Source organism: Mucilaginibacter xinganensis, assembly GCF_002257585.1.
Taxonomy (GTDB): Bacteria; Bacteroidota; Bacteroidia; order Sphingobacteriales; family Sphingobacteriaceae; genus Mucilaginibacter; species Mucilaginibacter xinganensis.
Genome location: NZ_CP022743.1, coordinates 403701 through 461371, shown reverse-complemented (window position 1 = coordinate 461371; position 57671 = coordinate 403701). Strand labels below are relative to the sequence as shown.

The window sequence follows — 57671 nt, the reverse complement described above, 5'->3', positions numbered from 1 at the left end:
TATGCCACTTACGCTCTTCAGCAAGCTCGAGCAGGTTTTCAATAAACTGCACGTCATCTTCACAAAAAACAAACTGGCCGGATACAGCTGTAAACTGCTCGGCAAAAAGCACCTCCTTTAATTCATCAGTAGGGGGATAATGTGGCAGGTCCTCCAGGTTGGGGTATGGATTATCCCTTTTCTCCAAAAGCGCCTTGCGGATCTTCTTCAGTAGTTTTTCCTTTGATGTAGTTATATCCCTCATTTTTAACCGGAAAGAACTTTAAATTAATTATTACAAGCTTAAAACAAAAAATCCAAAGCTAAAAGATATTTCACTTCTTGCTTTGGACTTTTCACTTTGAGCATTAAACTTATTCTTTAGTATTTGCTTCTTTTTCTTCCGGGTTTCTTTCAAAAGTACCTGAATGATCTGCAACACCTTCCGGTACCAAAGCTTTGGCTACGGGTGTCTGATCTGCTTCCGGTCCGTTCACAAACTCGTCATAAGTAGTACGGTTTTCAAAAGGTCGCTTGCCTAAAATCTCTTCCAGATCACTTTGGAAAAGAATTTCCTTTTCTAAAAGCTTATCTGCTAATTTAATCAGGCCTTCCCTTTTATCAAGCAACAGGTTCTTGGTCATTTGATAAACTTCCGCAATCTGGTTACGTACCTCCACATCAATCAGCTCTGAAGTTTTCTCAGAATATGGTTTATTAAACTGGTACTCGCCCTGGGTATCGTTAAAGGATACATTACCCACCTTGTCATTCATACCATAAATAGTAACCATGGCGTAAGCCAGTTTTGTGATGCGTTCAAGGTCGTTTTGCGCGCCGGTTGAAATCTTACCGAAAGTAATATCTTCGGCCACACGTCCACCAAGTGTCATGCACATGCCGTCAATCAACTGCTCGGTAGTATATAGGAACTGTTCTTTTGGCAGATACTGGGCATAACCCAAAGCAGCCACACCGCGCGGAACAATGGAAACCTTAACCAAAGGATCGGCATGTTCCAAAAACCAGCCTGCAATTGCGTGCCCGGCTTCGTGGTAAGCCACAATGCGTTTTTCTTCGGGAGATATAATTTTGTTCTTTTTTTCCAAACCACCAATAACGCGGTCAATAGCATCCTGGAAATCCTGCATATCAACAGCCTCTTTATTTTTACGGGCGGCTATTAAAGCAGCCTCGTTACATACGTTGGCAATTTCGGCACCGGCAAAGCCCGGAGTTTGTGCCGATAGTTTTTTAGCATCAACTCCTTCAGCCAGTTTAACCGGCTTTAAGTGCACTTTAAAGATCTGCTCGCGGCCAATCAAATCGGGCTTGTCAATGGATACCTGCCTGTCAAAACGTCCGGGGCGCAGCAACGCTGAGTCCAAAACATCCGGGCGGTTAGTTGCAGCAAGAATAATGATGCCTGAATCGGTACCGAAACCATCCATTTCAACCAGCAACTGGTTCAGGGTGTTTTCACGCTCATCATTACCACCTACAATATTGTTTTTGCCACGGGCGCGGCCAATGGCATCAATCTCGTCAATAAATATAATACATGGCGCTTTGTCTTTTGCCTGGCGGAACAAATCACGAACACGTGAAGCACCCACCCCCACAAACATTTCAACAAAGTCTGATCCTGACAGCGAGAAGAAAGGCACCTGTGCTTCCCCGGCAACAGCCTTCGCAAGCAGTGTTTTACCTGTACCCGGTGCTCCTATTAAAAGCGCACCTTTCGGAATTTTACCCCCAAGGTTAGTGTATTTTTTAGGATTTTTAAGAAAATCCACAATTTCCATTACTTCCTGTTTTGCTTCTTCCAACCCGGCCACATCATTAAATGTTACGGATACCTGGGCTTCTTTGTCAAACAGGGTAGCTTTTGATTTACCGATGTTAAAGATCTGACCACCAGGACCGCCGCCTGCGCCACCGCTCATGCGGCGCATAATAAATAGCCAAACAGCTACCAGCAGTACAGCCATTATGATACATTGCACAAACCAGTTTGACAAAAGGCTTTCATGCCCTGGCTCTACACTAACAGGGATCTTTTGTGCATCAGTGAAATCTTTTTCCGCATTGGCAATTGATGTCTTTATGCCTTCGTAGGTAGCGTCTGTAAAAGTGTACTGGGGGCCTTCGGCTGCACCCATATTTAAAGGGCGCTGCTCTTTTTTGGCATCGGCATACTGAGGTTTGCTTAAGCTTTCTTTTTTAATATATACCTCGGCAACAAAAAGGTCACCGCTGCGGTAGGCCACCACTTTTTCAACATCGTGCTGTTTCAGCATTTCCTCGTCAAACCTCTGAAAGGTTATCGGGTTTGATGTGGTAGTATTTAATAAGGTAGCTACAACCAGCAATACCACAACAATAATGGCATAAAACCACATAATGTTTGGTTTTGGCGGCTTGGGCGTATTTTTTTTATTCGGTATTTTCCGGATCGGTTTTGGATTTTCCAATTTATTATCTTTCATTTCTTTACAAGCTCAAACTTACAATCTTTTAATTTAATATTTTATGGTATGATGATGACGCGTGTTTAAACACAATTGTTGCGAACGCTTAGGCGCTTTTATACATTTTAATTTCGGCGTCGCCCCAAAGATCTTCCATTCCATAAAACTCACGTTTATCGGTCCTGAAAACGTGTACAACTACATCTATATAATCCAGCAGTATCCATTCACCGTACTCCAACCCTTCCTTGCGGTAAGGATCCTGTTGAGTGGCTTTGTAAATCTCATCTTCAATGCTATTCGCTATGGCTTTTACCTGTGTGGCTGATTCGGCATGCGTTATTACAAAATAATCGGCCACCGAACTAAATATATTACGAAGGTCTAACCTGATAATATCATTTCCTTTTTTTTCCTGGATGCCATGTATGGCTAACTCAGAAATATAAGCGGATTCACTTAACGCTTTGTTTTTTACCATCAAAAAGAATTAGTTTTGAACGATTTAGTATTTTAAATTATTATACTTTGCAAAATAACATATTTTCGGGATTATTTGTTGGACAAAATTTTATAACAATTAAAGAAGTTGGCTCAACAAATAATTTCCTTAAAGAACTAGCGTCAAATTCCAAGCCAGTGATTGAAGGAACGGTCATTATGGCAGAAAACCAATACGCCGGAAGAGGGCAGCAGCAGAATGGCTGGCACGCTGAACCGGGCAAAAATTTAACTTTCAGCATTTTATTAAAACCTATCTTTTTACCTGTTACGGAACAGTTTGACCTTGTTCGCGCTGTAAGTTTGGGAGTTTTTGATGCTTTAGAACCCTTACTAAGCAATAAATTAAAGATTAAATGGCCCAACGATATTTACTATGGCGACCGGAAACTAGGCGGCATGTTAATTGAAAATATGATACAGGGCGGACAAATTAAAAATGCCATTGTTGGCATCGGGCTAAATATTAACCAGGAAATATTTCCGGACCACCTGCCCGGGGCTATATCGGTAAAACAAATCTTACACCAGGATTATGATTTAAAAGGTTTATTGTCCGAAATTTGCAGCCACATTGAAGCGTGGTATCTTAATTTAAAGGCCGGGAAAAAATCTTTTGTAAGGGAATCTTATTTAAACCGACTATATTGGTTAAACGAAAGGAAATATTTCAGGTCGAAAGGAGAAATGTTTGAAGGTGTTATTGACCGCGTAAAAGACAACGGAATACTTGTTGTTAAAAACAATAACAACCAAGAATTGGAGTTTAGCTTGAAAGAAATTGAATTTTTATATAAATAACCCGCTTATTTATATTATTAACTTCAACATATAATCAAAAACGGGTATTATTTTTACCCCGTTGCCAAAAACCAGGCTGTTGTAAAACAGCTCAACGGCAGTGGCTTATTAACTAATGACTATCAACTAAAAATAGCATATAAAAAATGAAAAAAATCCTATTGGCAGCGGTTGCCCTGGTTTTAAGCTTTGGCGCCAAGGCGCAGATAGAATCGCACGTAAAATGGTCTTACGCCGCAAAAAGGATCAGCGCTACCGAAGCGGTGGTTTTTTTAAAGGCAACTATTGATGATAAATGGCACATTTACGGGCTTGACGTGAAAGATGGCGGTCCTATTAAGACCTCGTTTACTTTCGCTGCTTCAAAAGACTACAGCCCGATTGGCAAACCGGTACAACCGGCTCCGATAAAAAAATATGAGTCCACCTTTAAAATGGACGTTACCTATTTTGAAAAATCGGTAATTTTCCAGCAAAAAATCAAGCTAAAATCGGCCAATGCATCGGTAATTAAGGGCCAGCTGGAATACATGACCTGTAACGATCAGAAATGCCTTCCGCCGGAGGATATTGATTTTTCTATTCCATTAGGTAAATAATTACGGCAGCAAAAATGAGAGCATTTAAAAGCCGTTCTGCAAAAACCGGGTTGTTTTTGTTATTTACCATTGTTGCATTCTTTTTTGCCGGTTTAAGCCCGGCAAATGCTTTGCAAAATAAAAAGGCTGACACCGCAGTATCAGCAAACGATGTTCAGTTTACTGAAATTCCTACGGCAGCCGACAGCGCAGCAGCGTTTCGAAAAAAGCAGGCCCAATTAAAAAAAGCACGGCCAGCCATTGCTCCTGTTGCTGTCGGTGAAAAAAACCAAACACTTTGGGCGATATTTATAGCGGGCTTCCTTGGGGGGTTATTGGCCATTACCATGCCTTGCATCTATCCTTTGCTTCCGTTAACCGTTAGCTTTTTTACCAAAAAATCAGGCTCCCGGTCTAAGGGGATTTTGCATTCCCTTCTATACGGCATCTCCATTATTGTTATTTACGTATCACTTGGTCTTGTCATCACGTTAATTTTTGGCCCTGATGCGCTGAACGCACTGGCAACGAACGGGATATTTAATCTGTTCTTCTTCCTGCTGCTGGTTACATTCGGCGTTTCGTTTTTAGGCGCGTTTGAAATTAACCTCCCCAGTTCACTCGCCAATAAGCTGGATGCGAATTCAGACAAAGGGGGCCTTGTAGGCATCTTCTTCATGGCTGCAACATTGGTTGTGGTATCGTTTTCATGTACCGGACCGCTGGTTGGCAGCCTGTTAGCGGCTGCTGCAACAAAAGGCGACCGCCTTGGCCCGGCTGTAGGGATGTTCGGTTTTTCGCTTGCGCTTGCACTGCCATTTACGCTTTTTGCTTTGTTTCCTTCAGCGTTAAAAAGCTTGCCAAAGTCGGGTGGATGGCTCAACAGCATTAAAGTTGTGTTAGGTTTTCTTGAACTTGCATTTGCGCTTAAATTTCTATCAAACGTTGACCTGGCCTATCACTGGAACTGGTTTGACCGCGAGATATTTTTATCGGCTTGGATCGCTATTGGTTTATTGATGGGCCTATATTTAATAGGCAAGATCAAATTTTCACATGATGACGATCTTCCACACCTTTCAGTGCCTCGTACGTTTATAGCTATAGGCGTTTTTGCTTTTGTTTTTTACATGATTCCCGGATTATGGGGTGCCCCGCTTAAGATAATCAGCGGATTTTTACCGCCGCCCGCCACGCAGGATTTTGATTTATCAAGATCGATGGGGTCAGGATCGGCTGCGCCGGTTCAAAATGTATCTATAAAAGAAAAAAAATATGAGGACTTGTTTAAACGCGGCAAACACGCCGGTTTAAATGAATGGTATGATTACGAGCAGGCACTGCAGGTTTCGAAAGAATTAAAGAAACCTATTTTGATAGATTTTACCGGCTGGAACTGTGCCAATTGCCGCAGAATGGAAAACGAAGTTTGGCCAGACGCGGGTGTACGCAAACGGATGCAGAATGACTTTGTGCTGCTTGAGCTTTATGTTGATGAAAAAGGATCGCTTCCGGCTGCTGAGTTTTATAACTCCTCTTTCAGCGGGAAACAGGTTACTACCATCGGCGGCAAAAACAGCGATTTTGAAACGGTAAAATTCAACACCAATTCGCAGCCGTTTTATGTAATAACAGATAGTGATGGCAAGGTACTCGTTACACCGCAGGGAGCGAATTTTAGTGTTGATAATTATATTAAATACTTAGATAGCGGAATAGCTGCTTATAAACAGTCAAAATAAAAGACAATATAATGAGAAGAGCCCCGGTTACCCGGGGCTCTTCTCATTATATCCCATCTACTTTTAAAAAACACTCCCCCGGCACAAAAAAATAGTGTAAATTCGCGGAAACTTTGAACGACGCCCGGTTTTGCGGGTTTATCAGGTTAAAAGAGCTGTCCGGGTACTTTTCACAGAGCGATACGGCGCCAATTTATAAAAATGACGCAAATAAAAAACATAGGACTTTATACTTCGGGCGGAGATTCGCCGGGGATGAATGCTGCCATAAGGGCGGTTGTACGGTCGGCTATTTATTATGGCATTGAAGTAACCGGCATTCGCCGGGGTTATGAGGGAATGATAAAGGGAGACCTTTTCCCGATGGACCGGAAATCTGTTTCAAATATTATACAGCGGGGGGGTACCATATTAAAAACTGCCCGCAGCGAACAGTTCAGAACACCCGAAGGCCGTAAACAGGCTTACGAACAGTTAAAAAAACATAATGTCGACGCCCTTGTTGCCATCGGCGGCGACGGTACTTTCAGGGGTGCGAAAGCATTCAGCGAAGAGTTTGACATCCCGGTTATCGGCTTGCCCGGCACTATCGATAATGACCTTTGCGGCACTGATTTTACCATTGGTTATGACACTGCAATTAATACAGTAATTGATGCGGTTGATAAGATCAGGGATACGGCAGAATCGCATGACAGGCTTTTTATTGTGGAAGTAATGGGCCGTGATTCAGGCCTGATAGCTTTACGCACTGGAATTGCCGCAGGTGCCGAAACGATATTGATCCCTGAAAGCCCAACCGACATTAATGCCGTATTTGATAAACTGGAAAAGGGCCGTAAAGACAAATCATCAAAAATAATTATGCTTGCCGAAAATGGTGAAGCAGGCGATGCGTTTGAAATAGGGCGCCAGATAAAAGAAAAGTTCCCTAATTATGATACCCGCGTATCGGTATTAGGGCATATTCAGCGTGGCGGAAGGCCGTCGTGTATGGACCGTGTACTTGCGAGCCGTGTTGGTGTTGCTGCTGTTGAAGCTTTAATTGCCGGTCACCGGAACGAAATGATAGGGCTGATCCACAACGAAATTGCCTATACACCGTTTGAACATGCCACTAAGCACATTGCTGAAATTAATCCCGATTTTTTGAAGATTGTGGAGATTTTAGCAATATAAACTTAATAGGATCTTTTAAATATCACGAGGCCGGGTTTTCCGGCCTTTGTTGTTTATTCGAAATGTGGGGCTATCTATAATCGGTGTTGGTACAGGTCAGGGAGACTGGTATTTATCCGGCTGATCAACGTGGATAAAGGCCTTATCAACTATCAGGCGGATCACCTCATCAATTTCATTCCCAACCGTTAGCAAGTGTTCAATAATCTCCTTGTTATCGGGATTAAAGAAGTTCGCTTTGTCCATAATCGCTATCAACCCTAACATACTTGCAACCGGCCGCCTCAATTCGTGCGACGTTAAAGATGCGATGTGGCGCAGGCGCTCATTTTGGTCAATTATGGCTTTTTCAATTTTAAGCCGCTCGGTAATATTACGTGCAAAGCAGCCCACGCCTGTAATTTCTTCCCCGGTGTTATAAATCGGGTTAAAGCTCACCTCGAAAGAGAGAGCCTCCTGCGTTACGGGGTCTGTAAAACCGTCTGTTATGGTATAGATTTCTCCGGAAAGCGCCCGTTGATAATAGTGTTTCCAGCGCTCAATCCGCTCACTATTATACCCCCCGTGTAAGTATGAAAAATCACCTTCTTTTGGTTCTACGCCTGTTAAATGGTCAATTTTTTCACGATAGGCGCGGTTCATGTACACGTAGCGGGTTTCTTTATCAACCGACCAGATTTGATCCTCCGTGTTATTTATAAGTGCTTCCAGGCTGTTTTTTGTCCATACCAGCTCCTGTTCTCTTATTTTTGCCTCTTCCTTATAACGTAATTTTTCACTAACATCGCCTGCAACAACTATCCGGCAATCAAGCCCTTTAAACTTTATGCCGTGGCTGGTAATTTCAGTAAAAATAAATTCGCCGCTTTTACATTTATGCTTCCACGTTCCGGTATGGATAACTTCATTTAAATTGGATTTCGCCAGGTTATTTTCCAACGGGTAACTATCAAACCCTTCAAGGCTATCGGGCCCCAGCAGGTCGCGCAAGGTAAGCGCCAAGAATTCCTTTTCAGCATATCCGTAACGGGAAGTAGCTGCTTTATTAACCTTTAGTATTTTTAAAGATGCTATTTCAAAAACCCACATGGGGTGAGGGTTGTCGTCAAATAAAAACCCAAGTTCCCTAAGAAGAAGATCAGGCATATTTTATTGTAATTGCTTTAGCCATATTTATAAATTTAACTATTATTTTAAATAAATTACATTTAAGAGCCACAGGCTCTTAAAATGTAGTTATTATTTGCGATAGTACTGATATATGCCGGGTTTTGAAAGAATAATTTAAGAAAAAGATGAAAAGGCCTTAAGCCTCAAAGCAACGAAATGTATTGAATTAAAACATGAATTATATAAACCAACCCGTGCCGTCTCCGTAAATTAAAAAGATACTTTCAGGCCTCCGGTCTTTTCTAACCTGCTCATCATAAAATCATTTCCATTTAATAAATATATTTTATACCTTTGCATCCCCGCAGAAAGAACTCCGGGGACAATGTTGAATACATAAAATAAAAAAATGGCAACCAAAATCAGATTGCAAAGACACGGTAAAAAAGGAAAACCTTTTTATTATATCGTAGTAGCCGATGCGCGCGCGCCGCGTGACGGACGTTTTATTGAGCGTTTAGGCTCATACAACCCAAATACAAACCCTGCAACTATCGACATTAACTTCGATAAAACCCTTGATTGGGTTAACAGTGGCGCACAACCAACAGATACTTGCCGTGCGATTTTATCGTACAAAGGTGTTTTATACAAAAAACACTTACAGGGTGGTCTTAAAAAAGGTGCATTAACCGAAGAGCAGGTTGAAGCAAAATTCCAGCAATGGCTTGATACCAAAGATGGAAAAATCACAGGTAAAAAATCAACTTTAGTATCAGCAAAAGACGAAGCACGTAAAACTGCTCTGGCTGCCGAAGCTAAGAAGAAAGAGGCTAAAGCTGCTGCAATTGCTGCAAAAAACACCCCTGAAGTTGAAGAAGTTGAAGCTCCTGCCGAAGAAGAAGGCGAAGTTTCTGCTGAGCCTGAAGCATCTGCTGAAGCTGAAAGCGCTGAGTAATTTCAATTTACAATATTTAACAATGGCGAAGATCCTAACAGGTTCTTCGCCATTGTTGTTTTTTACCTTAGCATAAAGCATTATGACAACCGACGATTGTTTCAGAATAGGCAGCACCATAAAGACAAAAGGATTGAAGGGCGAACTGCACATTTATACCGATTTTGACGGACTGGAAGACATCAGGTTCAATACCCTTTTTATTGAAATAGCCGGCAAGCTGGTTCCTTATTTTGTAAGCTCGATAAAGTACCTTCAAAAAAATGCCGCCTACCTGGTGCTGGAAGATGTGGACACCATTGAAAAGGCAGCATTGCTGGCGAAAAAGGACCTCTACCTCCCCAATAAACTAAAGCCAAAAAAGAAAAAACAGGAATTTACCCTGATGGACCTGAAGGGCTTTACCGCTATTGATGACAATGAAGGCGAACTGGGTGTAATAACCGATATTCATGAATACCCGCAGCAGTTAATAGCCACACTTACGTATAAGAATTGCGAAGTGCTTTTCCCGCTGAACGAAGAAGTGGTTAAAGGCATTGATGTGGTAAAGGAAATAGTCAGGGTTGACCTCCCTGATGGCTTACTGGACATTTACCTGGATTAAAGGTTGGTTGATTGAGTTCAATTGGGTTGAATAAGTTATTTTAATAGCACATATCCAACAATAATAATGGTTTAAGGCCTCATTAAACATACGCATAAGTAGAAATTAAAAATAAGAGATGGAAAACTTTGACAAAGAAATCAGACAAATACAGTTAAACAACCCAAGTGAAATAAACGGAGAGTTGGGTAACTACTTTTCTGTTATTACCCGGGCCAACGGAACCTATAAGGTTATTTGGGGCAAGCCGGTTTCAACGCATATCCGCCATAAAGTTGAGGCATTGGTTAAAAAACATTTTATTCCTGCAGTAAAATAAATGTCAAGTTTATTTGACTTTTGTAAAGTTTGTTTTACATTTGGTAAATCAAACTTTACAAATCATGAAAACGCGCTTTTTATTTCCACATTGGAGCAGGTACGCCGGCTGGTGCCTGATCTTTCTTCATATTCCTGTAATGGTAGTTATGAAGATCTATGCCGGCAATAATTTTAAAGGATATAACCAGGGCATGGATGTGCCGGAATTGTTTACGCCCGACCACCTCTTTTTTATCGCAACTGCGCTGCTTATGGCCGCCGGCCTATTCCTCGTCGCATTCTCGAAGGAAAAAATTGAAGATGAACAGATTTCGCAATTGCGCCTGGATTCATTACAATGGGCGATATATCTCAATTACCTAGTGTTATTTACAACACTGGTGCTTACCAACGATAAGGGCCATATCCTGTATTTAAACTTATGGATTCCGCTGGTGTTCTTTATCGTAAGGTTTCGTTGGATGATCTTCAGGCTTAATCGTTCAATAAAGGAGGGCACCAAATGAAAACGTCATTTTTATTTCCACCTAAACTTAAGTATTTAGGTGCACTGCTGGCCATACCAGGGTTTGTTTTAGGCTACTTTGTTGTTTACAGGAACTACGAGATCCCCGGATTTGAAATTCGCCTGAGAGCAAAAAGCTCGATTTTTTTGAGCGCGATGGAAAACTTTACAAATGAACTTGCACTTACCCTTGTAATTATAGGATTATTGCTGGTTGCATTTTCAAGGGTGAAAAAAGAAGATGAGCTAACGGCCAAAATGCGACTTAATGCCTTATACTGGGCCATCCTGGTAAATTATATTTTATATGCATTTATTATTGTTATCACGCTTCTTGGTTCCTTGCTTAAGGATCCGCCAATTAGCGCAATAATCGACGATTTAACCAAAAACTTCGACTTTTATATTTATAACCTGTTTACACCTTTACTTATTTTTACCGGTCGCTTTTACTTTTTATTATTGCGCAATAAAAACGATTTTGATTTAAAACCGGTACTTTTCCTGCCTAATAAGCCTTACCGCTTTTTGGGTAAATGGATCTCCGCAATCATGGTTGCGGCGGCTATAGCCAGTTTTGCCTTTAAATGGAATGACGTTGGTTATGATGCGGTGTTTATATTGCCGTTTAGTTTATTGTTATGGGTTTATTCGCGCGAAAAGGAAGAGGACGAATTCATCTCATCCACCCGGCTGGAAGCCATGCAGATAGCCGTATATGTAAATTATGCCATCCTGCTGTTGTCAAACTTCTTTGTTTTCGGTGTCGATTTCCTTGGGGTTCAGCTGGTGAACCTGGTAACCATTCCGCTCATTTTTCTTATATGGTTTAACTTTAAGGTGTACCGCATCTCGAGGGAGGCCGAAATTAAAAGCATCTGACATGAAAAACAACATCCGCGTTGAACGCGCTATAAAAAATATAACCCAGGGTGAGCTTGCTGAAGCGGTGGGTGTTTCGCGGCAAACTATAAATACCATCGAAAGCAATAAATACGTACCTTCAACTGTGCTTGCATTAAAAATTGCAAAAGTTTTTAACAAACCGCTCGAAGAAGTGTTTATACTGGAAGAGGGAGACTAAGACGAGCGTTACAGCCGGGGATAAAATCACCAGAAAACCAAAAGAAGGAAAGGTATGGAAACAAAAACAGCCTTTGTACCGCAGTTAATTATCCCCAAGGGGGTAACTGATATCGGCTTTTACGCCAGGGCTTTTAACGCAGTTGAACTCTGGTGCCTCAAAAACGATGATGGCTCGGTACATGTAGCCGCATTCGCCGTAGATGGGGCGTTGTTCCACCTGCACGAGCAGATGCGCCCCGGCGCCTTCAGCCCCGGCACACACAACGGCACAACAGTAACCTTGGGCCTTATGGTTGATGACGTGCGCGCCGTTGTCTCAAAAGCTCTTGAAGCAGGCGCTGCAATCACGTCGCCTGTGCAGGATTATGACTACGGTTACCGCCAGTGCGAATTTACTGATCCCTTTGGGCACCAATGGCTGATAGAAAAAATTCTTGACCCCGACATCTTAACAAAAGGAAATTATGGAAAATAACCCCACAGCAGATTTTGAAACCGCCATCAGGCCTACGCTGTCCGTTAGCAATGGCGCTGCAGCAGTTGAGTTTTACAAGAAAGCCTTTAACGCCGACGAGTTGATGCGGGTTGAAGCCCCGGATGGCGCTATCGTAGCTGAACTATCCATTAACGGCGCACGTTTTTTTGTTGCCGATGGGGCAGGGGCGGAGCATCCCACGCCGGAGAAGGCGGCCAGCATTCCTATCCGGATGGGGCTGATCGTTGCCAATCCCGATGCATTTGCGGCAAGCGCTATTGCGGCCGGCGCCACAGAGGTTTATCCGGTTGCCGACCAGGATTATGGTTACCGGCTGGGTCATGTTATTGACCCCTTCGGCCACCATTGGGAAATTGGCAGGCCGTTGTAACTGATACAGGATTAAAATAAGGAGCATATACTATTATAGTTTTAAAGTTCAAATCCCGCTTTGAAGCTTAATTTCCTGAATAACGGCTCTATTTCCGCTCTTAATTCTATTACCCTATCTTTGCGTTATGCGTTTTGATATCATCTCTGTTTTACCCGGCCTGCTCGAAAGCCCATTTGCACATTCAATATTGCAGCGTGCGCAAAAAAAGGGGGTTGCCGAAATTGTTGTACATAACCTGCGCGACTATTCCACGAGCAAGCAAAAAAGCGTTGATGACTATCCCTACGGCGGCGGCAGCGGCATGGTGATGACCATACAACCCTTTGCTGACTGTATAGAAAAACTAAAGGCCGAGCGGGAATACGACGAGATTATTTTTATGTCGCCCGACGGAGAAACGCTGAACCAGCCGATAGCCAATCAGCTTTCTATCAAGCAGAACATCATCATCCTTTGCGGCCACTATAAAGGCATTGATCAGCGGATCCGCGATATTTTTGTTACCCGCGAAATCTCAATTGGTGATTATGTATTATCAGGAGGGGAATTGCCGGCTGCCGTTTTGGTTGATGCCGTGGTTAGGCTCATCCCGGGTGTGCTTTCAGACGAAACGTCCGCCCTGTCAGATTCTTTCCAGGACGGCTTGCTGGATGCCCCGGTTTATACGCGGCCTGCCGAATGGAATGGATACAAGGTGCCTGATATCCTGCTAAGCGGCAATACGCCCGAAATTGAAAAGTGGCGCTTTGAACAGGCGGTGGAGCGTACCCGGCTCAGGCGCCCAGACCTGCTGGATGAATAACCGGGCGAAAACGATTGCCTTTGCACGAGTGTTTGATTTTAATAAAATCGAATCCGACTTTGTATTAGTTAATCAAACCCATCCAGGCATTACCACCTGTTTATTGAAGGCCGGTCTGATCGATATAAAATAGCAGCGCCTCCCCCGAAATTGTTGACAAAATGATAAATGTGGAAATTTTTAATAAAGGCTTTTTTATATTAAAAAAAATCCCTATAATTGCAATCCGATTTTTACGGGCTAAAAATCGCTTTTAAGAGCTAAAAATCATGGATTTAGTAAAATTTGTTGAAGAACAATCAGTAGTAGTAAGACAACTTCCGAGCTTTAAAGCTGGTGATACGGTAAGTGTGCATTATAAAATCAGAGAAGGAAATAAAGAACGTATCCAGGTTTACCAGGGTGTTGTTATACAACGCAACAGTACCGGGAACACCGAAACTTTTACCGTTCGTAAAGTATCAAACGGAATTGGTGTTGAGCGTATTTTCCCTATCACCTCACCAAACATTGATAAAATAGAAGTAAACAGCCACGGTAAAGTACGTCGTGCTAAACTTTACTACTTACGTGCGCTTACAGGTAAAGCAGCCCGTATCAAATCAAAAAGAGTTTAATTTCCAGCCGTTTTTAAACGCAGGATTTATTTATACCAAAGCCTTTCCGGTTTCCGGAAGGGCTTTTTGCTATTTTACCTTTTCGTATCCTGTTCCTTTCCCCAGTCGCAACATCGCTTGTTAATAATTGTTAAAGTTTTCCGCATTTATAATACGAATCCTATAATTGCAGTTAATTAACAAAAACCGGCATAAGCTGCATGAATAACTTTTTACACCCTTATCTCTTCGTTTGCATGAAAACCCCCTATTTCCGCAAAGTATTTTTGCCTGCATTATTCTTGTCTGTTTTAGTTTTAGCGGTAAGCTGTAAAAAAACCAGCACCACCACCACTACCGACACAGGGACCGCACCAACGGTTACAACGGCCGGGCTCATCATCAACCTTACGTCAACCACGGCGCAAAGTGGCGGAACAATTTCTGATGTGGGCAACAGTTCAATAACGGCGAACGGTGTTTGTTACAGCTCAACCAACAAAACGCCTACCATAACCGATAGCAAAACATCAGAAACAGTAAGCACCAGCGGCACTATACCTATTAATTTTACAAGTAACATTACGGGCTTAACAGCGGGTACCACTTATTATTTACGCGCTTACGCCAGCAACAGCGGCGGCACTGCTTACGGCAGTGTTGTGCAATTTACTACCAGCACGGGCCTGGGCGCAGTGGTTACTGCTGTAACTACGCTGGCAGGAAACGGAACGGTTGGCTATGCGGATGGAACAGGATTAAGCGCAATGTTTAATAATCCCAGCGGGATTGCTGCGGATGCTTCAGGGAAGATTTATGTAGCCGATACCTATAATAACCGCATTCGCGCGGTTACCGCTGCCGGCTTAACCACAACCCTGGCAGGAACAGGGGTAATTGGCTATGCCGACGGCAGTGCACTTGCCGCTGAGTTTTACGGACCTAACGGAATGGCTGTTGACGCACAAGGCAACGTGTATGTGGCTGATTTCGGTAATAACGTTATCCGAAAGATAACAGCAGCAGGCGTGGCCAGTACACTTGCCGGTAATGGCACTGCCGGGTTTGTAAACGGCACAGGTACAGCAGCAACGTTCAACAATCCTGCGGGCATTGCAGTGGATGCATCCGGCAACGTTTACGTGGCCGACCATGGCAACAATGCCATTCGCAAAATAACCGCTGCAGGCGTAGTAACCACCCTTGCGGGCGTTAAAACAGCCGGCTATGTGAATGCAACGGGCACGGCTGCAGCTTTTGATCATCCTAACGGCGTGGCAGCAGACGCCGCCGGAAACGTATATGTGGCCGACCAGGGAAATTCAGCTATTCGTAAAATCACTTCGGCTGGCGTGGTGACAACCATAGCAGGCGGCCCGACACAAACCGACCTGATCAACTATCCCGCTGGTATTGCGCTTGACGCTGCCGGCAATATTTATATTGCTGATGAAGGCGGCCGCATTATGGAATGTACCACAGCCAATGTGCTTTATATCCTTGCAGGTACGTTAAATGTTTCTGGCTTTGTAAACGGTACCGGAACAAGCGCCCTGTTCAATAGCCCGCAGGCTATTACTGTTGATGCTAATAACAACATTTACGTTGCCGACCAGAACAATAACTGCATCCGCAAATTAACAGTAACCCGCACACCATAGCGAGAGGCTAAAGCTAATAGGGCTTTAATCTTTGAGCTTCTGCAGCGCATAAAATAGCCCGGTACAATGTAGTGCCTGGGCTATTTTATTATCTGCCAGCAGTTGCTTAATTTCATCAATAGTGAAAGTTTCAACAATAAGGTCTTCATGATCATCAAATTGTTGTTCCTGCACCTTTTTCCCGTTCCGCGCCAGGAAACACGAGGTTTTATTGTTGGCGGTAGATGGGTTGGCATAAACTTCGCACAATAGCTCAAAGCTATCAAACGCGTAACCGGTTTCTTCCAATAACTCGCGGCGCAAGGCATCTTCAGCAGTTTCACCAGCCTCAATAACGCCCCCGGGAATTTCGAGCGAAACAATACCTGCGGCGTGGCGGTACTGATATACCATCACCACCTTATTATCTTCGGTTAGTGCAACGGCATTTACCCAGTTGGGGTATTCCAAAACATAATAATCTTCAACAACGCGCCCATCGGGCATTTCGCAACGATCGGAGCGAAGTGTGGCCCATGGCCCTTTATGTAGATAATGGGAGGAAAGCTTTTTCCATTTCAGTTCATCGTGCATAGCTAATGGTTCATAGTTGAACGTGGCGAATGTAATAAATAGCTTATTTACTTCATAACAATAAGCTGCTTATGATCCTGTTTACTGACTATGAACCATCAACTATGAAACCTATTGTTTCCGCAGGGTATTCACATTTACATGGGGCCACATAATTAAGCCCGGCGCGTGGAATTTCGGCAGAAAATCAAGATCGGCCTGCTGTGAATATTGCAGCTGTTTAAAATTAACCCCGTTCATGGATACATCCTCTATCCAGAAGGTTGAAAAGAACCTCGATGCATTCACATGCTCATGAATAAAAGGGATGTTCGAAATATTCCCGCCCTGGTTATTGGTATCAACCTGAATGGTGGTTACATTACCTATCTTTTGATTTTGTATCGCTTTTTGCAGCATTAAATTGGGGTTGCGCGCGCTAAACTGCGGAAATTGCTGAATGATCTTATAAGGGTCAAGATATCCCAAATCAGGCCGTCCAAGCTCAACCGGCAGTGCATTGATATCAGGAATAGAAAAGCCGCCGCTCGTGGTTGTTGCATTGCCCAGCGCCATTACAACATCACCATGAGGAATACTCGCCATCCTTGCAATGGTAAACGGCATTGGAGCAGCCGCTTTCACAGGCCCGTCGGGCTGAATTTGCACATCGGCCATATTTAACCACATACCGTTTTCAATATGCAATATACCCTGGGTAGTATTATCAGTAACGGTGAGCTCATACGTGAGCCCCGTGATAAATTGTTCCGTTGCGCCGCCACGGTTAGGTACGGGTGCGCCAATTGCCGTAAAGGTTATTGTTTCTGAATAATTTTGTACCAGTAGTGTAAAACCAGCCGTGCCGTGATTTTGCGAGGGAACGGCGATCATGTTCCAGCCATCGGTGCCGTGCCAGGTTCCTTCCAGGCCTGCAAGCGGACCAAGTTTGTTTGCTACTTCGGCTACGGAGCCGCTTAGGCGTACGAAACCTTTTAATAAAGGGTGTGCATTTTCTGTCATTGTGATAATTTTAGGTGTGATTTAATGCATCTAAATTACACCTAAAAAACAGAAAAGCAATAAGAAAATTTATAGATATTAGCTAATACACAGGGACTGCTTTCAGGCCTTTTTTTGCCAAGACGCCCCTACACTATATGAGAAGACAGGAGGCTGAAAAATCTTAGTGATGTTTTCGGCTAACAATCTATGTTCCATCAACCATTCAATGCTCTCTACCAGCTCCCGCTTGATCCGCCGCCGCCGAAATCGCCGCCGCCAAACCCGCCGAAGCCGCCGCCGCTGTCACTGCCGCTTGATCCGCCGTCGCCGCCCGAGAAGCCTCCCCAGCCGCCGCTACCCCTGCCAAGCATGGTGCCGCCAAGAAACCACCAGAACGGGCTTGCGCCGCCCCTGCCGCCAATAATGTGGCCGCCACCGCCGCCGCGCTTGCGGAACACTATAATCAATATCACAATTACAATAATTACAACAATCCCAGCAGGAAAGCCACCGCCATCATCAACCTTAGCAGATTTTTTACTTGCTTTATATTCGCCCTTCATGTATTTCATGATCTGGGTGGTGCCCTCGTCAAGGCCCGCATAGTAATCTCCCTGTTTAAATCGCGGCAGTATATTATTCTGGATAATTTGATTGGTAACTACATCCGGCACCGCGCCTTCTGCACCGTATCCTGTTGCAATAGCCACCTTACGGTCTGTGAGCGCAACCAATACCAGGACCCCGTTATTTTTGCCTTTTTCGCCTATTCCCCATGCACGACCGAGCCTTTGCCCATAATCATTAATGTCATAGTCGCCAACCGACTTAATGATGACCACCGCTATTTGGGTTGAGGTAGAATCGCTAAACTGTACCAGTTTACGCTCAAGCAGCCCACGCTGCTCGTCGTTAAGCGTGGTTTTAGTAAAATCGGTAACTAACGTGTTTGATTTTGGTGGCAGATCCTGCCCGATGGCTATAAAACCAACCAGCAGCAGGTTAATAAATAAAATGAGTTTTTTTAACATCGGTTTAAGTTTATTCGCCGTCCATAAAGGCTACATCGTTTGATAGTTCATTGCTGCCGCCAGACTGATAAGGAAAAAACTCCCGGAGATGATCGCCCGCAATATTAATACCGGTAACAATTCCTTCAACCAGGTTGCCATACTTAAAGTTCTCCAGCATTTTTTCTTTGGTATCATCCCAAAAATTGGCCGGGACAGCTTTATTTATGCCAGCATCGCCGATAATGGCAAACTTGCGGTCAACCGTAGCCACATAAATAAGCACGCCGTTGCGCAACTTGGTTTTGTGCATATCCAGCTGGTGAAAGTATTTGGCTGCACGATCAAGCACCTCTTCGGTGCATGTTTTCTCGATGCAAACCCGCATCTGCCCCGATGTATGCTTTTCGGCATTTTCAATTGCGGTGCGGATCCGCTGTTGCTCTTCTTCGTTAAATAGGGCCATGCTACGTTTGATTACATTAATTAATTGAAAATGATTTGCACCAGCGCTAAAGTGAATATACTTATTAACTGGCAACCGGTTTAATTACTCCATTCGCCGGTGCAATCAACAAAATTTAAAATGTAACTTTTGGCGCCTTTTGCGATTCCGGATCTGCTGTAAAGCTTCCATTTTCATTAAAGCCAAACATTTTGGCAACTATAACAGCCGGGAACGAGCGGATTGTTGTATTGTATTCCTGTACAGCGGCATTAAAGTCACGGCGGGAAACATTGATCCGGTTTTCGGTCCCCTCAAGCGAGGCCTGCAGACTACTGAAATTACTGTTCGATTTCAGGTCGGGGTAGTTTTCTGATGCAACCAGCAAACGGCCCAGTGCAGTACTTAACTGGCCCTGTGCGGCCTGGTATTTCTGAATGGTTTCAGGTGTTAATTTCGTAGGATCAACTTGTATGGAGGTTGCTTTTGCACGGGCTTTGGTAACTTCAACCAGTGTGCTTTTTTCAAAGTTAGCTGCCCCCTTAACGGTAGCAACCAGATTTGGGATCAGATCTGAACGGCGCTGATAATTCGACTGTACATCGCCCCATTTGGCTTTTACGTTCTCCTGCTTTGTTACCATGCCATTGTAGCTGCATGAGCCAAACAGGCAAATCACAATGATGACGCCTAATACTATTAATAGATTTTTCATGTTTTTTAGGTTTTGTGTTTTGTGAATTTACGCTTATTAGATTACAAATAGCATACCGTTGTTACAAAAGATGTTTGGGGTGCCAATATGGCAAAAGTGTTTTTTTGTAAATGTAATGAAAAGGATCAGGCCGAAGGAGAAAAAGGACATTTAGGTACGTATCTGTTATTTATATCGTATTGGAGGCTTTGTAATTGCACCATCCTGTTGTTTTTTGCCAGCTCTACCTTATCCATTATTTCTGTAATGTTCTCCGCGCTCATCCCTTCTGTCTTGAATATAATTGGCGCACCTCCATCTGACGAGATAACGCAAATATGCTTTCGTGTGATGAAATAAGCTATTGCGAAGACAACGCCTGGTATTATTGACAGGGACATTATTCCCGAACTGTAATTATTGGTTAACCCGGTTACAAATCCCATTATGCTCATAATAATTCCAATTATTAAAAGAAAAGGGTAGGAAATGTACACCACCTGTAAAGAACTTATCTTTTCGAGCATTATAGAAATGAATTTGGATTGGCCCCAGCTTTTACTTTTATACCTTACCCTATGGGTTGTTAGTGTAATTATTTCTTCATCTGAATAGGAGAGCAGTATTTCTCCTTTAAGAAGTTGATCCTGGTGCATATCGTAATTTGGTTAGGTTAATACGAATTTATGCAAATTCTATTTATTTATCAATGACTATTTTTCCTGGTACTTTACCAACTCGTTGCCAGGCAGCAGGAAGGCCGTTAAAAATAAAATCCCGCATCACCCCTACTCAATGTAAGGGTGGTGCGGGACGGGAATTTAATCTGCGGGTCAGCAGGTGTTTAAACTCCGGCTATCGGGGGGCAAATCTTAATTGTTTTACCATTTATTACCCCAGGGGTCTTCTATTTTATATTGTTTCAGCACATCGGCAGGCACACCGTCCCATTTACCGGGCGCGTTGCCTACATAGCCCAGGTCTTCTATTCCCATTTTGGTAGTATAAAAGCCTGAAGCCGTGAGGTCACGCATACGGTTAAAGAAGGATACGCCTTGTGCCATTTCGGGGGTTGCTTTTTTAGGATAGGCAATTTGTTTAACCATGTCTATTTGCTGGGCACTGCCGGCATCAACAAACGTTTTGCCGTAGCGGTTAAGGCACTGCATATCCAGCCAGCGAAGTCCGCCGCGCATGGGGGTCTGGTGCTCGGGCATGTCCTTCACAATAAATTCTATAAAGGCCGGCACCTTTGCATCTGAAGCACTGCCAGAACGCGCATCTTTTGGAATAATGATATCGCCAAGCACGGTAATGGTAGCCATTTCATGGTCGTTAAAAAACTTTTCGGCGTTCAGCTTTTTATCGCGTTCAACCTCAAAGGGCTGGCGTCCCGCCTCTGTCGCAGCCGGGGTGGCATTTTCTGTGCTGTCTTCGGCTAATTTGTTATCTTTCGGTTTGCAGGCATCGAGTAGTAATCCTGTTGAAAGTGTGCCGAAACCTATAGCTTTTAATGAGTCGCGTCTGTTCATGGTTGTATGATTAAACGTTTAATTTTTTACGTTGAGATAAAATGTATTCAGCGGTACGCATGGATAGCGCAAGGATTGTCCAGGTAGCGTTTTTGTCACCCTGCTGAACAAACGGCGCAGCATCGACCACAAAAAGGTTTTTGCAATCATGTGCCTGGCTGTATTTATTTAAAGCTGATTTTTTAGGATCGTCGCCCATCCGCACGGTGCCCACCTCGTGGATGATCATCCCCGGGGCCTCCAGTCCGTAGTTGGTTTCAGGCCCTGCCGGCGGGCCATAAATAGCGCCGCCCATGTTATGCATTATCTCCTGGAATGTATCCTGCATGTGTTTTGCCTGCTTGATCTCGTAATCGCTCCATTTGTAGTGGAAACGCAGTACTGGGATACCGAACTTATCAACCACATCCGGATCAATTTCGCAATAGTTATCGTAACGGGCAATAGCGGTACCGCGTCCGGCCATGCCAAACCCGGTTCCGTAAAAACGGCGGTAGTCGTCTTTCAGGTCGGCTCCAAAGCCACCGGCTTCCTTCGTTTTGCCGTCGCGGCCCGGTACAGCACCATTCATGTTCTGGATACCGCCGCTAAAGCCGTACCCTGGCATATGCAGGCCACCACCAAATTCAATATGGTACCCGCGCGGGAAATTCAGTTTTTTATTGTCTTTAACCCAGGGGCCGTAAATATGCACACTGCCCACGCCATCTTCATTGTAACGTTTACGGTCCATTAGCTCTGGCAGCCAGCCGCCGGCGCTTGATCCGGTTGAGTCATGCAGGTAACGGCCAACCACGCCGCTGCTGTTTGCCAGCCCGGAAGGGTGTTTGGATGATTTGGAGTTGAGCAGCAACCTCGCTGATTCACCGGCACTCGCTCCCAAAATAACCAGCTTTGCTTTTACCTGGTATTCCTGCATATCATCTTTGCTGATATAAGAAACCCCGGTTGCCAGCCCATTGTCGTCGGTAAGCACCTCACGCACCATAGCGTTAGGAATTAACTTGAGGTTTCCGGTTTTTAAGGCCGGGATAACAAGACATGATGAGGCCGAAAAATCGCCGTAAATTTTACAGCTGCGCCCGCATTGCCCGCAAAAAAAGCAGGCACCACGATCTTTGTTGCCGGGCAGCGCCTCGGTTAAAACCGAACCACGGCCCGCAATTACTTTAACCCCTGCCTTTGCTGCGCCCTTTTTTATAAAAAGTTCGTTCAACCTCGGTTTAGGCGGCGGAAGGAAGATGCCGTCCGGTTCGTTCGGTAAGCCTTCAACAGTACCGTAAACACCTATCATGCGGTCAACCTTATCGTAAAAAGGTTTTACATCGTCATAGGTTATCGGCCAGTCGTCTGTTAAGCCATCTATATGGTGGCCTTTAAAATCATCTGGCCCCATTCGTAAAGAAATACGGCCCCAGTGATTGGTGCGTCCGCCCATCATGCGCGAGCGGAACCAGTGAAATTCTGTTTTATCTTTTGTAGTATAAGGCTCGCCGTCAATTTCCCAACCACCATAGGCGGCATCAAAATCGCCAAAATAGCGGGTTGTGCCTGCACCGCGACGGGCTGATTCATAAGGCCATTTCAGTTGCATAGAATCTTTGGCCGGGTCAAAGTATGGCCCCGCCTCCAGCATTAATACTTTTAAACCGGCATGGGCCAATACATACCCTGCCATACCTCCGCCGGCACCTGAGCCAACAACAATGGCATCGTAAACAGTTGACGTTTTTTTTATCTGTATGTCGTTATTCATATTTAGTTTAGTTCTGGATCTGTTATCGTTAATTTAAAATCAATTTTCGTGCGTTGTATGCTAACAACTGATAAATTAAATTTCCTTAATACTGATGTTTTTAAATGAAACTACAGCGCCGTGATCCTGCAATGCGATGCGGCCTTTAGGATATGCCGCAAAACCTTTCCAGGTTTTAAACTTGCTGTTATTTAACATCTCCTGCCATTCGGGGCTACCAATTTTAACATCAATGGTTTTTTTACCATTCATCCAAAAGGTAAGCTGCCCATTATCCTTACGGATCTTTATTTTGTTCCACTCCCCCGCTGGTTTGGCAGCGCTTGATGCGGCTTCGATATCGTATAATGAACCCGCAAGGTGAGTTGCTTTTTTGTTGTCTTCAGCGCCTTTATCGTCCAAAACCTGCATTTCGATGCCTGTTAAATAAGTGGCTCCAAATTGCGGATCCTCATGAACGCCGAAAATAATGCCGCTATTGCCGCCTTCTGCAATTTTCCATTGTAATGAAAGTTCGTAATTTTCATACTCTTTATCTGTAACCAAATCGCCCTGGTCAGGAGCTTTTGGGTCAAGCTGTAAAGCGCCGTCAACAACTTTCCATGCACCAGGCCCGGTTTTTAAATAACTGTGCCAGCCGGTAGTGGTTTTACCGTCAAACAGTTTGGTGGTTTGCGCCATAAGCGAGCAATTTACCGCAGTAAATGCCAGAATACTTAACAGTACTTTTTTCATGTTATAAATTTAGTTTGTTTGTTTGGTGTATTGCTGCATGTAAATGCGTCTATTCTTAAAACAAACGCATCACAAACCCAGCTATTACAATGGGTAGTAAAATTATAATAAATTTCTGTTTGATGAAAAAACAGCAGGAAGATTGTTACACGAGGATAATAGAAGCCCCGAAAGCAGTAAAAGTGCCTGAACAAAAGTAGCAGTGGTTTGCTTTTTCCCTTAAGAGCAAAACAGATAAACCCTTAAACCAGACTTATTTTAGCTAAGTTATACTTTTTGATAGCCTTTGAGCTTTTCCCTGGTTATTAAAACATAGCGGTCTTTTAAACATTTGGCGCAGAAATACCTTCGCAGGGGCAAAAAGAATAACAAATTGCGCCCAAACCAGTTTCGTTGCTTTTCGAAATGGTAAGGGGAATTACATTTAGAACACCTTAATATTTTTTTTGACATTGAATTTTACCAAAGTTTAGTTTAGGGGGGCAGCAAACTTACATTTTTTATTTAATGGTTTTATGTAAAAAAACTCTTACAAACGACTCTCCAATAACCTATTAGCACAAATTGATTTAAACTACATGTAAAGTCGGCAATTAATTCATATTTCTTTAATATGCATTGTTATATTTCATTTGTTATATTTGATAAGCCCAATTTACCATTGATAACCAATTTGTTATGAAAAAAGTATCTAACATTCTCGCCCGCAAGGGCAGTGCTGTGATAGCCATTGATGGCGACACCACCGTTTTAGACGCATTGAAACTTATGGCAGCCAAAAACATAGGCTCTGTTGTTATTACCGAAGATGGTGCCTATGCCGGCTTGCTGACCGAACGTGACTATGCACGCAAAGTGATATTACAGGGAAAATCATCATTAGAAACCCAGGTAAGGGAAATTATGAGTACCGATTTTCCACGGATGATACCTGAAAATTCAGTTGAAACCTGTATGCATGTGATGAGCGAGAACAACCTGCGTTACTTACCTGTTTTCAAAGACAATGTCATGTGCGGGATCATCTCCATCAGCGATGTGGTAACAGAAACCATCCTGTCGCACGAGGAAACTATTGAGCAGTTAAAGAGTTACATTCAATCATAATTGTTTGCCTGGGGCAATGCGGCCAATTTATATGTGGCATTACTTATGGTCCAGGTGAAGCTTTGCTGTTTTTATTTCCGGTGGTTCAGTTTTTGGGGTTAGCCGCGCCGGGAATTAGCCTTTTAATGGTTTATTTGGCGAAGAGCGTTGTTAAAAACGGTAAAATTGCCATTCCCCAACATTTTTTCCTACCTTGCATACCTCATCACCTATAAAAGTATAGTGACATTCAAGGATTTTAATTTTAACGAGCAATTATTCGAAGGCATAGAAAGTATGGGGTTCACCACTCCAACCCCAATACAGGAGATGGCCATCCCGGTTATATTAAACGGACAGGACATTATTGCATGTGCCCAAACAGGCACGGGGAAAACAGGGGCTTATCTTTTGCCGGTACTGGATATTATTGGCAAAACCAATAAGCACCATACCAGCGCGCTTATTTTGGCGCCAACCCGCGAGCTGGCCCAGCAGATAGATCAGCAGGTAGAAGGCCTGGCTTATTTTACGGGCATTAGCTCTATAGCTGTATTTGGTGGCGGCGATGGCAGCGCTTACGAGCAACAGCGCCGGGGCATTCAAAACAATGTAAACATTATTATTGCCACACCAGGCAGGCTGATAGCACACCTTACTTCGGGCGTTTTAAAGCTGAACCATTTAACCCATTTGATTTTAGACGAGGCTGACCGCATGCTAGACATGGGTTTCTCTGACGATATTATGAAGATCATCAGCTACCTGCCTAAAACCAGGCAAACGCTGTTGTTCTCGGCTACCATGCCGGGCCGCATCCGCTCGCTGGCAAAAAAGATCCTGAACGAACCGGAGCAGATCAATATTGCCTTGTCTCAACCAGCAGTTGGAATTGACCAGCAGATCTACCGCGTGCACGATCAGCAAAAAACGCCTCTATTACAAATGCTGCTCAAAAATGGTTCGTACTCCAGTACCATTATTTTTGCATCGCGTAAAGAAATTGTAAAAGCGCTGGCGAAGGAATTAAAGGCGGCTCATTTTAAGGCAAGTGCTTTCCATTCAGACCTGGAACAAAAGGAACGCGAAGAGATCCTGCTCAACTTTAAAAATAAACAACTTCCGGTTATCATTGGTACCGACGCACTTTCGCGCGGGATTGATGTGGAAGGGATTGATCTGGTGATCAATTACGATGTTCCGGGCGACCCCGAAGATTATATTCACCGCATTGGCCGTACTGCGCGGGCCGAAACTACTGGCACAGCTATAACTTTTGTTAACCATCGTGACGAACGCAAGCTGAAAAGCATTGAACAGTTGATAGAAAAACCTATCCGCCTGATAGAAGTGCCCGATGAACTGAAGTCAATCGAAATGGTTAAACAGGAGCACTCCACCAATAAAAGGCCGCCACAACGGCGCTGGGGTAACAAAAGCAGACCAAAAAAATAATACTTTACCACATGATCAAAACCATGTACCTGAAAGCAGCTAAAAACATCTCTATAGTTGCGTTAGTATCGTTGTGTTCCGTTGTATCGGCGCAAAAAAAGGAATATTCAGGCAACCCGATTTTTAAAGGCTGGTATGCCGATCCAGAAGCAAAGGTATTTGATAAAACTTACTGGGTTTACCCAACCTATTCGGCAAAATATGACGAGCAGGTTTTTATGGACGCTTTTTCATCGCCCGACCTGGTGCACTGGACCAAACACGAACATGTAATTGACAGCAGCATGGTTAAATGGGTGAAACGCGCACTGTGGGCGCCAGCCGTAACCAAAAAGGATGGCAAATACTATTTATTCTTCGGAGCCAATGATATTCACGATGACCAGAAAGAGATTGGCGGTATAGGTGTTGGTGTATCAGACAACCCCGCCGGGCCGTTTAAAGACTACCTGGGCAAACCGCTGATCGGGAAGATCTATAACAAGGCACAACCTATTGACCAGTTTGTTTATAAAGACGATAATGGCCAGTACTATATTATTTATGGTGGATGGGGCCAGTGCAACATAGCCAAACTGAATAAAGACTTTACCGGCGTGGTCCCGTTTGATGACGGTGACACATTTAAGCTGATAACGCCAAAAGATTATGTTGAAGGCCCGGTGATGTTTAAACGTAAAGGCAAATATTACCTGATGTGGAGCGAAGGGGGTTGGACCGGCCCTGATTACCGGGTAGCCTACGCTATCGGCAAGACGCCGTTTGGCCCTTTTAAGCGGATAGCAACCATATTAAAGCAGGATATTAAAATAGCAACCGGCGCCGGCCATCATTCAGTTATAAATGTGCCCGGCACCGATGAGTGGTACATTGTGTATCACCGCCGCCCGCTGGGCGAAACAGATGGCAACCACCGTGTAACGTGTATTGATAAAATGTATTTCACCGCCGACGGGCTTATAAAACCCGTTAAAATCACCAATGAAGGGGTGGCTGCAAGGGTTATAAAATAGCATCTTTAAAAACGGGTATATAAAGCAAATTGTGCCACGTGGTTTATGGTATAAGCCTCGGCCTGTTTAATATATTGGTTAAGATACCCCGCTTCCACATCAATCATCTTATTAAGGCGATAGCCAAAAGCTATGTAGGCGCGGTTTTGGTCAAATGTGTGCTTGTTTACCTTTGCTTTATTTTGCACGTTGGCAAATGTCTCATTCTGCAGGGCAAGGAAAGTACCGCGTGTAAATACCGAATCGCGGTTAAGCGGTACAACACCTCTTACAAAATAACGGAAACGCTGCGAAAAGTAATCGTGCTGAGTGGCTGTTTGGCCTAAAAAGCGTTGCTCCAGCCTAAAACGGTGTGTTACCTGTGTATTTAAGCCGGCTTTGTGGGTAACGATAAACTGTTCAAAAATACGGCTCTCGGGCCTGAATGTCTTTGTTTCGCCCGAACGCCCGTTAGTGGCAATATAGGCGTACCCCAATGCTGCATTTTTATTTTTATCAAAATAGTAATTGGCTGATGGCCTTAAAAGTATGTGCTTTGCATAGCGGGCATGATGAGCTGAGCGAACCTGCCCGTCAAACGACGCGCCCCAGTGTTTTGAAATCCTTTGCGTGTGGAACCATGCCCCCCAATACGATTGTTCGTTGGTTTGGGCCGAGGCAATGTTTAATAAAGCGGTTTGGATAATTAAAAGACAAAACAAAAATTTTAATTTCATGCGGTAAGGGTTCAAAAATTAAATAAATACAGCCCCTTTAACGGCACATTTACCAAATAATTATGCCCGAAAATACAAATCTTCATTTATTCTTCATCTAATTCACCCGCGGCAAAGGTGTTTCCCTGGCTGATGTCACCGGTATCGAATCCCTTTTTAAACCAATACGCCCGTTGTTTTGAGGTGCCGTGGGTAAAGCTGTCCGGCTCTACGCGCCCCTGGTATTTTTTCTGCAGGCGGTCATCGCCAATGGCGTTGGCTGCAACCAGCGCGGAGTCGATATCTGACCTGTTAATGACGATGCCGTTTTGGCTGTTCTTTGCTTCATAATGCGCCCAAACGCCCGCGTAAAAATCAGCCTGTAACTCCAGTTTAACTGACAGCTTATTATATTGGGTCTGGCTCAGCCTGCGGCGGGCCTCGTCCATCTTCTGCGAAACACCGAGCAGGTTTTGTACGTGATGGCCAACCTCGTGCGCAATTACATAGGCGGCTGCAAACTCGCCCGGTGCCTGGAAACGCTGCTGCATTTCGGCAAAGAATGAAGTATCCAGGTAAACTTTTCTATCGGCGGGGCAATAAAAGGGTCCGGTTGCTGAGCTGGCAAATCCGCAGCCCGCTGCGTCAACGCCTTCACTGTAAAGGTGCAGAGTGGGTTTGGTATAAGTACGGTTCATGCTGCTGAATATATTATCCCAAACATCTTCGGTACCGGCTAGTATAACGCGTGCAAATTTTTTCTGATTGCCTTCCGGCCCATTGGTTACCCGGGTATTTTGTTGCTGCGAGCTGTCGCCGCCGCCGCCGTTTAACAATTGGGCCGGGTTAACGCCCGTAAATAAATAAATAAGCAGCCCGATAAAGCCAATAATACCGCCGCCAAAAATAAACCCGCGGCCGCCGCCACTGCTGCTGCCTTCTTCAACATTGTCGCTTTCGCGTCCGCCAAACCATTGCATAATTTTGTGTTTTGTTGTTGAGGGATAACAGCTATTTTGCCGGATTGTTTAGTCCCGCCATGCTGAAAAAAACTTTGAGTTCTGTTTTTATCCGGGCAAATAAAAAGGCAAAAATCAGGAAGGCGGTTATCCAAACAAAGCGCTGCTTAAATACCTGTCGCCCCTGTCGCAGCAAATGAATACAATGGTGCCTTCAGTTAACTCCTGTGCTACTTTTATGGCCGCAGCCATTGCGCCGCCGCTGCTCATCCCTGCAAAAACACCTTCTTCCCGGGCCAGCCTGCGGGCCATTTGAACCGACTCTGCTTCTGAAATATCTATCACCCGGTCCACGCGTTCCGGTTCAAATATTTTGGGAAGGTACTCTACCGGCCAGCGGCGGATGCCAGGAATAGATGACCCCTCTGTAGGCTGGCAACCCACAATTTGAATCCCTGCATTTTGATCTTTAAAATATCGTGAGTTGCCCATGATAGTACCGGTTGTCCCCATTGCACTTACAAAATGTGTAATCTGTCCATGGGTATCGCGCCAGATTTCGGGGCCGGTAGTTTTGTAATGGGCCATATAGTTGTCTGGATTGGCAAACTGGTTCAGCAAAAAGTAACCGCCGCCTGCTCCTTTTTCTTCGGCATAATCGCGGCAAAGCTCAATTCCCTCAAGCAGGGTTACCTTTGCACCAAAAGCTTCCATGGTAAGGGTGCGCTCGCGTGTAGAATTTGAGGGCATCACCAGCTCAATTTCCAGGCCGTATAAACTGGCTATCATGGCCAGGGCGATACCTGTATTACCGCTGGTAGCCTCAACAAGTTTAGTGCCTTTTTTTATTTCGCCACGCTCCACGGCGCTCCTGATCATATTCAATGCTGCCCTATCCTTCACGCTTCCGCCTGGATTGTTTCCTTCCAGTTTGGCAAAAATCCGCACGTTAGGATTAGGATTCAGTCTTTTTATTTCAGCCATCGGCGTATTGCCAATGAGGTCAATTATTCCAGCCATTCCGTTAATCTTTAGCTTTTTTATTTAAAACAATCAGCGCCGGTTTGTGATAAACTGTTGAGTTGGGCTTAACGCTTTTGGTGATCCAAACATTCCCGCCTATGGTGCTATGGTGGCCGATAACGGTTTCGCCGCCTAAAATAGTAGCTCCGGAGTAAATCACCACGTGATCTTCAACAGTAGGGTGCCGTTTGGTAAATGCCATATCTTTAGATACACTTAAGGCGCCCAGGGTAACTCCCTGGTAAAGCTTTACGTGTTTGCCTATAATGCAGCTCTCGCCTATAACAATACCTGTACCATGGTCTATATGAAAATATTCATCTATTTGTGCCGCCGGGTGAATATCAATTCCTGTTTTGGAATGTGCGTATTCTGTAAGGATACGCGGAAGCAGCGGCACATCCTGCTTATATAAAATATGTGCCAGCCGGTAAAACGAGATGGCAAAAAATCCCGGATAGGTACGGATCACCTCAAACTCCGTGCGGGCAGCGGGGTCGCCTTCAAAAATCTCCCTGATGTCAGTGTTCAGCAACTGGTATAAATTGGGTAGTTGCTCAAAAACGGCTGTCGCCAGCTCTTCCTTATTACAGCCCTCGCAGGCTTTGGTGGCCTGCATTATCAGGCAAAGTTCATTCGTAAGCTTTTTAAACTCGGCTTTCAGCTCGGCAACTGAATGAAAATCCTGTTTGGAATGTTCAGGGAACAACAGGCGAATAACCTGCAGCGCCCAGTCCGTAATTTGACCGTTAGAAGGCACGGCCTCAACATGTTTGTGCTTATCAAAAATTTGCGTGTAAAAATGTTCGTCCATGTTAAAGTTTATTGTACCGGCTAATATTACTAAGCCACTATGGTAACCTAACGGGTAAATAATGGTTTGTATATGCGTTAACGCTCATCTCTACCGACTTAATATACATTGCAAGTTTATGCAAAAAAATGTTGTTGATTTGTAAAAAGGTGCGCAGGATTATAAAACAAATTTTTCGACGACGAATACAGCGCTGGCTGACCTGGGCTAAAGCCAAGAGTGATGAATCAAATAAGTTCATCGTTAATGGACTAAGCAAAAAAAACCTCCGGATCCTTTCGGATTGGAGGGTTAAATATTGTTCTGGCGCCCTTAAGCAAAAAATTTAGCCTGAATTACCCGGCAGGCGGTGTAAACGCGTTCCAGCCCTGCGCAGTTAAGGCGTGAACTACGCCGCCCTTTGTTACCAGGTTGCAACCGGCGGATGGCTCGGTGATGTAGCCGATTATCGTAATGTCCATTTTAAATTTTATCTTGTCATAGTCGGTCTGTTTAACGGTAAACAGCAGCTCATAATCCTCCCCGCCGCTTAGGGCACAAACTGTTGGGTCAAGGTTAAACTCGCGGGCTGTATCAAAGGTCATCGGGTCAAGGGGAATTTTTTCTTCGTATAAATTACAGCCTTTGTCGCTTTGCTTACAAATATGCAGTAATTCAGATGCCAAACCGTCCGAGATATCGATCATCGCCGTTGGCTTTACTTCTATTTCCTTTAAAAGATCGACAATATCCCTGCGGGCTTCCGGTTTCAACTGGCGCTCAATTATGTAATCTTTTCCTTCAAGGTCTGGCTGAATGTTTGGGTTTTCCAGGTAGATCAGCTTCTCCCTCTCCAGCAGCTGCAAGCCGGTGTACGCACCGCCTAAATCGCCGGATACACAGATCAGATCACCCTCTTCGGCACCATTGCGGTAAACAATATCTTTTTCATCGGCATAACCAATTGATGTAACGCTTATTACTAGGCCTTGTTTTGATGATGATGTATCACCGCCCACCAAATCAACATTGTACTTGTCGCAAGCCAGGTAGATCCCTTCGTATAATTCCTCAACGGCTTCCAGCGGAAACTTACTGCTGATGCCGATAGAAACAGTAACCTGCGATGCGGTACCATTCATTGCGTAAATATCGCTCAGGTTTACCTGTATAGCTTTATAACCCAAATGCTTTAGCGGTGTGTAGGCCAAATCAAAGTGAATACCCTCCAGCAGCATATCCGTTGAAACCAGGGTTTTCTTTCCCCCGAAATCAAGCACAGCCGCATCATCGCCAACCCCTTTGATGGTGCTTTTTTGCACCAACTTTATGTTTTTTGTAAGGTAATTGATCAGGCCAAATTCGCCCAGCTCTTCAATATTCGTTCTTTCTTTGTTATCAAACATGTTATTTTTTGATTTTACCGGCCCTTTTTTACTCCGGCTGTTGCTTGCCATTGCAAACTTGTTCATACCATCCGCAACGCACAATGCCCTGTATTTTTACGATCTGCAAAAATACAAAAGCAAACGCAAATAACCTGTTTTAGTGCAATTGCTTTATTTATGTGCCAGGGGCACCAAAAACCTCATTCTTGCCAAAACAACTATGCGGTACAAAATAACGCCAACTGCCGGGATTCCCAGCCAGTGTGCATGCAGCGAATTTTTGATGTCGCCGTGAAATAAAAAGGAAATAGAATGCCCCAGGCCGCAGCCGGGGCACCATGTAACGCCCAATAATTTAAACGGGCACAATGAGAAATGGGATTGGTTGTTCGGGTTGGTAAGTGCTAATGACACCAGCGCCGACACCCAAAAACAAAGTTCAAAATATTTGCTGAATGCTGTTTTAATCAACCTTATTGGGTTTGGTGGTTAGTAATACGGATACACCCAATGAAAATAGGATGCCTACCAGCAGGGCTCCAAAGATACGACCTGAAAAATCCATAAGGGTATTTTCCCTGGCAAATTCATCAATAAAAATAATAGCTGCAGCAACGGTTATGATACCGCCCATAATTAATATTTTAAAGCATTGCATTAACGCCTCTAAAAAGCCCATGTGGCCGCGGCACTCATTAGACCGGAAACTCCGCACGCCAAAATATAAAACTACTAATGGAATAATTACAGATATATATTCAACTGGTTCAAGGCCACTGCTTTGGGGCGAAAAGCCCATTGCGTGCATAATAAACATCCAGGCTCCGCTTAAAATGCCTATAAACAAGCCGGAAATAATAGCATTTTTCATATTATGGTTTATGTTTTAGGGTGATGATCGGTTAAGATCGGAGGCCCGCCCTAAATAAGAGCATATTTGCTAACAACGCATCGGGTCCCTTTTCTAATTAAATTTACTATTTAAAGTAATTATAGTGCAATATTGTTTGCATTAATTTTCGCGGTTCAACGCCATCGTGTTAAAAAACCTTTTTTGCGTATATTTGGCACAGTTTGAACATTCGCGATATTTTAGATAGATATAAAGATGATGAACGGGTAAAAGCATTGGCTCAGGGCCTTAATGCTTCCAAAAACCCGAGGATTCAACTTAGAGGTTTAGTCGGATCAAGTGATGCGGCCATTGCGGTAGCTTTGTATTTTTTGCAGCACAAGCACATGATATTTGTGTTGCCGGAGCGTGAAGAAGCCGGCTATTTCCAGGCCGACCTGGAAAACCTTACCGGCAAAGAAGTGCTGCTTTTCCCCTCGTCATACCGCAAACCATTTGAATTTACCCAGCCGGATAGCAGCAACGTACTGGCCCGGGCCGAAGTGCTGAATGAGCTTAACCATTCCTCGTCATTTGGCCAGTTAATAGTTACTTATCCTGAGGCGCTTGCCGAAAAGGTGATAGACCGCGCATCGCTCGAAAAAAACACCCTTGAAATTGCTGTCAACAACAAACTGAGCATTGATTTCATCAACGAGTTTTTGGTAGAGTATGATTTTGACCGGGTTGATTTTGTGTATGAGCCGGGCCAGTTCTCTGTTCGCGGCGGCATCGTTGATATTTTTTCTTTCTCGCACGAACTGCCTTACCGGGTTGAGTTTTTTGGGGATATGATAGAATCTATCCGGACATTTGAAATAGAAAGCCAGCTCTCTGTTGAACAGGTTAAAACCATTACCATTGTACCTAATGTGCAATCAAAATTCCTGACGGAAAGCAACATCTCCCTGCTGGAATATGTGGATGCGGACACCCAGGTTTGGATAAAAGATTTACAGTTTACGCTGGATATAATTCAAAGCGGGTTTAAAAAAGCCACCGCGCTTTGGAAAGCCCTGTCTGCCGATGAAAAAAACCAGAACCCGGATTGGATAGATCCCAAATTTGGTTTTACCGATGAAAAACTGATTGCTGACCAGCTGCATGATTTTGCGTTGATAGAGTTTGGCAAACAGTTTTTTTATCAGCCCGACCTGCAGCTTAACTTTGATATGCGGCCGCAGCCTTCGTTTAACAAAGATTTTACCCTGCTAATCCATAATTTTAAAACCAACGAGGCTGACAAAATAGAGAATTTTATACTTACCGACTCTGCGCGGCAGGTAGAACGCCTGTACGCGATATTGGACGACTTGGATAAAACCGTAAAGTTTACGCCGATAAGTATCTCCATTCGCGAGGGGTTTGTTGACCGGGAGCAAAAACTTGCCTGTTACACCGATCACCAGATTTTTGACCGGTATTATAAATACAAGTTAAAAAAGGGATACCAGCGGTCGCAGGCCATTACCCTTAAGGAACTTCGTGAATTAAAGGCCGGCGATTATGTAACCCATATTGATCACGGCATTGGTAAATATGCCGGGCTTGAAAAGGTTGAGGTAAACGGCAAAATGCAGGAGATGATCCGGCTGGTGTATGCTGATAATGATTTGCTGTATGTAAACATTAACTCGCTTAACCGCATCAGCAAATACAGCGGCAAGGAAGGCACCGTTCCAAAAATGAACAAGCTGGGTACCGATACCTGGGAAAAGCTGAAGAAAACCACAAAAAAAAAAGTTAAGGACATTGCCCGCGACCTGATCAAGCTGTATGCCATCAGGAAAACGCAGGTGGGTAATGCGTTTAGCCGCGATAGCTATCTGCAAACCGAATTGGAGGCTTCCTTTATTTATGAGGACACCCCAGACCAGGAAAAGGCCACCAGCGACTTAAAAAAAGACATGGAGTCGCCGCACCCGATGGACCGCCTGATTTGCGGCGACGTAGGTTTCGGCAAAACCGAGGTTGCTATCCGCGCTGCGTTTAAAGCGGTGGCCGACAGCAAACAGGTTGCCATATTGGTTCCGACCACTATTTTAGCCGCACAACATTACAAGACCTTCTCCGACAGGTTAAAAGGGTTCCCCGCAAATATTGATTATGTGAACCGCTTTAAGAGCAGCAAGCAGATCAAGGATACCTTAGAGAAGCTGAAAGAAGGCAAAATTGATATTATTATAGGCACCCACCGCCTGGTAAGTAAGGACGTTAAGTTTAAGGACCTCGGCCTGATGATCATTGATGAGGAGCAAAAATTCGGCGTATCTACCAAAGAGAAGTTGAAGCAAATGCGCGCCAATGTGGATACGCTTACATTAACGGCAACGCCAATTCCGCGTACCCTGCACTTTTCGCTGATGGGCGCAAGGGATTTGTCCATTATATCAACCCCGCCGCCAAACAGGCAGCCGGTGGTTACCGAGTTGCATGTATTTAATGATACACTGATAAAAGAAGCTGTTGAGCACGAGATAGATCGTGGCGGGCAGGTATTCTTTATTCATAACCGGGTTGCCGACCTGCCGCAGCTTGGCGGGATGATCCACAAGTTGGTGCCCAAAGCCCGGATTGGCATTGCCCACGGACAACTGGAGGGTGATGCGCTGGAAGATGTGATGCTTAAATTTGTGAACCACGAGTATGATGTGCTGGTGGCCACAACCATTATTGAGGCTGGCCTGGATATTCCGAATGCCAATACCATTATTATCAATTACGCCCATATGTTTGGCCTGAGCGATCTGCACCAGATGCGCGGCCGGGTTGGGCGGAGCAATAAAAAGGCTTATTGTTATTTGTTGAGCCCCCCTTTGTCAACCCTAACTAACGAAGCCCGGAAGCGGTTAAGCGCTATAGAAGAGTTCAGCGACCTCGGCAGCGGCTTTAACGTGGCCATGCGCGACCTGGACATCCGCGGCAGCGGAAACCTGCTTGGTGCTGAGCAAAGCGGATTTATTGCCGAGATCGGTTTCGAAATGTATCACAAGATCCTGGATGAAGCTATCCAGGAATTGAAAGAGGATGAGTTTAAAGGCGTGTTCCCTGATGATAAGCCCCGCCCGTTTATTTCCTTTACCCAAATAGATACCGACCAGGAGATCCTGATCCCGGATGAATATGTGACCAGTATTGCCGAACGTTATAACCTGTACACCGAGCTTTCCAAACTGGAAAATGAGGCCACGCTACAAGCTTTTCAGCAGCAACTGCATGACAGGTTTGGCCCAATCCCGCCACAGGTTAATGACCTGCTAAATACCATGCGCCTGCAATGGCTGGGCAAAACCATTGGCTTTGAAAAGATCTCGCTTAAAAAGAATGTGCTGCGCGGCTATTTCCTTACCAACCAGCAATCGCCCTATTTTGAAACTGAAGCATTCAGGAGCGTTTTAAACTTTGTGCAGGCAAACCCACGCCGAACCAATTTAAAAGAGGTTAAAAACACGTTGCGACTGAGCATTGAAGGGGTGCATAGCATTGACCAGGCGGTGGTTTTGTTGAGCGATATTGGGGAAGTGGTTGGGGTTAGTTAAATTTCCAATACCATGATTGATAGAAGAGTTATTTTTGATTTCGATATCGCTTTCACCAATGGCGGCGGCATCCAGGGCCAGGATTTTCGTTTAGATATTGATGGCGATACTATTGATGACAAAGCGCTTGCCGATTACCTTGTAAAGGACATGCAGCTATTGATGGTTGGCGAAGTAGAAATTCTGAATAAGCACTACATAGAAGAAAAGCACAAGCGTGCGGCTATAAACCTTGCGGCTGACGAGCTGCTTATTGATCTTAGTCATTCCATTTTTGATGGCCTGGTAACCTACAAAGGATTGCCCGCCCCAATAATATGCGATTACCTGAGCCGTGAAAGGTCAAAAGAATTTTACGAAGCCGGAACGGAGTTCCAGATAGGGAAGATTGAATTGGTTACCAATACCGGCACCTACCTGGACTGCCCTTTCCACAGGTTTGAACACGGTAAAGACCTTTCGCAGATAGCCCTGGAGCAATGTGCAGAACTGGATGCCATCACCATTAACGCAAAAGATGCTACAGCAATAGGCCGGGAATATTTTGTTGGAAAAGAGATCAGTAATAAAGCGGTGCTGGTTTACACCGGCTGGGCGCAGCACTGGAATACCGCCGATTATTTTGAAGGCCATCCCTATCTTACCGAAGACGCCGCCGTATATTTAAGAGATTGCGGCGTTAAGCTGGTAGGGATTGACAGCCATAATATTGACAATACCACAGGCAAAAAAAGGCCCGTGCATTCTATATTACTTGGTGCAGAAATATTAATAGTTGAGCACTTATGCAACCTTCAGCTTTTACCCGAAAACAGTTTCCTGTTTAGCGCCGTTCCGCCTAAAATTGAAGGCGCCGGCACTTTCCCGGTAAGGGCGTACGCAAATTTAAAAAGCTAATTTTAGCCGGGAAAGGCAGTAAGAAGCGCTTTTAAAAACTCGTAAATCACTAAACCTTCTTATAAATATCCTTCAAATTGCGGCCCATCTCTTTGTAGTCAAGTCCGTAGCCAACTACAAATTCGTTTTCAATTTCAAAGCCAACGTATTTCAGTTCTTCTATTGGTTTTAGCAGCGACGCTGGTTTTAGCAGCAGAGAGCAAACCTTTATAGATGCTGGCTGCTTCGCACGCAGTTTTTCGAGCAGGTAATTCGCGGTGTTCCCGGTGTCAACAATATCTTCAATCACCAAAACATCGCGGCCTTTTATATCCACGCTGAAATCAATGTCATCACGGATCTTTAAAGAGCTTTTAGTACCGCCGTAATAAGAGGCCAGCTTGGTAAAAGTAACTTCGCAAGGAATATCTATTTGCTTAATAATATCGGCAATAAACAAAAAGCTGCCATTCAAAACTCCCACAAATACGGGCACGGTGTGCTGGTAATCGGCATTTAATTGTTTGCCAATTGCTTTGATGCGCGCATCAATGGCGGCAGATTTTATAAGGGGCTCAAACTTAAGGTCGGCTATGCTTATTTCCATGAGGCCAAGATAAAAAAATACACGGATAATGACCGTAAAATTATCGTCACAAGAATAACCAATAAAATTTGATTTTATTTTGTAATGTATTCAAATTTAATGGATTGCCCGTAAGACGTCCTGGCACCGGACGGTAGCCCGTTGTCTAAATATTGATAAACATACGGGGTGGTCATCCAGTTTGTTTTTGTGCGGTTATTTGCTCCTCCCAGCGTAGCATCGCTTATCATAAATAATACATGCAGGTTAGCGAGGCCAATATCTGCAAAAGGCGACTTTTTATCGTCGTACTGAAGTGTCTCTGTGCTGGTTATTCCCGCGCTGTGGCCGGTAATGGTGGTTACGTTACCGTTGCTGTCGCGGGTATAGTCAATCGTATAATTATTCTCGCCAATATATCTCACCACCTGTTTCCCGTTCAGCACAAAAGCATAGTTAAGGTAAGGCGTTATCCCATCTGCGGCATATTGCTGTACCAGCACGGAATCGGCCGTGTACCTGAACTTATCTATAAACTCAAGCGCACCATTCGCCATTATAGATACCGATGCAAGCGTATTATCATTGTTGTAGGCATAAGTGTAAGTTGCCAATGAGTTACTTGAGCGCTCACCCGAGATCCTGTTCTGGTCATCATAAGTGAAGTTATCGGTCCATGATCCGCGGCTGTCTGTATAAGTAATTGTGCTTACCAAATAAAGCCCTTTATTTTGCGTTTTATCTTTTTTGCAGCCGCTAAACAGCACCGCCAACAGCAGGGGAATGGCTAAAGCTTTCATGGTTTTGAAAATTGGTATAATAAATTTACAGGTTTCGCCTTAATTAGCAACTATTTAATTAAACACTATCTTTGCCCCGCAACATGACGGATTACCAGGTTCACACTTTACCAAACGGCATCAGGATACTTTTCAAACATGCAGCCTCAACAATAACCCATTGCTGTTTTATTGTTAATGCCGGCTCGCGCGATGAAACAGAACAGCAAACCGGGCTGGCACATTTTATTGAGCACCTGCTTTTTAAGGAAACCGAACGCCGGAGCACCAACCAGATCCTGAACCGCCTTGAACTTGTGGGCGCCGATCTTAACGCATACACTACCAAAGAATATACCTGCATCCATGCTTCCCTGTTAAGCCAGCACCTGGAACGCACGGTTGATCTTTTCGAGGATATTTTATTCCACTCTACTTTCCCTGCGGATGAACAGGAAAAGGAGCGGGGCGTGATCCTTGACGAGATCGCATCGTACCTTGACCAACCCGAGGAAGCCATACAGGATGATTTTGAGGAACTGCTTTTTAAAGGGCACCCGATAGGAAACAATATTTTGGGGACTCCTGAAACCGTTGCCAAACTCAGCAGCGCAGATATCAATCAATTTATTGACGCTAATTATAACACCTCCGAAATGATCTTTGCTGTTTTTGGCGATTATGATTTCAGGAAGCTGGTGAAGCTGTCTGAAAAATATTTTGGCGCAGTTAAAACCAATCAAAACACCAAGCACAGACTAGTGCCGGGGCCCATCAGTTCAAGCCGGAGTATTATTACCAAGCCCATTTCGCAAACCCATTGTATTATTGGCAGCAGGGCTTACCCGTCGGCACACCGGCATAAAAACGGGTTGCTGCTGTTGAACAACCTGCTGGGCGGTATGGGTATGAGCAGCCGGTTAAACCTGGAGATCAGGGAAAAACATGGCATTGCTTATACGGTTGAGTCGAACTATACCTCGCTAACAGATACCGGCATCTTCTCGATTTACTTTGGTACAGATAGCGAAAAAGCCGAAAAAGCCACCAAACTGATCCTTAAGGAACTTAAAAAGCTGCGCGATCAGAAGTTGGGCACCCTGCAGCTGCACCAGGCCAAGGAGAAATTTATCGGGCAGATAGCATTAGCCGAAGAAAACCGCATGAGCCTGATCATATCCATGGCAAAAAGCCTGCTCGATTTTAATTATATAGATACGCTGCAGGAGGTATTTGACAAAATTAATGCGGTAACATCCGAACAATTGTTAGAAATAAGTAATGAAATTTTTGATAATGACAGGATGATTACCTTACTATTTGAGCCTAAGCAATAATCCCTTATTTTTGCACAATGAAGTTTCCTATAATAGCATATGGCGATCCCGTTTTAAGAAGAAAAGCAACGGCCATTGAACCGGATGAATATCCGCATATAAAAGAGTTGGTTGCAAATATGTACGAAACCATGTACGGAGCACATGGCGTAGGCCTTGCCGCTCCGCAGGTGGGCCTTTCTATGCGTTTGTTTGTTATTGATGCTTCAACTTTTACCGATGAGGATCCTAAGCTAAAGGATTTTAAAAAGGCTTTTATAAACGCAACCATTTTAGAGGAAACCGGTGAAGAATGGGGCTTTAATGAAGGCTGCCTGAGTATCCCCGATATCAGGGAAGATGTTTACCGCAAACCCACTATAACCATTTCTTACTACGACGAAGAGTGGAAACACCATGAAGAAACATTTTCAGGCATGGCCGCCAGGATCATCCAGCACGAATATGATCATATTGAGGGCAAGCTATTTACCGATAAGTTAAGCCCACTGCGTAAGCGTCTTATAGAGAAAAAGCTCAACGACATTTCAAAAGGGTTTGTTGACGTTGATTATAAAATGAAGTTTCCTGCCGCAAAAAAGGGAAGGTAGGAAAATATACAGGAATTATAGCACCGTGAATCAGCAAAATTAAGCAGCCTGATTCGCGGCTTTTTTTTGAAAAGCTTGTCGTTTGCGAATCTTGATCCTTTCCTTTTAACCCTTAATTGGTTCCCGGTGTCCGACTTTTATCGCCGTCAGATATTTCTTTAATAAGGCTGCCCCAGTTAAACGGATTTAGTAGCGGATTAGTGATGGAGTGTGAGTTTAACACGCTGTTATGAAAATCCTGGAAGCCGTTCATTTCTGAACCATCACGCGGTAAAGTGCGGCGAAGGCTAAGGATAGACGAGCGGCTTAGGTTTTTTTCTGCAATGGCCAGGTCATCGTCAGCAACCTTCATCGTGATAAAATCTTTCCTGAACTCCTCGGTAGTTGCCCACGGGAAAACGTGGAAAACCGGCAGATTGATAATCTGCGGCTTAAGCATTATCTGCGCAGTATAGCTTTTGGTAGTAACGTTTGCGGGTATAACAATAATTTCCGGCGCATAGCCCACACATGAAAAGCGAATAGTATCACGCTCATGGGCCGGGAATGAAAAGTATCCTTTATAATTTGAAATATTAACCAGGTTTTGATTTGAACTGTTTATAATGCTTACATAGGGTACAATAACAGTTGCACTATCGGCATTATGTACAATCCCGCTAAACTGTACGATCGGCCGCTCCTGCTTTTGTGCAAAAGCGGTTGCTGCAATTAATATAAAGAATAAAAGACCTGTTAACTTCTTCATCAGGGGTATTGGCGGTATTATATATTACGTTTCTTCTTGATCAATTGTTTAAAACGTTCAACAAAAATAGATTATTGCACTTAGGTACGCAGCTATTTAACAAAACTTAACACTACCTGAGGTTTTCAGGAAGTACCGCGTTAGGGTCGTCAATATCTGTTAAATTTACGGCTTCAACACCTGTAATTTCCGGAACGGCCTTTTTTATCGCTTCCTCAATGCCCGCTTTTAGCGTCATAATGCTCATTGGGCATGACCCGCAGGCACCAAGTAATTTAAGCTTAACAACATTCTCCGGAGTTATTTCTTCAACTGAAACGTTCCCCCCATCCGTCAGCAGGTACGGCCTTATGGTATCCAACGCTGCTTCCACCTGATCTAATAAACTCATTTGTACTATTTTATAAAGTAAAGTTATTAAATATTTTTCATTTGTATTGCAAAGGCGCAAATCGCAACCGTTGCATATTAGCTGGATTTAGGCCTGAAAGCTTTAATTTTAACCCGCTACCTAACTATACCAGCTACCAAACTAGCTATTCAACGGTCCTTCATTAACCTTTTCAAAGGCTTTTGCATTGCTAATAGCAACCTGTTGCGCCACACTTTTAGCCATCTCAATAAAGGCTTTTGCCATTACGCTATCTTCGTTCAACACAATCGGCATGCCCGAATCGCCACTGTCGCTAATGCCTTTTATCAGCGGGATCTCTCCCAAAAACGGCACGTTCAACTGTGTGGCCAGCTTTTTGCCCCCACCTTGTCCAAAAATATAATATTTGTTTTCGGGCAGCTCGGCAGGTGTAAAATAGGCCATGTTTTCAACCACCCCAAGTATGGGCACGTTAATTGCCGGCATCATAAACATACCAATTCCTTTTTTAGCATCAGCCAGTGCTACGTTTTGCGGCGTGGTAACAATAACCGCTCCTGTTACCGGGAAAGTTTGTGTTACCGTGATATGAATGTCGCCGGTGCCGGGTGGCAGATCTATCACCAGGTAGTCCAGCTCGCCCCAATCAGCATCGTTAAACAATTGCTTAACCGCTGTTGAAACCATTGGCCCGCGCCATGGCACAGGCTGGTTAGGGTCGGTAAAAAAGCCAATAGAGAGCAGTTTAATGCCATATTTTTCAATTGGTTCAATGCGCGTTTTGCCGTTAACTTCGGTTGACATTGGCCGGGTATTTTCCAGCCCGAACATGATAGGGATAGACGGACCATAAATATCCGCATCTATCAGCCCCACCTTAGCCCCTGTTTTTGACAGCCCAAGTGCCAGGTTTACCGCAACGGTTGATTTACCTACGCCGCCTTTTCCTGATGCTACCGCAATAATATTTTTAACGCCAGGCACACCCGTATTTTTTTGCGAAGTAACCCGTGATGTCATGTTGATATGCACATCGGCATCTTTACTCACAAAGTAAAGGATGGCATTGCGGCAGGCATTCTCAATCATTGCCTTTAGCGGGCAGGCCGGGGTGGTTAATATTACCGAAAAACTAACACGGTTGCCCTCAATGTTAATATCCTGGATCATGTTCAGGGTTACCAGATCCTTTTTCAGATCGGGTTCCTCAACATTTCCCAGTGCCTGTAAAACTTGTTCGCGGGTTATGCTCATAATATAAAGCAAACTTACTTAAAAGGGGGTACATTACTGTCATGTAAATGATAGTTTTGGGGTTTGAGATCTGCGATCAATGATTAGACCCTGGTAAATATCAATTTAACTGATAATCTCTGTTTCCATAACCTGTTCTGTTATGGCACCGTTTTCAACGGTTACTTTGTAAACTTTGCTTTTGCTGTCGCCGGCAAGCACTTTAGCTATTTTTTCATTCTCAAAATACAACCCTGCATTTTCATCCAATCCATACCCGGGTTTCATTTCTCCTTTTAATACCATTTCCTGGTAAACGGAGGCCCTTGTTTTTGAAGAATGATAATGCGGGCTGATACTGCCCTTTAAAAATCCGAGGCATTCAACCTTGCTCAGGGCTATCGGCCTTGAATCGGACAACCCTTCGTGAAACCAGCAGATGGTTCCGGCGCTTGAGCCGGTTAGCACAATGCCTTTTTCCCATGCCTTTTTCAAAACCTTGTCAATTCCGTGCGCCTTCCAAAGCGCCATCATATCCAGGGTGTTGCCACCCGGCACCAAAATAGCATCCATTCCTAAAAGTGATTCTTCAAAAGAAACCTTTTGCGACGCCGACTCAATGAACACCCGTTGCACAAAAGGTTCTATGGACAATTTTTTTGCGGATTCCATCCAATAATTGATATATGCCTGGCTATCGCCGGAGGCTGTTGGCAAAAAGCACACTTTCGGCTTATCCTTGCCCGTCAGCTTTATCAGGTAATTCATCCAAACCGGGCCATAAGCGCCGCCGGTGAGCAAAATCTTTTTGGTTGTTTTTGGCGGCGATGGTGCCAAAGCGAAAATTTGGTTTGAAAATGCTGCTCCCGTAGCTGCTATAAGCGATTGCCTGATGAATTTTCTGCGAATCATAGCCCTAATATAACCGTAATTTCACAAAGTAGCGCCCGGGGAAATCATATCCGGGTTTCGTCATTAAAATATTACTCAAAATCCGCACATTTGCACAACGCACATTTACACAGCTGCAAATGATTTTAGTTACCGGGGCAACAGGTTTTTTAGGTTCAGAAGTGGCGCTGCAGCTGGTTCAGCAAGGCAAAAACATTCGCTGTACCAAGCGGTCATCCTCTATTATTCCGGAAATCCTTAAACCCTTAGGTGACGGCATTGAATGGGTAGAGGCGGATTTGATGGATATTTTCGCCCTGGAAAACGCCCTTAACGGCGGTATTACACAGGTTTACAATTGCGCAGCTTGGGTATCATTAAAACAAGCCGATAAAAAGGAGATGATAAATACCAATGTTACCGGTACAGCAAACCTGGTTAATTTGTGCCTGTTACAAAACATCCGGCTGGTGCATGTAAGCTCGGTAGCGGCAATAGGCCTGGCCAAGCCCGGCGACCTGATCACCGAGATCCATCACCTGGACCGCGATACGGAAACCGACGGCTACGCGATATCAAAGCTGGAAAGCGAAATGGAAGTATGGCGCGGCATTGCCGAAGAGCTGGATGCTGTAATAGTTAACCCTTCCATAATTTTAGGGGCCAACGCCGGCACAGCAGGCAGCGGTCAATTGTTTGAAACCGTTCGCAAGGGGCTTAAATTTTACACCCTCGGCAGTTCGGGCTTTGTTGATGTGCAGGATGTAGCCAAATGCATGATAGCGCTCATGAATACAACCATTACCGGCGAACGTTACATCATTAATGCGGAGAACCGTACGTATAAACAAATTACAGCAGAAATTGCCAATGGTTTTGGGATAACTCCCCCGGCTACCCTGGCAAAGCCATGGATGATGACCCTGGCCTGGCGGGCAGCGCGAATCATCGGCGTATTAACAGGCAAAGCGCCATCGCTTGATAAGGTTTCGGCGCAGGCTGCCTCCATGACGCGTGATTACGACAACTCCAAAATAAAAAAGGCAACAGGGATTAAATTTAAGCCCTTAAGCAATACCATAAAGGAGGTTTGCGAAAGGTTAACGGTATCAGCATAAGCCTTCTTTATATTTATGCTATTTAAAATCTATCCGCATGACTGCTGCCTGATTAACCGGTGTAAACACTCATCAGAAGTAAATAAAAGGCACAATACCCGGCATACTTAACAATTCTGAAAGCCCCCGGCCATATTGGCCAGCGTTGTTCACCTAATATTGCCCGGTAGATAGCATTACCAGCGTGCAGGCATATTCCGTTTCAATTCCTTTTTCGTTAGCCATACGGCGCAGCTCGGAGTTTTCGGTGCCTGGATTAAAGATGATGCGCTTGGGATGGGTATTTAAAATATAGTCATAAAGCCCCTCCTGGTGGTCGGGGCCAATATAAAGAGTTATGGTATCGATATCCGTATGAATGGCTTCCGGCTTTTCAATGGGCTCGCCCGCAACAAGCCCCTCTTTTATTCCTACATTCACAATACTGTGCCCGCTCCCTACCAGACGGTTGGCAGCAAGATTGGCATAACGCCCTTCGTTGGGGGTTGCGCCTAATATCAGTGTTTTTTTATCAGCCATTTATAATCCTGGTTAATAACGCAATTTGCGCTGAATGGTAAACATTGTGTTGAATTAAACCGTGTACCAACTCTTCATAATTAACACCGGTTCCCAACTCCGGATTCCGTTCGTCAAGTGTTGGTTCGCTCCATTGCTCCTCGGGGAAGTTTTGAATAATTCCCAACAAATTTACGTTAACCAGCTTCAGATCATTGACATATTGCTGCCATTTTTGCTCATCAGGCGCGGCGGGTTCCGGCCAGTCGCCGCTCGAGGGCTGCTGCGCCGACATCCCGTTCATGCGGTCCATTACTTCTTCGGACCATGACAGCATGTGCAGCACAATACCCGCAATGTTATGTGCCGAACCGGCAGGCTTCTCGTAAGCAGTTTCAAAGCTTACTTTTTCAATGATGCTATAAACCGGCAAGCCGTACCAGGGATCGCCCGATAATACCTGCGCTAACTGTTTGCTTAACTTTTCTGAAATGCCCATATTATATTTTTGACGCCGCTATTGCGCAGTTTATTCCATCAATAGCAGCAGAAATTATGCCACCGGCATAACCTGCACCTTCGCCGCATGGAAATAAACCCGCCACCTGCGGGTGCTGTAACGTTTCTTTATCACGCGGAACCTTTACTGGTGATGACGTGCGCGATTCCACACCCACCAAAATAGCCTCGTTGGTGTAATAACCTTTCATTTTTTTTCCAAATGCAGGCAAGGCCTTCCGCAACCGTTCATTAATCCAGCCGGGTAAAATTTCCTTTAGCTCTACAGAGTTTGTACCTGGCAGGTATGAATTGACGGGAAGACTGGCTGAAAGGCGGTTCTCTGCAAAATCTATCATTCTTTGTGCAGGAGCAACCAGCCTGCCGCCGCCCGCTTTAAAAGCGGCACTTTCAATTTGCTGCTGAAAGCGAAGCATCCGCAGCGGATCAGTCATGTCGCCTTTCACATCTTCTGAATTGATTTGCACTACCGTCCCCGAGTTTGCGAAAGGATTGTTCCGTTTAGACGGGCTCCAGCCGTTCACCACTATTTCTTCTGCCGCTGTAGCACAGGGTGCAATAATGCCGCCCGGGCACATGCAAAATGAAAATACGCCGCGGCTATCAACCTGCTCCACCAGGTTATAATAGGATGGCGGCAGATCAGGGCCGCGCAACTCGCAATGGTATTGCGCCTGGTCAATAACTTCCTGCGGATGTTCTATTCTCACACCCAAAGCAAATGGTTTGGCTTCTATAAGGATATTTTGATGATGCAGCATTTCAAAAATGTCACGTGCAGAGTGCCCTGTCGCCAGGATCACCGCATCAGCCATTAATTTATTGCCGCTTTCAAGTGCAATCCCTTTAATTTTTCCAAACTCAACCAGTAAGCCGGTAACTTTGGCATCAAAAAACACTTCGCCCCCTGCATTTAAAATACTGTCTTTTATAGAGGTAATAATCTGCGGTAATTTGTTGGTCCCAATATGCGGCCTGGCATCTATCAAAATATCTTCTGTAGCGCCGTGGGCCACAAATGTTTTTAATACAGCGTTCACATCCCCCCGTTTGGTAGAGCGGGTGTAGAGCTTTCCGTCGGAATAGGTTCCTGCGCCACCCTCGCCAAAGCAATAGTTCGACTCCGGGTTAACCACTCCCTGCTTGTTGATATTTGCCAAATCGCGGCGGCGCTGTTTTACATCTTTCCCCCGTTCAACTATTATTGGCTTCAGGCCCATTTCAATACATTGCAACGCTGCAAACAAACCGGCCGGACCAGCACCAATGATTATCACCGGTTTCCCTGTTTTTACATCGGGATACTTAACCGTGAATGTTTCCGGGACATAAGCTTCGTCCACAAATACCTGTACCTGCATGCGGTAAACTACCTTGCGGCCGCGGGCATCAATAGATCGTTTTAAAATTTTTAGGGCAGATATTTTTTGTGCTGGGATATGTAGCGCTGTGGCGGCTATTTTGATGAGTGCAACTTCATCTTCCTGCTGCCCCGGGGGGCAAACAATTTCAATCTCTTTTATCATACTTTCGCCGGGTTTTTATCCCGGATAAGGCAAAGGTAGGGAATCCTCCTGATATTTATTCTGCTACCGGATAATGCGCTGTTATGATAATCCAAACGCAGAATCACGTTAAAACCTTACTCATACAAATACTGTTCTCCACTCCAATATAATTGCCATACGCTTCGGTAATTTCGTACCCGCATTTCAGGTAAAGGTTTATAGCCTCGGGCTGGTTTGTGCCTGTTTCCAGTATACATTTTTTGAACTGTAGTGTTACAGCCCATGCCTCCAATTCATTTAGCAGCTGTTTGGCAATCCCTTTGCCGCGGTGCTCACTGGCAACAAACATTCTTTTAACTTCCATCTCGGTGTCATTATAAGCCCGGAGTGCGCCGCAGCCAACGGCTACATTGCCCCAATAAGCCACCACCACGTTTTTTATTTTATCCAATTTATTAAACTGGTTAAAAAAGCTTTGTTGTGCGCCGTACCGAAGTTCCAGGTCACAGTCAAGGCTGATTACTAAGGTGCGAAAATCGGGATCATCGGAATCTGTACGTTTTAGGGTGAGGTTTTGCATTTGATATTGTGCTAACAGGCTAAAATTAATAAAAAGCTATATCAAATGTTATCCCTACTATTCAACGCGCCCTCTGATGGCTGTTTTTTTCCGGCGGGCACGTTTTATACCAGCTGCTATCCCCGTTTAACGGACAAATCCGGGAAATGGAAACAGTAAAACATATTTATCATCGCATAATTTTGTATATATCAATATGTTGTAAATTTGGAACAGCCTTTGGGCCATTTGAACTGTTTGAATACTGATATATTCCATATTAACCTTTACCATGTGGCCGCCATGGCAACCCTGTTTTCGGGGTTTACACTTGCTTTGCTTTTAGCATTCGCAAAAAGAGAACGCCAAACAGCCAACCTGTTTTTAAGTGCTGCTTTAACTGTAATGGTATTGAAGACCGGCGGGCTTACGCCGATTTTTTTACCGGCGCTGGGGCCGCTGTTGTATTTTTATGTCCGGCGGATGACGGCACCAAACCTACAGTTTAACCGAAAGGATGTGCTGCATTTTTGCCCTTCGCTGGTTGCATATTGGATGCCGGGCTGGCTGTTGCTAATTTCGGTTGTCATTTATTTATACTTGTCGCACCGGCTGATACAGAGTTTTTATAGCCGCCTGCGGCCAGTGCTGATGGACAGGCCGCGCTTTGCTTTCCGCCGGTTGGATAATACCTTGCACCTGCTGGCTTTGCTTTGCCTGTTATGGCTGTTTAATGATGTCTTTAGTTTTACCGTTGCTTTTATACTGATTGGAATGGCCGCTGAAGTAATGCTGAAATTGGATAGCAGCACACAACTGGCCACGCCGATAACCGATAGATATGATGCAAAGGAAAAAAGCCGCAGACTAATGGAAGCCGTAGCCGCAAACCGTCTTTACGAGGATGCCGAACTGACATTGACCTCCCTTGCAGTAAAGCTGAAGATCCATCCGCATGATTTGTCCCGGATTATTAATACTGGGATGGAAAAGAACTTCAGCGATTTTATTAATGAATTTCGGGTTCGTGCAATTGTCGGAAAAATGCAGGACCCGGCTTACGACCGGCTCACGTTGCTGGGAATTGCCTACGAGTCGGGGTTTAATTCCAAAACAACTTTCAACCGCGTTTTCAAAGAGATGACCGGCAAAACCCCGGTGGAATACAAAAACAGCCTCAACAAAGAGGTACCAATTGATAAGTTGGCACCCCGGTTACGAATACTGCCGGTAATATTGCGTTCAGATAGCCCGCCAAATTGGGCTCCTGGAAAATTAAACCGCAATTATATGTTGACAAATTATTTAAAAATTGCTTTAAGGACGCTTTGGCGGAACAAAGCTTTTTCTGCTATAAACATAATCGGATTAGCACTTGGTTTGGCTATCTGTTTCCTTATTTCACTATTTGTGATAGATGAATTAAGCTATGATAAGTTTAATTTAAAGGCAGACAGGATTTTCCGTGTTAACGCTGACTTCAACGTGAACGGAACTCAATTTAATGCCCGCACTACACCCCCATCTATGGCCTCCATATTGGTTAAGGAGTTTCCACAAATTGAAAATGCTGTTCGTATTAAAAGCAATGGAAAAATTTTAGTAAAAAAGGGGAAAGCTAAGTTAAGCGAAGACAATTGCTTTTATGCTGACAATGCGTTGTTTGAGGTATTTACATTACCTATGATTGCCGGAGATCCTAAAAGTGCTTTATCACAGAGTCATTCGCTGGTAATTTCAGAGAATACCGCGCGAAAATATTTTAACAGTACAGATGTGATAGGTAAAACTATGCATTTGGATAATGCTACTGACTACCAAATTACAGGAGTAATAGAAAATACGCCCGTACAATCGCATTTGCATTTTGATTTTATTAAATCAATAATTGAATTACCAGATAGAAATTTTCCCGATTGGTCTAATGTAAGCTACATTACTTACCTGTTAGCACGGCCTGGTGTTACTCAAAATTCATTAGACAATTACCTCCAGGAAGCTACAAAGAAATACGCGGAACCTGTTTTGTTAAGAGATCTTCATAGCTCATTGCCGGAACTTGAAAAAAATGGCGGTCATTTCAGGTACCTAACAATTCCCCTTACAAAAATTCACCTGCACTCTACATTAACAGATGAGCAAGAGCCATCAGGTAATGCGGAGTACGTGTATATATTTACGGTAATTGCCATTTTAATATTATTGATCGCCTGTATCAATTTCATGAACCTTTCAACAGCCCAGTCTGCGGGTCGCGCAAGAGAAGTAGGCGTTAGAAAGGTTCTGGGATCTAACAGGCCCCAATTAATTCGGCAATTTCTGATGGAATCAATCACAACAAGCTTTTTAGCGGTAGTTGCTGCAGTAATTTTAGCCATTCTTTTGCTCCCATATTTCAATGACCTATCTGGTAAGCAAATCACTTTAGGCTGGCTAACCAACATATGGTTTATGCCGGTACTCATATCAATTACATTGGTAATTGGTGTTATTTCTGGTTTATATCCCGCATTTTTCTTATCCGCCTTTCAACCTATAAAAGTATTAAAGGGTAAACTGGCGGTCGGTTTTAAAGCGAGTATGCTCCGTAACTGTTTGGTTGTTTTTCAGTTTGCAACTGTAATAATTTTAATAATTGGAACGCTTGTGATATACAAACAATTAAAATACATCAGCAATAAAAATTTAGGCTATAACCGCTATCAGGTGCTGATATTAAAGAATACAAGCGCACTATTCCCGAATGCAAAATCTTTTTTAAACGATGTGATAAAAATGCCGGGTATTAAATCTGGTACAATGACATCATGTCTTCCTACAGCTGTTAATAATTACACCCAGGTTTACGGAAAGGAGGCGTCTTTAAACAAAGACCAAACCAGGGCATTGGCTACCTGGTCTGTTGATGAGGATTATATTCCAACACTGGGAATGCAAATGGCTGATGGCAGGAACTTTTCCAAACAGATATTAACAGATTCCTCAGCTGTTGTTATTAATGAAACAGCTGCAAAAATGCTTGGATACCAGAAACCCTTAAATAAGTTTTTATATGGGCCGGGGGGAGTTACTTTCCATATTATAGGCGTGGTAAAAGATTTTAATGCAGGCTCATTACATAGTAAAATATCCCCCCTGGTACTTAGAAATTCATTAGATAATGGGGCTATGGCATTTCGCGTCGAAACTAAAAACCTGCCAACGCTTATTTCTGAAATAAGAACGTTATATCATACAAAATACGCAAATATGGCCGACCAGCCATTTTCTTATTCCTTCATGGATGAAGAATTTAATCACCTCTATCGGTCTGAACAAAATATTGGAAGAATTTTTATTTCATTTTCTTTTTTCTCCATACTTATAGCCTGTCTTGGCCTGCTTGGTTTAGTTATCTATGCTGCTGAACAACGCATAAAGGAAATTGGGATCCGAAAGGTACTGGGTGCCAGTATAACTAATTTAATAATGATGCTTTCAAATGATTTTTTGAAGCTAATCGGTATCTCCTCCCTTATTTCTTTTCCGGTTGCCTGGTGGGGAATGAACCTTTGGCTTCAGGACTTTGCATATCGGACAAGTATTAGCTGGTGGATCTTTGTCGCAGCCGGCTTTTTAGCTGTAACAATAGCAATGATTACCGTAAGTTACCAGGCATTAAAGGCCGCGTTAGCAAATCCCATTAAGAGTTTACGATCAGAATAATCGCTTTCGGTCTTATACGTCTACAGCTATTTCCGGACAAATCCGGAAAATGGAAACTGAACGTCCTATGTTGGCAGCCAATACAGCAAAACATATTTATCATCGCATAATTTTGTATATATCAATATGTTGTAAATTTGGAACAGCCTTTGGGCCATTTGAACTGTTTGAATACTGATATATTCCATATTAACCTTTACCATGTGGCCGCCATGGCAACCCTGTTTTCGGGGTTTACGCTTGCGTTGCTTTTAGCATTCGCAAAAAGAGAACGCCAAACAGCCAACCTGTTTTTAAGTGCTGCTTTAACTATAATGGTATTGAAGACCGGCGGGCTTACGCCGATTTTTTTACCGGCGCTGGGGCCGCTGTTGTATTTTTATGTCCGGCGGATGACGGCACCAAACCTACAGTTTAACCGAAAGGATGTGCTGCATTTTTGCCCTTTGCTGGTTGCATATTGGATGCCGGGCTGGCTGTTGCTAATTTCGGTTGTCATTTATTTATACTTGTCGCACCGGCTGATACAGGGTTTTTATAGCCGCCTGCGGCCAGTGCTGATGGACAGGCCGCGCTTCGCTTTCCGCCGGTTGGATAATACCTTGCACCTGCTGGCTTTGCTTTGCCTGTTATGGCTGTTTAATGATGTCTTTAGTTTTACCGTTGCTTTTATACTGATTGGAATGGCCGCTGAAGTAATGCTGAAATTGGATAGCAGCACACAACTGGCCACGCCGATAACCGATAGATATGATGCAAAGGAAAAAAGCCGCAGACTAATGGAAGCCGTAGCCGCAAACCGTCTTTACGAGGATGCCGAACTGACATTGACCTCCCTTGCAGTAAAGCTGAAGATCCATCCGCATGATTTGTCCCGGATTATTAATACTGGGATGGAAAAGAACTTCAGCGATTTTATTAATGAATTTCGGGTTCGTGCAATTGTCGGAAAAATGCAGGACCCGGCTTACGACCGGCTCACGTTGCTGGGAATTGCCTACGAGTCGGGGTTTAATTCCAAAACAACTTTCAACCGCGTTTTCAAAGAGATGACCGGCAAAACCCCGGTGGAATACAAAAACAGCCTCAACAAAGAGGTACCAATTGATAAGTTGGCACCCCGGTTACGAATACTGCCGGTAATATTGCGTTCAGATAGCCCGCCAAATTGGGCTCCTGGAAAATTAAACCGCAATTATATGCTGACAAATTATTTAAAAATTGCCTGGCGCAACCTTATCAAAAATAAAGTTTTGTCGTTTATTAATATTGGTGGCCTTGCAGTGGGCATGGCAGTGGTAACACTCATCAGTTTGTGGATTTTGGATGAAGTATCATTTAATAAGTATCACAGTAATTACCACCGTATAGCCCAGGTAATGCAAAATGTGACCATTAATGGCGAAGTGAAAACTTCGTTCCATGTACCGTATCCTTTGGCAGCCGAACTACGCAAAAACTATGGCAGCGATTTTAAGTCTGTAGCAATGTCGACACTCCCGAGAGATTATATATTAGCTTTAGGCGACAAAAAACTGACTGAGCAAGGTGCCTTCATGGAAGCCGGCGGGCCAGCCCTGTTTACATTAAATATGCTCGAAGGCAGAGGCGATGCTATAAAGGACCCATCGTCGATATTAATATCGGCGGCTACAGCGAAGGCCTTTTTCGGCAATGAGGACCCCATGGGTAAAGTTTTGAAGTTAAATTTGAGGTGGAACGGTTTAGATAATCTAAAAATAGCCGGCGTTTATGCAGATCTGCCCGAAAACACCACGCTTGGCGGCATGGCTTTTATTGGTTCATGGGGCCACTTCGAGGCAGGCTTGAGCGGAATGAGGGAGCCATGGGGCCCAGGCATTGTTAATTTATATGTTCAACTGGCTCACAATGCCGACCTTGACAAAGTATCTTTAAAGGTCAGAGATGAAATGCTCCGGCATTTAAAACCAGTTGCAGCTTCAGCAAAACCGGCGCTGTTCCTGCAGCCAATGAGTAAATGGCATTTGTACAGCGAGTTTAAGGACGGAAAAAACACCGGCGGCGAAATACAATATGTGAGGCTTTTTGGCATTGTAGGTATATTTGTACTGCTGCTGGCTTGTATTAATTTCATGAACTTAAGCACAGCCCGATCGGAGAAACGCGCACGCGAGGTCGGTATCCGCAAGGCAATAGGTTCATCCCGCAGTCAATTGATATACCAGTTTTATGGTGAATCGGTACTTTGCGTATTGCTGGCATTTTTAGCCGCCTTATTGCTGGCAAGATTAAGTCTCCCTGCATTCAATCAGCTGGCGGGGAAACAGATGAACATTCCATGGAATAGCCCCGCATTTTGGCTTGCAGGCATTGGCCTTAGTTTGGTCACTGCTATTATAACCGGCAGTTATCCGGCACTCTACCTGTCGTCATTTAAGCCTGTAAAGGTATTGAAGGGGGCGTTTAGGGTAGGGCGGCTCGCTTCGGTTCCGCGCAAAGTACTGGTGGTACTCCAGTTTACCGTTTCTATTATACTGATCATCGGCACCATTGTGGTTATCCGGCAGATAATTTTTGCCAAAGACCGTCCTATAGGCTACAGCCAGGACAGATTGGTAGCAATCCCAGTCAGGACAATTGAACTCCACCAACATTTTGATGCGATAAAACAGGCCCTTGCAAACAACGGTACAATAACGGAAATGGCCGAAGCAGATGCCCCGCCTAACAAAGTTCCGGGTACTACCGGCGGCATCGGATGGCCTGGAAAAGAACCCAATCTTGATGTCAATTTCGGCCAGGAGGACATTTCATACGATTATGGTAAAACCATTGGCTGGGAGTTTAGCGCGGGCAGGGATTTCTCACCGTCATTCCTCTCCGATTCGGCAGCGGTGATTATTAACCAGGCAGCGGCTGATTTTATGACCATGAAAAAACCGACAGAAAACTACGTAACGTTTTATGGCCAAAAATTTAAGATCATAGGGGTAACTAAAGACATCATTAACCGTTCGCCTTATGAACAGGTGCAACCTATGGTCTATTTTTTAGCGAAATGGGCGGGAGGCTGTTTACTGCTAAAGATAAGTCCGAAAATGAGCACTAGTAACGCTATTAGCAACATCGCTTCTGTTTTAAAAACCGAGAATCCTGAACAGCCATTTGAGTATCACTTCGTTGATCAGGAATATGCTAAAGAATTCAATAATGAGGAACGCATTGGTAAGCTTGCCTTCGTCTTCGCCGGGCTCGCTATATTTATCAGTTGTCTCGGGCTGTTTGGCATGGCATCATTCATGGCCGAACAGCGCGTTAAGGAAATAGGTATACGTAAAGTGCTTGGCGCGTCCGTGTTCGCTCTGTGGCAATTGTTATCGAAAGACTTTGCCATACTGGTGTTTATTTCAATAATTATAGCCTCGCCTGTGGCTTATTATTTTATGCATAACTGGCTGCGCAATTATCAGTATCACACCGATGTAGCATGGTGGATATTTATAGTTACAGCTATTGGCGCTATACTCATCACATTAATAACGGTAAGCTTCCAGTCCATAAAAGCCGCATTGGCAAACCCTATAAAAAGTTTGAAGACAGAATGACAAACTAATTATTCCGGCTTTTTATTGTTCCTCTTCTTAAGAGCCGTATGCAGGTGAGCATAATAGTAGCGGTGTGTTACGAATTACGTATAATGACTTGTCCGGGAAAAACTATACACTGGGTCTCGTCCGCTTTTGTATCAACGACCGTTCGGAAACGAACAGTTTCGTAGACGCCTCAAATTTCATGTTGTTGAATATCAATGATTTATACAATGGGTATCAATATTGGCATACGGTTACCAAATAACAACAAGATGATGACCGCCGATATAAAATTAGCCGAAATGTGGGAAGGCTGCCTAAAGAACGATCGCAAGCAGCAGGAACTGTTATATAAAACACTGGCCCCCAGGATGCTGGCGGTTTGTATGCGCTATGCCCACGATAAAGACGAAGCCCAGGACATTTTACAGGAAGGCTTTATAAAGATGTTCAAAAATGCCCACAACTACCGTGGCGACGGCAACCTTGAAGGATGGATCCGCCGGATAATGGTTCATTGTGCCATATCCCGATACCGCAAACTTAAACCGATGGTTTTGGTGGAGGACTTTACCGAAGAAAACAGCGGACTCAGCAGCGGCTATAATGCCCATGGGCTGGAAGTAAAGGATTTGATGAAGATGATCCAGAAACTTCCGCAAACCTATCGCTCTGTGTTTAATATGTATGCCATAGAAGGCTACTCGCACCAGGAAATTGGAACAAAACTGGGAATGACCGAGCTTTTATCACGCACCAACCTGCACCGCGCCCGCGCCATTTTAAAAGAGATGGTGAACAAGCTTACCGCGAACGAAATGCATTATATGGCGGGTTAAGCACCAAATACAATAAAAAGGAATAGTTAATTTGATCTCTGCACGTGCCTGTTAAAAACGGGCATTTGTTTTTTGGGGCAATTGCCTCAATTACGCCCCGTCTAATCCGGCGCATCAAAAAGTAACGCAAATTTAACCGGCATTCCTGTTTTTTTAAGTTATTTTGCACGATACCCTTTTTGGGTTAGAGAAACTATTGAGCCCTTATTACCGGTTAAATGAATAAACCCTGGTTTGCTGCCATTGCATTAATATGTAGCTTGTGTGCTTGTAAAAAAGCTGCTTTTGATACAGCCCTGCCGGTGAAACAAACCCAGCAGGCAAGTCCTGTTACGGTAATATTAGGTCAAAATCTTCCGGGTTATACTATTCCTCACATCTTTGAAGGCTTAAGTTATGAAACGGCGCTTTTGACTGAAAGCCCTGACTATCTCAATGAAAACAATGCCGTACTTATCCAGCTTATAAAAAACCTTGGGAAAGGGGTGCTGCGCATTGGGGGAAACAGCAGTGATGAGATTGAATGGGGCGGTGATGATGCAGGTACAGACTCCCTCAAACGAAAACTTACAAAGGCGGATATTGATCGTTTGGCGGCATTTGCAAAAGCTATTAAATGGCCCGTGTTATTTGGCCTTAACCTGGCTGATAATAATGCCGTGAAGGCGGCAGCAGAGGCAGATTACGTGCATACAGCCCTTCAAAACAACCTGTATGCCTTACAGTTTGGTAATGAGCCTGATGTTTTTTTTATGAAGCCCCGACCGCATAACTATAAGTATGCTGACTACCAGCGCGAATGGGATACGTATTATGCCGCAGTAAAAAGCACAGTTCCGGGTGTACGGTTTGCGGGGCCCGACATTGACCCTTTTAACACGAGATGGCTGGCCGAATTTGCCAAAAACGAGGCCCAAAAGGTTATTCTGCTAGATGCGCATTATTATAACTACGGCCCGGCTTCAGATCCTTCCTTAAATATAAACAATGTGTTAAGGCCCAATAAAAACATGGAGGTCTTTTTACAGGGAATGAATAAGATTGCCACTGCGCATAATCTTCCGTTCAGAATATCAGAAGCCAATAGCATTTGGGGACAGGGAAAGCCGGGCCTCAGCAACACTTTTGCATCGGCACTTTGGGCGCTTGACTTTATGTGGCGCATAGCTCAAAACAACGGGCAGGGCGTTAATTTTCATGGTGGAGGCATCCGCTTTGTTTATACCCCCATTAATATAGATAACGGCCTTATTACTGCACGGCCCGTGTATTACGCTATGCTGGCATTTAAATATGGGGCAATTGGCGGAAAGATAATTCCGGTTCAGATTATTAACCGCGATGAAAGTGACAACTATAATGTATATGCCTGCGTTAAGCCAGACAAGTCAACATCGTTAACATTGATAAATAAAGAGATAAAAAAGGATTTTTCGTTTACTGTTCAGCTAAGCAATACCACATCATCCATAAAAATTGTACGCCTGAGCGCCCCTTCCGTTACCGCATTGAACAACATTACTTTTGCCGGATCCACTATAAACGCCGATGGCACTTTTGAGCCAGCAATTACCGAGCAATACCGTACCGATCAGAAAAATA

General features: G+C 44.2%; 57 protein-coding genes (2 of these 57 cut by a window edge). 27 read left to right on the top strand and 30 right to left on the bottom strand.

Features of this window, described 5'->3' with window-relative positions; all coding sequences use genetic code 11:
• The 3 genes from MuYL_RS02175 to rsfS all read right to left on the bottom strand — a co-directional run.
• On the bottom strand, positions 1-244 hold the 5' end (the start) of the coding sequence (locus MuYL_RS02175) for a LutC/YkgG family protein (protein ID WP_094568964.1). 395 nt of this gene lie to the left of the window's left edge; only the first 244 of its 639 coding nucleotides appear in the window; it begins with the start codon at positions 242-244; its stop codon lies beyond the left edge, outside the window.
• A 109-nt stretch (positions 245-353) separates the two neighbouring features.
• Positions 354-2468: an ATP-dependent zinc metalloprotease FtsH gene (ftsH, locus tag MuYL_RS02170; RefSeq protein WP_094568963.1), complete on the bottom strand. Its 2115-nt coding sequence runs from the start codon at positions 2466-2468 to the stop codon at positions 354-356.
• 88 nt (positions 2469-2556) lie between these two features.
• Positions 2557-2931, bottom strand: coding sequence for a ribosome silencing factor (gene rsfS / locus MuYL_RS02165; RefSeq protein ID WP_094568962.1), 375 nt, complete (start codon positions 2929-2931; stop codon positions 2557-2559).
• 47 nt (positions 2932-2978) lie between these two features.
• On the opposite strand from rsfS, the gene MuYL_RS02160 reads away from it, so the two are divergent.
• From MuYL_RS02160 to pfkA, 4 genes are all read left to right on the top strand, one after another.
• Positions 2979-3752 (top strand): biotin--[acetyl-CoA-carboxylase] ligase, encoded by a 774-nt coding sequence (locus MuYL_RS02160; protein ID WP_094568961.1) that lies wholly within the window; start codon positions 2979-2981, stop codon positions 3750-3752.
• 146 nt (positions 3753-3898) lie between these two features.
• Positions 3899-4351 carry a protein-disulfide reductase DsbD domain-containing protein gene (locus MuYL_RS02155; protein ID WP_094568960.1) on the top strand — a complete coding sequence of 151 codons (453 nt, stop codon included), beginning with the start codon at positions 3899-3901 and terminating at the stop codon, positions 4349-4351.
• Positions 4352-4365: 14 nt separating this feature from the next.
• Positions 4366-6072: a protein-disulfide reductase DsbD family protein gene (locus MuYL_RS02150; protein ID WP_094568959.1), complete on the top strand. Its 1707-nt coding sequence runs from the start codon at positions 4366-4368 to the stop codon at positions 6070-6072.
• A 201-nt stretch (positions 6073-6273) separates the two neighbouring features.
• Entirely contained in the window at positions 6274-7251 is a 978-nt protein-coding gene (gene pfkA / locus MuYL_RS02145; RefSeq protein WP_094568958.1) for a 6-phosphofructokinase, read from the top strand.
• A gap of 96 nt (positions 7252-7347) precedes the next feature.
• On the opposite strand, the gene MuYL_RS02140 is transcribed toward pfkA, so the two are convergent.
• The gene (locus MuYL_RS02140; RefSeq protein WP_094568957.1) at positions 7348-8397 is read right to left on the bottom strand and encodes a PAS domain S-box protein; all 1050 of its coding nucleotides are present in this window, start codon (positions 8395-8397) and stop codon (positions 7348-7350) included.
• Positions 8398-8770: 373 nt separating this feature from the next.
• Between MuYL_RS02140 and MuYL_RS02135 the strand changes: the two genes are divergently transcribed.
• The 11 genes from MuYL_RS02135 (at position 8771) to MuYL_RS02085 (ending at position 15766) form a co-directional block, all read left to right on the top strand.
• A complete protein-coding gene (locus MuYL_RS02135) occupies positions 8771-9319 on the top strand; it encodes a 30S ribosomal protein S16 (protein ID WP_094568956.1) in 549 nt (182 codons plus the stop codon).
• Positions 9320-9401: 82 nt separating this feature from the next.
• Positions 9402-9926: a ribosome maturation factor RimM gene (gene rimM, locus MuYL_RS02130; RefSeq protein WP_094568955.1), complete on the top strand. Its 525-nt coding sequence runs from the start codon at positions 9402-9404 to the stop codon at positions 9924-9926.
• Positions 9927-10044: 118 nt separating this feature from the next.
• Complete coding sequence (locus MuYL_RS02125) at positions 10045-10245, top strand: hypothetical protein (protein ID WP_094568954.1); 201 nt, start codon at positions 10045-10047, stop codon at positions 10243-10245.
• A gap of 64 nt (positions 10246-10309) precedes the next feature.
• A complete protein-coding gene (locus MuYL_RS02120; protein WP_094568953.1) occupies positions 10310-10753 on the top strand; it encodes a hypothetical protein in 444 nt (147 codons plus the stop codon).
• On the top strand, positions 10750-11634 hold the full coding sequence (locus tag MuYL_RS02115; protein ID WP_094568952.1) for a hypothetical protein: 885 nt from the start codon (positions 10750-10752) through the stop codon (positions 11632-11634). Before MuYL_RS02120 ends, MuYL_RS02115 begins: the two co-directional genes overlap by 4 nt.
• A 1-nt stretch (position 11635) precedes the next feature.
• Positions 11636-11836 (top strand): helix-turn-helix transcriptional regulator, encoded by a 201-nt coding sequence (locus tag MuYL_RS02110; RefSeq protein ID WP_094568951.1) that lies wholly within the window; start codon positions 11636-11638, stop codon positions 11834-11836.
• 54 nt (positions 11837-11890) lie between these two features.
• Positions 11891-12313: a VOC family protein gene (locus MuYL_RS02105; RefSeq protein WP_094568950.1), complete on the top strand. Its 423-nt coding sequence runs from the start codon at positions 11891-11893 to the stop codon at positions 12311-12313.
• Complete coding sequence (locus MuYL_RS02100; RefSeq protein WP_094568949.1) at positions 12303-12704, top strand: VOC family protein; 402 nt, start codon at positions 12303-12305, stop codon at positions 12702-12704. Before MuYL_RS02105 ends, MuYL_RS02100 begins: the two co-directional genes overlap by 11 nt.
• A 127-nt stretch (positions 12705-12831) precedes the next feature.
• Positions 12832-13509 (top strand): tRNA (guanosine(37)-N1)-methyltransferase TrmD, encoded by a 678-nt coding sequence (trmD, locus tag MuYL_RS02095; RefSeq protein ID WP_094568948.1) that lies wholly within the window; start codon positions 12832-12834, stop codon positions 13507-13509.
• A 269-nt stretch (positions 13510-13778) separates the two neighbouring features.
• On the top strand, positions 13779-14126 hold the full coding sequence (gene rplS, locus MuYL_RS02090) for a 50S ribosomal protein L19 (protein ID WP_094568947.1): 348 nt from the start codon (positions 13779-13781) through the stop codon (positions 14124-14126).
• A 236-nt stretch (positions 14127-14362) separates the two neighbouring features.
• Positions 14363-15766 carry an NHL repeat-containing protein gene (locus MuYL_RS02085; RefSeq protein ID WP_170309717.1) on the top strand — a complete coding sequence of 468 codons (1404 nt, stop codon included), beginning with the start codon at positions 14363-14365 and terminating at the stop codon, positions 15764-15766.
• A gap of 24 nt (positions 15767-15790) precedes the next feature.
• On the opposite strand, the gene MuYL_RS02080 is transcribed toward MuYL_RS02085, so the two are convergent.
• The 9 genes from MuYL_RS02080 to MuYL_RS02040 form a co-directional block, all read right to left on the bottom strand.
• Entirely contained in the window at positions 15791-16339 is a 549-nt protein-coding gene (locus tag MuYL_RS02080; protein ID WP_094568945.1) for an NUDIX hydrolase, read from the bottom strand.
• 111 nt (positions 16340-16450) lie between these two features.
• On the bottom strand, positions 16451-17341 hold the full coding sequence (locus MuYL_RS02075) for a heme-binding protein (protein WP_211710226.1): 891 nt from the start codon (positions 17339-17341) through the stop codon (positions 16451-16453).
• A gap of 215 nt (positions 17342-17556) precedes the next feature.
• Positions 17557-18354, bottom strand: a complete 798-nt coding sequence (locus tag MuYL_RS02070; RefSeq protein WP_094568944.1) for a TPM domain-containing protein — start codon at positions 18352-18354, stop codon at positions 17557-17559.
• Positions 18355-18364: 10 nt separating this feature from the next.
• Positions 18365-18799 (bottom strand): TPM domain-containing protein, encoded by a 435-nt coding sequence (locus tag MuYL_RS02065; RefSeq protein ID WP_094568943.1) that lies wholly within the window; start codon positions 18797-18799, stop codon positions 18365-18367.
• A 115-nt stretch (positions 18800-18914) separates the two neighbouring features.
• Entirely contained in the window at positions 18915-19493 is a 579-nt protein-coding gene (locus tag MuYL_RS02060; RefSeq protein ID WP_094568942.1) for a LemA family protein, read from the bottom strand.
• A gap of 125 nt (positions 19494-19618) precedes the next feature.
• Positions 19619-20128: a hypothetical protein gene (locus MuYL_RS02055; protein ID WP_094568941.1), complete on the bottom strand. Its 510-nt coding sequence runs from the start codon at positions 20126-20128 to the stop codon at positions 19619-19621.
• A gap of 225 nt (positions 20129-20353) precedes the next feature.
• Positions 20354-21004 (bottom strand): gluconate 2-dehydrogenase subunit 3 family protein, encoded by a 651-nt coding sequence (locus tag MuYL_RS02050; RefSeq protein WP_094568940.1) that lies wholly within the window; start codon positions 21002-21004, stop codon positions 20354-20356.
• Positions 21005-21014: 10 nt separating this feature from the next.
• Positions 21015-22760 carry a GMC family oxidoreductase gene (locus MuYL_RS02045; protein WP_094568939.1) on the bottom strand — a complete coding sequence of 582 codons (1746 nt, stop codon included), beginning with the start codon at positions 22758-22760 and terminating at the stop codon, positions 21015-21017.
• A 75-nt stretch (positions 22761-22835) separates the two neighbouring features.
• On the bottom strand, positions 22836-23495 hold the full coding sequence (locus MuYL_RS02040; RefSeq protein ID WP_094568938.1) for a 3-keto-disaccharide hydrolase: 660 nt from the start codon (positions 23493-23495) through the stop codon (positions 22836-22838).
• 678 nt (positions 23496-24173) lie between these two features.
• Here MuYL_RS02040 and MuYL_RS02035 point away from each other — a divergent pair.
• The 3 genes from MuYL_RS02035 (at position 24174) to MuYL_RS02025 (ending at position 27049) form a co-directional block, all read left to right on the top strand.
• Complete coding sequence (locus MuYL_RS02035; protein WP_094568937.1) at positions 24174-24602, top strand: CBS domain-containing protein; 429 nt, start codon at positions 24174-24176, stop codon at positions 24600-24602.
• A gap of 222 nt (positions 24603-24824) precedes the next feature.
• The gene (locus MuYL_RS02030; protein ID WP_170309716.1) at positions 24825-26036 is read left to right on the top strand and encodes a DEAD/DEAH box helicase; all 1212 of its coding nucleotides are present in this window, start codon (positions 24825-24827) and stop codon (positions 26034-26036) included.
• 11 nt (positions 26037-26047) lie between these two features.
• The gene (locus MuYL_RS02025) at positions 26048-27049 is read left to right on the top strand and encodes a glycoside hydrolase family 43 protein (protein WP_245845743.1); all 1002 of its coding nucleotides are present in this window, start codon (positions 26048-26050) and stop codon (positions 27047-27049) included.
• Positions 27050-27054: 5 nt separating this feature from the next.
• Here MuYL_RS02025 and MuYL_RS02020 read toward each other — a convergent pair whose 3' ends face one another.
• From MuYL_RS02020 to MuYL_RS01985, 7 genes are all read right to left on the bottom strand, one after another.
• The gene (locus tag MuYL_RS02020) at positions 27055-27765 is read right to left on the bottom strand and encodes a DUF2490 domain-containing protein (RefSeq protein WP_094568936.1); all 711 of its coding nucleotides are present in this window, start codon (positions 27763-27765) and stop codon (positions 27055-27057) included.
• 86 nt (positions 27766-27851) lie between these two features.
• On the bottom strand, positions 27852-28724 hold the full coding sequence (gene ypfJ, locus MuYL_RS02015; RefSeq protein ID WP_094568935.1) for a KPN_02809 family neutral zinc metallopeptidase: 873 nt from the start codon (positions 28722-28724) through the stop codon (positions 27852-27854).
• Between the two features lie 126 nt (positions 28725-28850).
• The gene (gene cysM, locus MuYL_RS02010) at positions 28851-29723 is read right to left on the bottom strand and encodes a cysteine synthase CysM (RefSeq protein WP_094568934.1); all 873 of its coding nucleotides are present in this window, start codon (positions 29721-29723) and stop codon (positions 28851-28853) included.
• 4 nt (positions 29724-29727) lie between these two features.
• A complete protein-coding gene (gene epsC, locus MuYL_RS02005) occupies positions 29728-30540 on the bottom strand; it encodes a serine O-acetyltransferase EpsC (protein WP_094568933.1) in 813 nt (270 codons plus the stop codon).
• A 335-nt stretch (positions 30541-30875) separates the two neighbouring features.
• A complete protein-coding gene (thiL, locus tag MuYL_RS01995; RefSeq protein ID WP_094572822.1) occupies positions 30876-31925 on the bottom strand; it encodes a thiamine-phosphate kinase in 1050 nt (349 codons plus the stop codon).
• A gap of 153 nt (positions 31926-32078) precedes the next feature.
• Positions 32079-32378, bottom strand: a complete 300-nt coding sequence (locus tag MuYL_RS01990) for a DUF2752 domain-containing protein (protein ID WP_245845740.1) — start codon at positions 32376-32378, stop codon at positions 32079-32081.
• A complete protein-coding gene (locus MuYL_RS01985) occupies positions 32371-32778 on the bottom strand; it encodes a DUF4199 domain-containing protein (RefSeq protein WP_094568931.1) in 408 nt (135 codons plus the stop codon). The genes MuYL_RS01990 and MuYL_RS01985 overlap by 8 nt, the downstream gene beginning before the upstream one ends.
• 203 nt (positions 32779-32981) lie before the next feature.
• Here MuYL_RS01985 and mfd point away from each other — a divergent pair, with 203 nt between their 5' ends.
• Together mfd and MuYL_RS01975 are read left to right on the top strand one after the other, a co-directional pair.
• The gene (gene mfd, locus MuYL_RS01980) at positions 32982-36338 is read left to right on the top strand and encodes a transcription-repair coupling factor (protein WP_094568930.1); all 3357 of its coding nucleotides are present in this window, start codon (positions 32982-32984) and stop codon (positions 36336-36338) included.
• A 12-nt stretch (positions 36339-36350) separates the two neighbouring features.
• The gene (locus tag MuYL_RS01975; RefSeq protein WP_211710225.1) at positions 36351-37235 is read left to right on the top strand and encodes a cyclase family protein; all 885 of its coding nucleotides are present in this window, start codon (positions 36351-36353) and stop codon (positions 37233-37235) included.
• Between the two features lie 49 nt (positions 37236-37284).
• On the opposite strand, the gene hpt is transcribed toward MuYL_RS01975, so the two are convergent.
• Positions 37285-37821, bottom strand: a complete 537-nt coding sequence (gene hpt / locus MuYL_RS01970; RefSeq protein WP_094568929.1) for a hypoxanthine phosphoribosyltransferase — start codon at positions 37819-37821, stop codon at positions 37285-37287.
• 74 nt (positions 37822-37895) lie between these two features.
• The gene (locus MuYL_RS01965; protein ID WP_094568928.1) at positions 37896-38600 is read right to left on the bottom strand and encodes a hypothetical protein; all 705 of its coding nucleotides are present in this window, start codon (positions 38598-38600) and stop codon (positions 37896-37898) included.
• A gap of 83 nt (positions 38601-38683) precedes the next feature.
• Here MuYL_RS01965 and MuYL_RS01960 point away from each other — a divergent pair, with 83 nt between their 5' ends.
• Both MuYL_RS01960 and def read left to right on the top strand, forming a co-directional pair.
• A complete protein-coding gene (locus MuYL_RS01960) occupies positions 38684-39916 on the top strand; it encodes a M16 family metallopeptidase (RefSeq protein ID WP_094568927.1) in 1233 nt (410 codons plus the stop codon).
• A 17-nt stretch (positions 39917-39933) separates the two neighbouring features.
• Positions 39934-40506, top strand: coding sequence for a peptide deformylase (def, locus tag MuYL_RS01955; protein WP_094568926.1), 573 nt, complete (start codon positions 39934-39936; stop codon positions 40504-40506).
• A 112-nt stretch (positions 40507-40618) separates the two neighbouring features.
• Here def and MuYL_RS01950 read toward each other — a convergent pair whose 3' ends face one another.
• From MuYL_RS01950 to MuYL_RS01935, 4 genes are all read right to left on the bottom strand, one after another.
• Positions 40619-41254 (bottom strand): peptidase associated/transthyretin-like domain-containing protein, encoded by a 636-nt coding sequence (locus tag MuYL_RS01950; RefSeq protein WP_094568925.1) that lies wholly within the window; start codon positions 41252-41254, stop codon positions 40619-40621.
• Positions 41255-41366: 112 nt separating this feature from the next.
• Positions 41367-41645, bottom strand: coding sequence for a NifU family protein (locus tag MuYL_RS01945; RefSeq protein WP_094568924.1), 279 nt, complete (start codon positions 41643-41645; stop codon positions 41367-41369).
• A 141-nt stretch (positions 41646-41786) separates the two neighbouring features.
• Positions 41787-42881: an Mrp/NBP35 family ATP-binding protein gene (locus MuYL_RS01940; protein ID WP_094568923.1), complete on the bottom strand. Its 1095-nt coding sequence runs from the start codon at positions 42879-42881 to the stop codon at positions 41787-41789.
• Between the two features lie 105 nt (positions 42882-42986).
• Entirely contained in the window at positions 42987-43772 is a 786-nt protein-coding gene (locus tag MuYL_RS01935; RefSeq protein WP_094568922.1) for a Type 1 glutamine amidotransferase-like domain-containing protein, read from the bottom strand.
• Between the two features lie 119 nt (positions 43773-43891).
• On the opposite strand from MuYL_RS01935, the gene MuYL_RS01930 reads away from it, so the two are divergent.
• Positions 43892-44869: an SDR family NAD(P)-dependent oxidoreductase gene (locus MuYL_RS01930; RefSeq protein ID WP_094568921.1), complete on the top strand. Its 978-nt coding sequence runs from the start codon at positions 43892-43894 to the stop codon at positions 44867-44869.
• Positions 44870-45022: 153 nt separating this feature from the next.
• On the opposite strand, the gene MuYL_RS01925 is transcribed toward MuYL_RS01930, so the two are convergent.
• The 4 genes from MuYL_RS01925 to MuYL_RS01910 form a co-directional block, all read right to left on the bottom strand.
• The gene (locus MuYL_RS01925) at positions 45023-45388 is read right to left on the bottom strand and encodes a CoA-binding protein (RefSeq protein WP_094568920.1); all 366 of its coding nucleotides are present in this window, start codon (positions 45386-45388) and stop codon (positions 45023-45025) included.
• Positions 45381-45866, bottom strand: a complete 486-nt coding sequence (locus tag MuYL_RS01920; protein WP_094568919.1) for a DinB family protein — start codon at positions 45864-45866, stop codon at positions 45381-45383. The genes MuYL_RS01925 and MuYL_RS01920 overlap by 8 nt, the downstream gene beginning before the upstream one ends.
• A gap of 1 nt (position 45867) precedes the next feature.
• Entirely contained in the window at positions 45868-47412 is a 1545-nt protein-coding gene (locus MuYL_RS01915) for an NAD(P)/FAD-dependent oxidoreductase (protein ID WP_094568918.1), read from the bottom strand.
• Between the two features lie 103 nt (positions 47413-47515).
• Positions 47516-47974, bottom strand: a complete 459-nt coding sequence (locus MuYL_RS01910; protein ID WP_094568917.1) for a GNAT family N-acetyltransferase — start codon at positions 47972-47974, stop codon at positions 47516-47518.
• Positions 47975-48211: 237 nt separating this feature from the next.
• Here MuYL_RS01910 and MuYL_RS01905 point away from each other — a divergent pair, with 237 nt between their 5' ends.
• The 4 genes from MuYL_RS01905 to MuYL_RS01890 form a co-directional block, all read left to right on the top strand.
• Entirely contained in the window at positions 48212-51658 is a 3447-nt protein-coding gene (locus MuYL_RS01905) for an ABC transporter permease (RefSeq protein WP_157740540.1), read from the top strand.
• 167 nt (positions 51659-51825) lie between these two features.
• Entirely contained in the window at positions 51826-55245 is a 3420-nt protein-coding gene (locus MuYL_RS01900) for an FtsX-like permease family protein (protein WP_157740538.1), read from the top strand.
• Positions 55246-55502: 257 nt separating this feature from the next.
• Entirely contained in the window at positions 55503-56069 is a 567-nt protein-coding gene (locus tag MuYL_RS01895; RefSeq protein ID WP_317043862.1) for an RNA polymerase sigma factor, read from the top strand.
• Between the two features lie 218 nt (positions 56070-56287).
• Positions 56288-57671 carry the 5' portion of a glycosyl hydrolase family protein gene (locus MuYL_RS01890; RefSeq protein ID WP_094568914.1) on the top strand. It continues 50 nt past the right edge of the window, so only the first 1384 of its 1434 coding nucleotides appear in the window; it begins with the start codon at positions 56288-56290; the stop codon falls past the right edge of the window.

Coding starts and splice junctions, on each gene's coding strand:
- ftsH (WP_094568963.1), bottom strand. CDS start 2,468: ATGAAAGATAATAAATTGGAAAATCCAAAACCGATCCGGAAAATACCG.
- rsfS (WP_094568962.1), bottom strand. CDS start 2,931: ATGGTAAAAAACAAAGCGTTAAGTGAATCCGCTTATATTTCTGAGTTA.
- MuYL_RS02155 (WP_094568960.1), top strand. CDS start 3,899: ATGAAAAAAATCCTATTGGCAGCGGTTGCCCTGGTTTTAAGCTTTGGC.
- MuYL_RS02150 (WP_094568959.1), top strand. CDS start 4,366: ATGAGAGCATTTAAAAGCCGTTCTGCAAAAACCGGGTTGTTTTTGTTA.
- pfkA (WP_094568958.1), top strand. CDS start 6,274: ATGACGCAAATAAAAAACATAGGACTTTATACTTCGGGCGGAGATTCG.
- MuYL_RS02140 (WP_094568957.1), bottom strand. CDS start 8,397: ATGCCTGATCTTCTTCTTAGGGAACTTGGGTTTTTATTTGACGACAAC.
- MuYL_RS02135 (WP_094568956.1), top strand. CDS start 8,771: ATGGCAACCAAAATCAGATTGCAAAGACACGGTAAAAAAGGAAAACCT.
- rimM (WP_094568955.1), top strand. CDS start 9,402: ATGACAACCGACGATTGTTTCAGAATAGGCAGCACCATAAAGACAAAA.
- MuYL_RS02125 (WP_094568954.1), top strand. CDS start 10,045: ATGGAAAACTTTGACAAAGAAATCAGACAAATACAGTTAAACAACCCA.
- MuYL_RS02120 (WP_094568953.1), top strand. CDS start 10,310: ATGAAAACGCGCTTTTTATTTCCACATTGGAGCAGGTACGCCGGCTGG.
- MuYL_RS02115 (WP_094568952.1), top strand. CDS start 10,750: ATGAAAACGTCATTTTTATTTCCACCTAAACTTAAGTATTTAGGTGCA.
- MuYL_RS02110 (WP_094568951.1), top strand. CDS start 11,636: ATGAAAAACAACATCCGCGTTGAACGCGCTATAAAAAATATAACCCAG.
- MuYL_RS02105 (WP_094568950.1), top strand. CDS start 11,891: ATGGAAACAAAAACAGCCTTTGTACCGCAGTTAATTATCCCCAAGGGG.
- MuYL_RS02100 (WP_094568949.1), top strand. CDS start 12,303: ATGGAAAATAACCCCACAGCAGATTTTGAAACCGCCATCAGGCCTACG.
- trmD (WP_094568948.1), top strand. CDS start 12,832: ATGCGTTTTGATATCATCTCTGTTTTACCCGGCCTGCTCGAAAGCCCA.
- rplS (WP_094568947.1), top strand. CDS start 13,779: ATGGATTTAGTAAAATTTGTTGAAGAACAATCAGTAGTAGTAAGACAA.
- MuYL_RS02085 (WP_170309717.1), top strand. CDS start 14,363: ATGAAAACCCCCTATTTCCGCAAAGTATTTTTGCCTGCATTATTCTTG.
- MuYL_RS02080 (WP_094568945.1), bottom strand. CDS start 16,339: ATGCACGATGAACTGAAATGGAAAAAGCTTTCCTCCCATTATCTACAT.
- MuYL_RS02075 (WP_211710226.1), bottom strand. CDS start 17,341: ATGACAGAAAATGCACACCCTTTATTAAAAGGTTTCGTACGCCTAAGC.
- MuYL_RS02070 (WP_094568944.1), bottom strand. CDS start 18,354: ATGTTAAAAAAACTCATTTTATTTATTAACCTGCTGCTGGTTGGTTTT.
- MuYL_RS02065 (WP_094568943.1), bottom strand. CDS start 18,799: ATGGCCCTATTTAACGAAGAAGAGCAACAGCGGATCCGCACCGCAATT.
- MuYL_RS02060 (WP_094568942.1), bottom strand. CDS start 19,493: ATGAAAAATCTATTAATAGTATTAGGCGTCATCATTGTGATTTGCCTG.
- MuYL_RS02055 (WP_094568941.1), bottom strand. CDS start 20,128: ATGCACCAGGATCAACTTCTTAAAGGAGAAATACTGCTCTCCTATTCA.
- MuYL_RS02050 (WP_094568940.1), bottom strand. CDS start 21,004: ATGAACAGACGCGACTCATTAAAAGCTATAGGTTTCGGCACACTTTCA.
- MuYL_RS02045 (WP_094568939.1), bottom strand. CDS start 22,760: ATGAATAACGACATACAGATAAAAAAAACGTCAACTGTTTACGATGCC.
- MuYL_RS02040 (WP_094568938.1), bottom strand. CDS start 23,495: ATGAAAAAAGTACTGTTAAGTATTCTGGCATTTACTGCGGTAAATTGC.
- MuYL_RS02035 (WP_094568937.1), top strand. CDS start 24,174: ATGAAAAAAGTATCTAACATTCTCGCCCGCAAGGGCAGTGCTGTGATA.
- MuYL_RS02025 (WP_245845743.1), top strand. CDS start 26,048: ATGATCAAAACCATGTACCTGAAAGCAGCTAAAAACATCTCTATAGTT.
- MuYL_RS02020 (WP_094568936.1), bottom strand. CDS start 27,765: ATGAAATTAAAATTTTTGTTTTGTCTTTTAATTATCCAAACCGCTTTA.
- ypfJ (WP_094568935.1), bottom strand. CDS start 28,724: ATGCAATGGTTTGGCGGACGCGAAAGCGACAATGTTGAAGAAGGCAGC.
- cysM (WP_094568934.1), bottom strand. CDS start 29,723: ATGGCTGGAATAATTGACCTCATTGGCAATACGCCGATGGCTGAAATA.
- epsC (WP_094568933.1), bottom strand. CDS start 30,540: ATGGACGAACATTTTTACACGCAAATTTTTGATAAGCACAAACATGTT.
- thiL (WP_094572822.1), bottom strand. CDS start 31,925: ATGTTTGATAACAAAGAAAGAACGAATATTGAAGAGCTGGGCGAATTT.
- MuYL_RS01985 (WP_094568931.1), bottom strand. CDS start 32,778: ATGAAAAATGCTATTATTTCCGGCTTGTTTATAGGCATTTTAAGCGGA.
- MuYL_RS01975 (WP_211710225.1), top strand. CDS start 36,351: ATGATTGATAGAAGAGTTATTTTTGATTTCGATATCGCTTTCACCAAT.
- hpt (WP_094568929.1), bottom strand. CDS start 37,821: ATGGAAATAAGCATAGCCGACCTTAAGTTTGAGCCCCTTATAAAATCT.
- MuYL_RS01965 (WP_094568928.1), bottom strand. CDS start 38,600: ATGAAAGCTTTAGCCATTCCCCTGCTGTTGGCGGTGCTGTTTAGCGGC.
- MuYL_RS01960 (WP_094568927.1), top strand. CDS start 38,684: ATGACGGATTACCAGGTTCACACTTTACCAAACGGCATCAGGATACTT.
- def (WP_094568926.1), top strand. CDS start 39,934: ATGAAGTTTCCTATAATAGCATATGGCGATCCCGTTTTAAGAAGAAAA.
- MuYL_RS01950 (WP_094568925.1), bottom strand. CDS start 41,254: ATGAAGAAGTTAACAGGTCTTTTATTCTTTATATTAATTGCAGCAACC.
- MuYL_RS01945 (WP_094568924.1), bottom strand. CDS start 41,645: ATGAGTTTATTAGATCAGGTGGAAGCAGCGTTGGATACCATAAGGCCG.
- MuYL_RS01940 (WP_094568923.1), bottom strand. CDS start 42,881: ATGAGCATAACCCGCGAACAAGTTTTACAGGCACTGGGAAATGTTGAG.
- MuYL_RS01935 (WP_094568922.1), bottom strand. CDS start 43,772: ATGATTCGCAGAAAATTCATCAGGCAATCGCTTATAGCAGCTACGGGA.
- MuYL_RS01930 (WP_094568921.1), top strand. CDS start 43,892: ATGATTTTAGTTACCGGGGCAACAGGTTTTTTAGGTTCAGAAGTGGCG.
- MuYL_RS01925 (WP_094568920.1), bottom strand. CDS start 45,388: ATGGCTGATAAAAAAACACTGATATTAGGCGCAACCCCCAACGAAGGG.
- MuYL_RS01920 (WP_094568919.1), bottom strand. CDS start 45,866: ATGGGCATTTCAGAAAAGTTAAGCAAACAGTTAGCGCAGGTATTATCG.
- MuYL_RS01915 (WP_094568918.1), bottom strand. CDS start 47,412: ATGATAAAAGAGATTGAAATTGTTTGCCCCCCGGGGCAGCAGGAAGAT.
- MuYL_RS01910 (WP_094568917.1), bottom strand. CDS start 47,974: ATGCAAAACCTCACCCTAAAACGTACAGATTCCGATGATCCCGATTTT.
- MuYL_RS01895 (WP_317043862.1), top strand. CDS start 55,503: ATGATGACCGCCGATATAAAATTAGCCGAAATGTGGGAAGGCTGCCTA.